The 50,543-nt window shown below is 37.0% G+C and carries 45 protein-coding genes; 30 read left to right on the top strand and 15 right to left on the bottom strand.

The features are described from left to right. Both BUB45_RS17680 and BUB45_RS17670 read right to left on the bottom strand, forming a co-directional pair. A partial coding sequence (locus tag BUB45_RS17680) for a DUF6923 family protein (protein ID WP_170861783.1) occupies positions 1-1,366 on the bottom strand: 1,366 nt, incomplete at its 3' end. Between the two features lie 1,463 nt (positions 1,367-2,829). Next, entirely contained in the window at positions 2,830-3,222 is a 393-nt protein-coding gene (locus BUB45_RS17670; RefSeq protein ID WP_073012967.1) for an S-Ena type endospore appendage, read from the bottom strand. A 374-nt stretch (positions 3,223-3,596) separates the two neighbouring features. On the opposite strand from BUB45_RS17670, the gene BUB45_RS17665 reads away from it, so the two are divergent. Further along, complete coding sequence (locus tag BUB45_RS17665) at positions 3,597-3,824, top strand: hypothetical protein (protein ID WP_073012964.1); 228 nt, start codon at positions 3,597-3,599, stop codon at positions 3,822-3,824. Between the two features lie 22 nt (positions 3,825-3,846). On the opposite strand, the gene BUB45_RS17660 is transcribed toward BUB45_RS17665, so the two are convergent. Next, positions 3,847-4,683: an AraC family transcriptional regulator gene (locus tag BUB45_RS17660; protein WP_073012962.1), complete on the bottom strand. Its 837-nt coding sequence runs from the start codon at positions 4,681-4,683 to the stop codon at positions 3,847-3,849. A 380-nt stretch (positions 4,684-5,063) separates the two neighbouring features. On the opposite strand from BUB45_RS17660, the gene BUB45_RS17655 reads away from it, so the two are divergent. From BUB45_RS17655 to BUB45_RS17620, 9 genes are all read left to right on the top strand, one after another. After that, positions 5,064-6,413 (top strand): carbohydrate ABC transporter substrate-binding protein, encoded by a 1,350-nt coding sequence (locus BUB45_RS17655; RefSeq protein ID WP_073012960.1) that lies wholly within the window; start codon positions 5,064-5,066, stop codon positions 6,411-6,413. A gap of 299 nt (positions 6,414-6,712) precedes the next feature. After that, a complete protein-coding gene (locus BUB45_RS17650) occupies positions 6,713-7,603 on the top strand; it encodes a carbohydrate ABC transporter permease (protein ID WP_073012975.1) in 891 nt (296 codons plus the stop codon). 18 nt (positions 7,604-7,621) lie between these two features. Beyond that, entirely contained in the window at positions 7,622-8,503 is an 882-nt protein-coding gene (locus BUB45_RS17645) for a carbohydrate ABC transporter permease (RefSeq protein ID WP_073012957.1), read from the top strand. 9 nt (positions 8,504-8,512) lie between these two features. Beyond that, complete coding sequence (gene gnpA / locus BUB45_RS17640) at positions 8,513-10,675, top strand: 1,3-beta-galactosyl-N-acetylhexosamine phosphorylase (RefSeq protein ID WP_073012954.1); 2,163 nt, start codon at positions 8,513-8,515, stop codon at positions 10,673-10,675. Next, entirely contained in the window at positions 10,672-10,839 is a 168-nt protein-coding gene (locus BUB45_RS20005) for a DUF6903 family protein (protein WP_162985856.1), read from the top strand. Before gnpA ends, BUB45_RS20005 begins: the two co-directional genes overlap by 4 nt. A gap of 192 nt (positions 10,840-11,031) precedes the next feature. Further along, positions 11,032-11,937 (top strand): ROK family protein, encoded by a 906-nt coding sequence (locus BUB45_RS17635; protein WP_073012951.1) that lies wholly within the window; start codon positions 11,032-11,034, stop codon positions 11,935-11,937. Between the two features lie 51 nt (positions 11,938-11,988). Then, positions 11,989-13,470 carry a UDP-glucose--hexose-1-phosphate uridylyltransferase gene (gene galT, locus BUB45_RS17630; protein ID WP_073012949.1) on the top strand — a complete coding sequence of 494 codons (1,482 nt, stop codon included), beginning with the start codon at positions 11,989-11,991 and terminating at the stop codon, positions 13,468-13,470. 305 nt (positions 13,471-13,775) lie between these two features. Beyond that, on the top strand, positions 13,776-14,060 hold the full coding sequence (locus BUB45_RS17625) for a hypothetical protein (protein ID WP_073012946.1): 285 nt from the start codon (positions 13,776-13,778) through the stop codon (positions 14,058-14,060). Positions 14,061-14,074: 14 nt separating this feature from the next. Beyond that, positions 14,075-14,884, top strand: coding sequence for a hypothetical protein (locus tag BUB45_RS17620; RefSeq protein ID WP_073012943.1), 810 nt, complete (start codon positions 14,075-14,077; stop codon positions 14,882-14,884). Positions 14,885-14,977: 93 nt separating this feature from the next. Here BUB45_RS17620 and BUB45_RS17615 read toward each other — a convergent pair whose 3' ends face one another. Together BUB45_RS17615 and BUB45_RS17610 are read right to left on the bottom strand one after the other, a co-directional pair. Continuing rightward, positions 14,978-15,442: a hypothetical protein gene (locus BUB45_RS17615; RefSeq protein ID WP_073012941.1), complete on the bottom strand. Its 465-nt coding sequence runs from the start codon at positions 15,440-15,442 to the stop codon at positions 14,978-14,980. Between the two features lie 3 nt (positions 15,443-15,445). Further along, positions 15,446-15,652: a helix-turn-helix transcriptional regulator gene (locus BUB45_RS17610; protein WP_303046186.1), complete on the bottom strand. Its 207-nt coding sequence runs from the start codon at positions 15,650-15,652 to the stop codon at positions 15,446-15,448. A gap of 632 nt (positions 15,653-16,284) precedes the next feature. Here BUB45_RS17610 and BUB45_RS17605 point away from each other — a divergent pair. The 13 genes from BUB45_RS17605 (at position 16,285) to dhaM (ending at position 34,666) form a co-directional block, all read left to right on the top strand. Then, positions 16,285-17,853: an esterase/lipase family protein gene (locus BUB45_RS17605; RefSeq protein ID WP_073012935.1), complete on the top strand. Its 1,569-nt coding sequence runs from the start codon at positions 16,285-16,287 to the stop codon at positions 17,851-17,853. Between the two features lie 570 nt (positions 17,854-18,423). Continuing rightward, positions 18,424-19,443 (top strand): ABC transporter ATP-binding protein, encoded by a 1,020-nt coding sequence (locus BUB45_RS17600; protein WP_073012933.1) that lies wholly within the window; start codon positions 18,424-18,426, stop codon positions 19,441-19,443. Continuing rightward, positions 19,430-20,362 (top strand): ABC transporter ATP-binding protein, encoded by a 933-nt coding sequence (locus BUB45_RS17595; protein ID WP_073012930.1) that lies wholly within the window; start codon positions 19,430-19,432, stop codon positions 20,360-20,362. Before BUB45_RS17600 ends, BUB45_RS17595 begins: the two co-directional genes overlap by 14 nt. Before the next feature lie 4 nt (positions 20,363-20,366). Continuing rightward, a complete protein-coding gene (gene opp4B, locus BUB45_RS17590) occupies positions 20,367-21,329 on the top strand; it encodes an oligopeptide ABC transporter permease (RefSeq protein WP_073012928.1) in 963 nt (320 codons plus the stop codon). Positions 21,330-21,359: 30 nt separating this feature from the next. Next, positions 21,360-22,262, top strand: a complete 903-nt coding sequence (locus BUB45_RS17585; RefSeq protein ID WP_073012925.1) for an ABC transporter permease — start codon at positions 21,360-21,362, stop codon at positions 22,260-22,262. Positions 22,263-22,341: 79 nt separating this feature from the next. Then, on the top strand, positions 22,342-24,159 hold the full coding sequence (gene opp4A / locus BUB45_RS17580; protein ID WP_073012923.1) for an oligopeptide ABC transporter substrate-binding protein: 1,818 nt from the start codon (positions 22,342-22,344) through the stop codon (positions 24,157-24,159). 421 nt (positions 24,160-24,580) lie between these two features. Further along, positions 24,581-26,428, top strand: coding sequence for an asparagine synthase (glutamine-hydrolyzing) (gene asnB, locus BUB45_RS17575; RefSeq protein ID WP_073012920.1), 1,848 nt, complete (start codon positions 24,581-24,583; stop codon positions 26,426-26,428). A gap of 463 nt (positions 26,429-26,891) precedes the next feature. Then, complete coding sequence (locus tag BUB45_RS17570; RefSeq protein WP_073012972.1) at positions 26,892-29,258, top strand: penicillin acylase family protein; 2,367 nt, start codon at positions 26,892-26,894, stop codon at positions 29,256-29,258. Positions 29,259-29,773: 515 nt separating this feature from the next. Beyond that, positions 29,774-30,604: an MIP/aquaporin family protein gene (locus tag BUB45_RS17565; protein WP_425303974.1), complete on the top strand. Its 831-nt coding sequence runs from the start codon at positions 29,774-29,776 to the stop codon at positions 30,602-30,604. 10 nt (positions 30,605-30,614) lie between these two features. Next, positions 30,615-32,111 (top strand): glycerol kinase GlpK, encoded by a 1,497-nt coding sequence (gene glpK / locus BUB45_RS17560; protein ID WP_073012914.1) that lies wholly within the window; start codon positions 30,615-30,617, stop codon positions 32,109-32,111. Between the two features lie 543 nt (positions 32,112-32,654). Further along, positions 32,655-33,650: a dihydroxyacetone kinase subunit DhaK gene (gene dhaK, locus BUB45_RS17555; protein WP_073012912.1), complete on the top strand. Its 996-nt coding sequence runs from the start codon at positions 32,655-32,657 to the stop codon at positions 33,648-33,650. Between the two features lie 12 nt (positions 33,651-33,662). Continuing rightward, positions 33,663-34,289 carry a dihydroxyacetone kinase subunit DhaL gene (dhaL, locus tag BUB45_RS17550; protein WP_073012909.1) on the top strand — a complete coding sequence of 209 codons (627 nt, stop codon included), beginning with the start codon at positions 33,663-33,665 and terminating at the stop codon, positions 34,287-34,289. After that, positions 34,286-34,666 (top strand): dihydroxyacetone kinase phosphoryl donor subunit DhaM, encoded by a 381-nt coding sequence (gene dhaM, locus BUB45_RS17545; RefSeq protein WP_073012906.1) that lies wholly within the window; start codon positions 34,286-34,288, stop codon positions 34,664-34,666. The genes dhaL and dhaM overlap by 4 nt, the downstream gene beginning before the upstream one ends. Positions 34,667-34,817: 151 nt before the next feature. Here the strand turns inward: dhaM and BUB45_RS17540 are convergent, their stop codons facing one another. The 4 genes from BUB45_RS17540 to BUB45_RS17525 all read right to left on the bottom strand — a co-directional run bounded on the left by BUB45_RS17540 (position 34,818) and on the right by BUB45_RS17525 (position 40,160). Continuing rightward, complete coding sequence (locus tag BUB45_RS17540) at positions 34,818-36,272, bottom strand: carbon starvation CstA family protein (RefSeq protein ID WP_073012903.1); 1,455 nt, start codon at positions 36,270-36,272, stop codon at positions 34,818-34,820. Between the two features lie 527 nt (positions 36,273-36,799). Then, a complete protein-coding gene (locus BUB45_RS17535) occupies positions 36,800-37,528 on the bottom strand; it encodes a LytR/AlgR family response regulator transcription factor (RefSeq protein WP_073012900.1) in 729 nt (242 codons plus the stop codon). Between the two features lie 266 nt (positions 37,529-37,794). Further along, positions 37,795-39,540, bottom strand: a complete 1,746-nt coding sequence (locus BUB45_RS17530) for a LytS/YhcK type 5TM receptor domain-containing protein (RefSeq protein WP_073012897.1) — start codon at positions 39,538-39,540, stop codon at positions 37,795-37,797. Between the two features lie 170 nt (positions 39,541-39,710). Beyond that, complete coding sequence (locus tag BUB45_RS17525) at positions 39,711-40,160, bottom strand: Lrp/AsnC family transcriptional regulator (protein WP_073012894.1); 450 nt, start codon at positions 40,158-40,160, stop codon at positions 39,711-39,713. 472 nt (positions 40,161-40,632) lie between these two features. Between BUB45_RS17525 and BUB45_RS17520 the strand changes: the two genes are divergently transcribed. The 3 genes from BUB45_RS17520 to BUB45_RS17510 all read left to right on the top strand — a co-directional run bounded on the left by BUB45_RS17520 (position 40,633) and on the right by BUB45_RS17510 (position 43,576). Further along, positions 40,633-42,246 carry a gamma-glutamyltransferase family protein gene (locus tag BUB45_RS17520; protein WP_073012891.1) on the top strand — a complete coding sequence of 538 codons (1,614 nt, stop codon included), beginning with the start codon at positions 40,633-40,635 and terminating at the stop codon, positions 42,244-42,246. 224 nt (positions 42,247-42,470) lie between these two features. Beyond that, positions 42,471-43,052, top strand: a complete 582-nt coding sequence (locus BUB45_RS17515) for a chromate transporter (protein WP_073012888.1) — start codon at positions 42,471-42,473, stop codon at positions 43,050-43,052. Beyond that, the gene (locus BUB45_RS17510; protein WP_073012885.1) at positions 43,049-43,576 is read left to right on the top strand and encodes a chromate transporter; all 528 of its coding nucleotides are present in this window, start codon (positions 43,049-43,051) and stop codon (positions 43,574-43,576) included. The genes BUB45_RS17515 and BUB45_RS17510 overlap by 4 nt, the downstream gene beginning before the upstream one ends. A gap of 217 nt (positions 43,577-43,793) precedes the next feature. Here BUB45_RS17510 and BUB45_RS17505 read toward each other — a convergent pair whose 3' ends face one another. After that, positions 43,794-44,582, bottom strand: coding sequence for a Cof-type HAD-IIB family hydrolase (locus tag BUB45_RS17505; protein ID WP_073012883.1), 789 nt, complete (start codon positions 44,580-44,582; stop codon positions 43,794-43,796). A gap of 385 nt (positions 44,583-44,967) precedes the next feature. On the opposite strand from BUB45_RS17505, the gene BUB45_RS17500 reads away from it, so the two are divergent. Next, on the top strand, positions 44,968-45,252 hold the full coding sequence (locus BUB45_RS17500) for a hypothetical protein (protein WP_073012880.1): 285 nt from the start codon (positions 44,968-44,970) through the stop codon (positions 45,250-45,252). A gap of 97 nt (positions 45,253-45,349) precedes the next feature. Here BUB45_RS17500 and BUB45_RS17495 read toward each other — a convergent pair whose 3' ends face one another. The 4 genes from BUB45_RS17495 to BUB45_RS17480 all read right to left on the bottom strand — a co-directional run bounded on the left by BUB45_RS17495 (position 45,350) and on the right by BUB45_RS17480 (position 48,791). Then, complete coding sequence (locus BUB45_RS17495; protein WP_121640206.1) at positions 45,350-46,213, bottom strand: CvfB family protein; 864 nt, start codon at positions 46,211-46,213, stop codon at positions 45,350-45,352. A gap of 456 nt (positions 46,214-46,669) precedes the next feature. After that, positions 46,670-47,851, bottom strand: coding sequence for a tyrosine-type recombinase/integrase (locus BUB45_RS17490; protein WP_073012875.1), 1,182 nt, complete (start codon positions 47,849-47,851; stop codon positions 46,670-46,672). An 84-nt stretch (positions 47,852-47,935) separates the two neighbouring features. Continuing rightward, the gene (locus BUB45_RS17485; protein ID WP_073012872.1) at positions 47,936-48,352 is read right to left on the bottom strand and encodes an ImmA/IrrE family metallo-endopeptidase; all 417 of its coding nucleotides are present in this window, start codon (positions 48,350-48,352) and stop codon (positions 47,936-47,938) included. A gap of 13 nt (positions 48,353-48,365) precedes the next feature. Further along, positions 48,366-48,791, bottom strand: a complete 426-nt coding sequence (locus BUB45_RS17480) for a helix-turn-helix domain-containing protein (RefSeq protein WP_073012870.1) — start codon at positions 48,789-48,791, stop codon at positions 48,366-48,368. 306 nt (positions 48,792-49,097) lie between these two features. Between BUB45_RS17480 and BUB45_RS17475 the strand changes: the two genes are divergently transcribed. From BUB45_RS17475 to BUB45_RS17465, 3 genes are all read left to right on the top strand, one after another. After that, the gene (locus BUB45_RS17475) at positions 49,098-49,280 is read left to right on the top strand and encodes a helix-turn-helix transcriptional regulator (protein WP_073012867.1); all 183 of its coding nucleotides are present in this window, start codon (positions 49,098-49,100) and stop codon (positions 49,278-49,280) included. A 16-nt stretch (positions 49,281-49,296) separates the two neighbouring features. Then, positions 49,297-49,566 carry a hypothetical protein gene (locus tag BUB45_RS17470; protein WP_073012864.1) on the top strand — a complete coding sequence of 90 codons (270 nt, stop codon included), beginning with the start codon at positions 49,297-49,299 and terminating at the stop codon, positions 49,564-49,566. Positions 49,567-49,782: 216 nt separating this feature from the next. Continuing rightward, positions 49,783-50,001: a hypothetical protein gene (locus tag BUB45_RS17465; RefSeq protein WP_073012861.1), complete on the top strand. Its 219-nt coding sequence runs from the start codon at positions 49,783-49,785 to the stop codon at positions 49,999-50,001. Positions 50,002-50,119: 118 nt separating this feature from the next. On the opposite strand, the gene BUB45_RS17460 is transcribed toward BUB45_RS17465, so the two are convergent. After that, positions 50,120-50,329, bottom strand: coding sequence for a YozE family protein (locus BUB45_RS17460; protein WP_073012858.1), 210 nt, complete (start codon positions 50,327-50,329; stop codon positions 50,120-50,122). Positions 50,330-50,543 lie beyond the last annotated feature (214 nt).

The following is a 50,543-nucleotide window of genomic DNA, read 5'->3' as shown; positions in this document are numbered from 1 at the left end:
CGTCTACTTCTACTTCATACGTTATCGTTACCATTCCGCCTGGTGGTATATCCCCAAGCGAAATCCCCACACTCGGATCATCTCCTGTCGGCATTCCATTAACTGTGACACTTCCTGGTATAAATGTCGTTCCCGCTGGAATATCGTCTATAACGATGACATTTTCCGCATCTAAGATTGTACCTATATTCTCAACCTCAATTGTATACATCAATATATCACCAGGACAGGCAAGTGTAGGGTCAACACTTTTTGCGATTTCTAATAAATTTAATAAAGCGAAAGCACAACGGGCGCCATCATTTTGAGATGCTGGAACAGTTGAAGAAAAAAAGGTTGCTACAGCATTTGGCCCAATTATTTCAATTCTAAATATTTGTCCAGTATTATTATTTAGTACATAGAAAAATCCTTGCGCGTCAAAGAAAACCGCACCATAACCTCCTGGTGTTAATCCTATTGTTGGAATTACTGTTTGCCCACCTGTTAAGGGATTTACCCTTACAACATTTAATGTTGCATTATTGGCACTGTATAACTGATTATCAATTGGGTTAAATGCCCAATCGGTAATTGGTAAAGGAGTTATTGCAGTACCAAATGGAGCTGTATCCAATATAAACCCTGCTGTCGGGTCGACTAATTGTAAAAAGGTGGGCGAATCAGGGTCAACATCTACTACATAGAATCTCGTATTATTTGAGTTATAAAGGTATAAATGACCATTAAAATCAACATCACCTACATTAAAACCTTGTACAGGTAAATTTGGAACTGGCCCAAAATTAGTTACTGTTAAATCTGGGTTAATTCTAGCTACATTACGTGAGTCTTGATTATATCCATAAATGGCATTATCTACGACACTAAATCCTATAGCATTATAAACAGCAGCAGGACTTAAAAAGCCTTGCAATGTTGATGCACCCGTTACTAAATTTATCTCAAATAAACGAGATGGATTCAACGCCACTTGCAACCCATTAGCTGAACATTCAAATGACTCGACATCTTCATGACCAAAGTTCTCCGTAAAGGATTGATTAGTATCTATGTCAGCCTGTGTTACGTCTATTGTCCTAACTCTAGAAGTTGTTGATGTAGTGTAGCCAGGTGGTTGAGTAAACAAAGTCGGCGGACAAGCCATACCTGGGTCGGCAACTGTTTCATACACAGTATATGTTCCTACAATCGTTAAGCCTGAAAAACTATAATCCCCTAAACCATCCGTCATAGTTGTTGTACAAATTCCATTTGGGTCCTCCAACACTACCGTTACGTTCGGAATGCCAGGATCGCCTGGTGGGTTATACGTTCCATTTTGATTCACATCTTCAAACACTGTCCCTTGTATTGTTGCTGGCATGTTCATACCTCCTCCCTATTTTCACAAGAAACTATTTATAAGGGAAATACAAAAAATTTTTCAATCTGAATTATTATTTTATTCATAGAAAATCTTCAAATAACATATTTATCAAGTCATTCAGCCTAAATCTAATAATGAAAAAAATGTCATTAAAGGGAGTTGGAGAGTTAGGGCAAAGTCTACTACACAAAGTCGGGAGATCTCTTTTTGGAGTATAATGTAAGGAAGCAGTTTTAACTAAATATTTGCGCCTTCTGCTAGATTAACACAGCTTAGTAATAACTAACTTACCCACAATATTTTCTGTGTTCTTTATTGTATATATTAGTAAAATCATTGGTATCTAAACCCTCCAGTAATGCGTGTACAATCACTTACTTAGTTTATTGGGTGGGCATATTTTTAACTCGTATTCACCTTGTACATGATTGCGGCCTTCTTGTTCTATGCAAATCTTAGTAACATTGCTTAAAATATTCGTTACTGTATTCCCTGGAGGTATAATATATTCTACTGGGCAACATTTATCTCTACATACAATTACCTTCATATCAGCAACACTTGAGGACGAATTAAAGATAATGATTGTTGTACTATTTCTCAAGAGTACGTCTCCACCTAAAATCATTACACAATCACTGTCTTGTTTTAATAAAATTTCTCCACATATTATTTCGCAATTACATTTCTGGGGATAGGGAGCAGGTTTATAATTTTTTTTACACATATGATAATCCTTACACTTAAAAATATCTTTCTTATAAACATGTTTCTTATAAATAATCTGGGGCATTTTCCCACCTCATTTTCTTATAAACAATCTTAGACACTTTCCCACCTCATTTTCATATAATTAATTATACCTGAACTATTCACACCATTAAATTAAGCGCATAAAAAATAAAAGAATTGATATTCAACAAAAATAAGCCAAATAAAATGGAAGCTCAATAGATGCTTTCAATATTAAAAAACTCTTGTTTTTGGGTATAGGAATCCCTTGGTCTTTTTATCATTTTTTAAAAATGATAAATGGAAAATATGATTAAAATTAAATGCAACCCCTGCGGCAAAGCACTACGCTATCTCCATGATTTATGATTTATTCTAACTGTAAAGTTTCGATTTGTTGTAATACCTTCCAGAAAAAGGATTAGTACACAAAGTTAGACAATAGCTTAAAGATCAAATATCACCCTGATTAACCAACATACTAGCGACTTTAATCATCTTCATATTAAGGTTTGAATTTACATACTTTATTGTTTTTCTGGAAAACAGAGGCTGCGGAGCCAATTCGTTAAGCAGACTCAACATCATCTTACTCCGTTTACCTGGAAAGAATGACTATTGCTATTGTTAAGGTATACTTTTAAAACACTTTTTCCACAAAGTTAAAAGTTTGTTAAGCACTTTCGTTATTCCTTAAGGGTATTTTAAGATTCATTCTTACTAGTTACTTAGCAACTCACACAATAGTTTAAGTTCGCTTCAAAAGCACCTGAACAAAATATAGAAGGATCTGGTCCAGTTTCTCCAGTACAGCTAAGTTGAATTAAAGTAAGGCTTTCTACTGAAATTGCAATAGAAGATTGCGAAAGAATAGTATAACCTACTGCCGCTCCATTAGCATCTGTGACTTCAACTGTCATGACACAATCAAGACTTGTGTTACTTATAGTGAAAATACCATTTATAATAGGAAGTGCTCCTGAGATAAAGATTATACGAAGTATATCATCACAAGGCTGACGAAGTGGTAAACAGAGATTTGTTTTAAGAAGTTCAGCCGTACTTCTATCTTCTCTAGATCCGATACAGGCTGCATCTTTTGCTGAAAAATTACAAGTCATTATTATATCACTACTCCTATTTCATAGATTTTTAATATTAAAATGTTTATTCAAAGTCATAGTATGCTTTCCTAATCGAATTGTGCTAGACAAACGTTTGCTTTGATAATTATGTGACCCATTTTATTTTGTAAGTCTCTTTTAATATTAATTATTTATAATTAATTCGTTAAGCTCTTGTGGCACAAGAATTATAGCTTTGCTTAAAATCAAATTTTTAACTTTGTTGAAAAAGTGTTTTAAAGGTATATGTGTATAAATTAACTGATTAAGGCAGATCCAAAAAACAAAAGATAAACGTTAAAAATAATCAGATCACCTGAAACGCTCAACCAACTACACCATACGTTATTGAAGCGAAGCAAACGAAAGGCGTGCAAGTAAAAGAATGGAGTGAAAACTCCAACGTTAGTGATACAGGCTTCAATGCTGGAACTTTGAAAACGAAGCATACGAAGGTTTCTGGCGATAAAAAATCAGTTCATGTGAAACGAACAGATCAAATAGGTAGTGAACGGAATTTAAGCAGTGGCGATTACTATTTGCAATTTACAAATCCAACCAAAGACTCTAAAGTAAGCATCTCTAGACTGATTGTATGAACTTTATCATTACAAATCTTAGTTATGAATTCGCTCTCATTTCCTTCCGGTATTTAGAAGGCGTTTGCTTTGTTAAGCGCTTGAATGCTTGTGTGAAAAAAGATTGGGATGAAAAACCAGTAAAAGCAGCGATGTGTGCAATAGAGTAATCGGTTGTTTCGAGCATAAGCTTTGCTTCTTTAATTCGGACTCTGTTTAAATACTCAATTGGTGATATACCCATATCTTTTTTAAATGTATGTGCTAAATAATATTTATTAATATGGCCGATCTCAGCCAATTTATTTAAGTTTAAGTCATCACGGTAGTTTTGATTTATATAGTACATGACAAACGCAGAAGCTTTATTAATATTTGGTGACTCCGTTTGATTGATGGTAAGTTTTTTGTCTCTTTGCAACTTGATAATCATTATCTCGATAATGTTTTGACAAATTAATTCATGTCCTTCTTTATGCTCCTGTATTTCCTCTAATATTCGGTTCAAGTAGAACAGAATGTTAGTTCGATCTACTTGAAAACGGTATAAGCTAGAGTGTGGGCTTTTATGATCCGCTTGGCTGAAAAACAATCCCTCTATCCCTAAAGCAATATATTCAAGGGAATCATCCCAATTAGACTTTTCTGTATGTTCGACATTCGGATTAATAATAACTAAATCACTTTCCTTAATGGGAACTTCTCGGTCAGCAAGTATAAATGAGCCTTTACCTTTGACAATATAAAATAATTCGGAAAAATGATGGGTGTGTTGCGTGCTATGCCAGCCTTTATCATATTCGGAATGAGTAATATATAGCAGTTTGAACGGTGGCTTTTCATGCTTTGCACCTTTCATTTGGTACACCTTATAGGACATTTACTATAACCCCTTTTCTATCATCTATAAGCTCGTGAAATGGTAAACAAGTATATGTTACTATTGAACTACACTTTATTTGTTTTTTATATAGAAAATCTACTACATTTTTATATCTAACTAGGAGTGGGTGCATGCAAAGGAGGTAGTTTCATTGTATACACGATAGCCTTTATAGTTTAAGCATAACGACCGCTTTCGCCAAAAGAATTCTAATTACGAATATTTTCATATTATGCATCTATACGTACTATTTTATAGGGGGCTTTTGCAAAAAGCAATAAACCTAAAAAAGTAGACAAGATGTTTATTGTGAAAGCGTTTTAACCATTGTAGTATAAGGGTAAGCAAGAAAACAATTAAAACAGGGGGCTTCAATAATGAAAAAAATGAAGTTTTTATTAACTGTTTCTATCATTCTCGTTATTTTTACTTTAGCAGCATGTTCCAATGGAGAAGAGAAGGAAGAAAAATCAGCAGATAAAGAAGGTAGCGGCGAGAAAACAACATTAAAAGTAGCTGCATTAGAATCTGCATATGGTACGGAAATGTGGGAAAATGTTGTGAAGTCTTACGAAGAAGTAAATCCAAATGTAGAGGTTGATCTGCAAATGGAAAAGAACTTAGAAGAAGTTGTACGACCAAATATGCAAGCCGGGGATTACCCAGATGTGTTATTACTAGCTACAAACAGAGAAGAAGCTTTAACGGAAACCTTAATTAAAGAAGATGGTGTAGAAAACATTACAGATGTTTTTGATATGCAAGTACCTGGAGAAGAAACAAAAGTAAATGAAAAACTTTTAGAAGGTTTTACCGATACACTAGCTACTAACCCATACGCTGATGGAGAAACTTATTTAGCGCCAATGTTCTACAGTCCAACTGGCTTATTCTACAATGCGGGTTTATTTGAAGAAAAAGGTTGGGAAGTACCGAAAACTTGGGATGAGATGTGGGAATTAGGAGATAAAGCAAAAGAAGAAGGTATTTCATTATTTACGTATCCAACGAGCAACTACTTTGATACGTTACTTGGATCCATGCTATATGCTGCAGGTGGAGCAGATTTCTACAGCTCTGCTATGACCTATGAAGATGGCATTTGGGAATCCGAGGAAGCAACTAAAGCATTAGAAACCGTCGAAAAACTAGCAGGCTATGTACATCCGAATACAGTAGCAAATGCTAATCCAAATGATTTTACAAAAAACCAGCAATTAGTTTTAGATAATAAAGCTTTATTTATGCCAAATGGTAACTGGGTTGTCGATGAAATGAAGGAAGCACCACGTGCTGAAAACTTTGCTTGGGGTATGACTTCTATCCCTGCCTTTGAAGATGATGGTGACCGTTATGCATTTACTTTCTTCGAGCAAATTTGGATTCCAAAAGATGCAAAGAATAAAGATGTAGCGAAAGATTTTATTGCGTATATGTATTCAGACGAAGCAGCAGATACATTCTTAGAAGCAGGAGCAGTACAGCCAATTGAAGGTATTACCGAACAATTAGATGGCCAAAAACAAACTTTCTATAGTATTTATGACGAGGAAGGTGTGCTGCCAGCTATGGGAACTTTTGCTTCTACAAAACCAGTTCCTGGGGCGAATATGGGTGATACTTTATACGGAAGTATTGATAGTGTCATTAGTGGCGATATGACGTTTAAAGAATGGCAAGAGAAAATAGAAGAAGTAAGTGATAAGCTTAGACCAGCTCTAAATTAATCATATCAAATGGACGTTAGAAAGATTATTGTTCGTTCCAAATCTATTCGCTCAGTCTTTAACAAATAATTGGATGAATCAATAAATGGATTTACAGGGCAGTCTCCTCTGCATGCATGTTGTTTTAGGAAGAACAGCATTTCAGGAATTGGCTGCCTTCCATGGATATACAAGTCAGGGCAAGATGATTACAATGAAATGTTAATAAACATACCTATAAATAGCTTTTGGCATTTCTAAGAAGCGTTTGAATGAAATTCATGTTACATGATGGTTTTGTATTGGAGAGAGGTGAGAAAATGAGCAAAACGAGGTCACGTAATCTATTTATTGGATTATGCGTTGCGCCAGCTTTGATTTTATTAATCGTCTTTATGTTTATGCCAACATTCGAGGTGTTTCGGATGTCGCTTTACCGTTGGGGTGGTTTTTCTAACACGCAACAGTTCGTTGGCTTAGATAATTTTAAGCTACTTTGGAATGATATGACGTTTATTCGTTCTTTTCAAAATTCCATCTTCTTAATCGTTGTCGTCGCGATTGTTACATTTTCGTTTGCCGTCTTTTTTGCGGCAATTTTAACGAAAGAAAACGTAAAGGGCGGAAATTTCTTTCGAATTATTTTCTACATCCCAAATATTTTATCCATTGTTGTTATTGCGGGGATATTTTCAGCCGTTTATGACCCTTCAAGTGGTCTATTAAACAGCATTCTAGGTATATTCAGCTTAGAGAATCTACAACAAATGTGGTTAGGAGATCAAAAGATCGTTATTTATAGTTTGGCTGCAGCTCTTATATGGCAAGCGATTGGTTATTATATGGTGATGTATATGTCAAGTATGGCAGGTATTCCGCCAAGTTTTTATGAAGCAGCTTCTTTAGAAGGGGCGAGTAAAATAAAACAGTTTACGAGTATTACATTACCTCTAGTATGGAATAACATTCGCACAACACTAACCTTCTTTATTATAAGTACAATTAATTTGAGCTTTTTATTAGTAAAAGCGATGACAGGTGGAGGACCTGATGGATCGACAGAAGTATTTCTTTCTTATATGTATGATCAAGCGTATGGAAACTCTACCTTCGGCTACGGAATGGCTATTGGGGTTATTGTGTTTCTGTTCTCCTTCTTATTAGCAGCGATTGTTAGCAGGATAACGAAGCGCGATGTATTAGAGTATTAAAGGAGGTTTGAGTCTCTAATGAAAAATTCTAAGAAATTGAGTTTAGATGGTTTAATGCGATTATTTATTTATGTGGCGTTAATCACGTTAGCGGTTTCCATTATTGTACCTGTCGCATGGGTTTTTTTAGCATCGATCAAGCAAAATAAAGAGTTTTATGAAAGTCCTTGGGCGCTTCCGGAAGGTATTCATTTGGCTAACTTTGCAGAGGCATTCCAAGAAGCGCAGATGGGTGAATATCTATTAAACTCTGTACTTGTTACAGCGACGGCCTTAATCATTTTATTAGTTGTAGCACTACCAGCGGCATATGTATTGTCTAGATTTGAATTTAGAGGAAATCGTTTCATTAATGGCATGGTAAAAGCGGGCTTGTTCATTAACGTTAGTTATATTGCAGTACCAATTTTCCTAATGCTTTTAGATTGGGATACAGGTTTAAGAACGATTGTAGGCAGTGAGTTTTTACTGAATAATCGATTTATGTTGGCGCTCATTTATGCTTCAACAGCTTTACCATTTACGATTTATTTATTATCAAGTTATTTTAAAACATTACCTTCTGATTTTGAAGAAGCAGCGGGTATAGATGGTGCTGGTTATTATCGGACGATGTTTTCTGTCATGTTTCCTATGGCTGCACCGAGTATTGTGATCGTTATCTTATTTAATTTCTTATTATTTTGGAATGAGTATATATTAGCGCTAACGCTAATGCCGGCAGAAAATCAAACGTTGCCAGTTGGATTGTTGAATTTAATGGCTGCGGAACGTTCAGCAGTAAATTACGGACCGATGTATGCAGGTATGGTCATTGTCATGCTTCCTACATTAATTCTATATATATTGGTTCAAAAACGTTTAACACAAGGAATGACAGTTGGTGGAGTGAAAGGTTAGGTGTGAGAGATGAAAAAAACAACAGGAAGAGTTACATTACCAAGTCAACAACATTTTTTACAAGAGACGAAGGAATTGATGGAGCGCTGGGGTGCAGACGCACTGCGAGATAGCGATGGAACGAAGTTGGATGATGAGATCAAGCAATTAAATGCGAAAATTTATACGACGTATTTTGTGGCGCGAAATCATAATGATTTTGCTAAACAGCATCTAGAGGAAATGCAGCAACTATATTTAATGTCTCCTTATTATACAGCAACAGAAACCACGTTGGAAATTCCGTTTTTAAAGGGTTATTTTGAAGAACAAATAACGCCGGATTATATTCATGATCCAAAGCGTTGGTGGGAAGTAATCGACAGAACAACGGGTGAGGTTGTTTCACCAGACTATTGGCAAGTAGATAAGGCAACGAATTGTGTAACGATGAAACAAGTTGAACAGTGGCATGAATATACGGTCTCTTTTTTAGCATATATGAAATGGGATCCGACGCAAATGTATAATCATATAACAAATGATTGGGGAGATACACCGCATGATATCCCGTTTGATGTCCGTCAACCTTATTCTAATCAGTATGTAAAAGCATATTTACAACAATGGTTAAAGGAAAATCCAGATACAGACGTTGTTCGCTTTACGACCTTTTTCTATCATTTCACACTCATTTTTAATGATTTAGGTAAGGAGAAGTTTGTGGATTGGTTTGGCTACGGTGCGAGTGTTTCCGTTGCAGCGCTTGAAGCGTTTGAAAAAGAGAAAGGCTACCGTTTAAGGCCAGAAGATATTGTGGATAAAGGCTATTACAACACGACTTTTCGTATTCCTTCACAAGCGTATTTAGATTATATTGATTTTATTCAGCAGTTCGTTGCAAAGGAAGTGAAGGAATTAGTTGATATCGTTCATGAGCATGATAAAGAAGCGATGATGTTTTTAGGCGATAACTGGATTGGAACAGAACCTTATGGTAGTTATTTTCCATCTGTCGGCATGGACGCTGTAGTTGGTAGCGTTGGTGATGGGACGACATTACGAATTATTGCTGACATTCCAGGTGTGCAATATACGGAAGGAAGATTTTTACCTTATTTTTTTCCTGACACATTTTATGAAGGCAATGATCCGGTTATTGAAGCAAACGAAAATTGGTTAACAGCAAGAAGAGCATTAATGCGCAAACCTTTAGATCGAATTGGTTATGGCGGTTATTTAAGTTTAGCATATAAGTTTCCTAAATTTGTTGATTATGTGGAGAAGGTTACAGATGAATTCCGAGAAATTTATGACAATATTCACGGTATTCAACCGTATACAGGTCTTAAAGTGGCCGTTTTAAATGCGTGGGGGAAATTACGAACATGGCAAACGCATATTGTTGCGCACGGAAAATGGTATAAAAAAGCGTATTCTTATCATGGTGTATTAGAAGCATTAAGTGGATCAGCAGTGGATGTATCTTTTATTAGTTTTGACGATGTAATCGCAAAAGGAGTACCTGAAGATATAGATGTGATTATTAATGCAGGTGATGCAGGAACTGCATTTTCTGGCGGTGAAAAATGGAAGAACCCTCAATTAATTTCCATACTTCGTAAATGGATATATGAGGGGGGCGGCTTCGTTGGTATAGGAGAACCAACTGCTTATCATCATGAAGGGCGCTATTTTCAGCTTGCTAATGTTTTCGGAGTAGATAAAGAATTAGGTTTTAGCTTATCAACAAATAAATATTTTACAGAAGTAACCGATAATCATTTTATTACTGAAGATATGGTTGCATTTGATTTTGGTGAAAGCATGGAATACATCTATGCATTAAATGAAGCAACAGAGATTATCGAATATTCTAATGATGGCGTTCATCTTGCTAGCTCCGGTTTCGGAAAGGGAAGAGGCGTATATATCGCAGGTTTACCGTATAGTCATGAGAATACGAGATTATTATTACGTGCCATGTATTATGCAGCCCATAAAGAAGGAGAAATGAGAAAATGGTTTGCTTCAAATGTGCATTGTGAAGTACATGCATACCCTGAAAGAAAAAAATATGCCATTATTAATAACTCTACCGAAAAGCAAGTTACCGATGTCTATGATGGCAATGGAAACAAACGTCGAATGGAGTTAGAAGCAAGCGAAATCATATGGGAGGACTTCACATGAAGGATAAAATTTTCGTAGTTGTAAAGGTTGTTTTCTTTCTATTTTGTCTGTTTCTCATATTTTATGGACAACAAACCGTTGGTAAATTCGAATTATTCCTTCAACTTATTGGCTTAACAGGTCTTTTATTTTTACTATGGAACTATAATCGGAAATTTGTATAAAGGAGTAGCGCAGTCTTTACTCTGTGTGCGGAAGATTAAAAAAGCAGGCTTCGTTCTTGGACTATAGAAAACATAAAAATTTTAAGGTTTATAGTATAAGCAAAACGACGGCTTTTGCCATAAGAATTGGCGATATCTAAGTTTATCTATAAAGAGTAACTTAAGCCATGTGTTGTAAAGGTGAGGATAAGGATGAAATACAGCATTGGGATTGACATTGGTGGAACAAAAGTGGCGGCAGGAATTGTAAATGAATATGGCAATTTAATTCAACAGGTAAAAGTGAGCAGTGATCCTACAAATAAGGAAACGATGTTTGCTAAAGTTGTGCAATGTGTAGAACAACTGCTGGATCATTCTAGTATTCCAAAGCATGAAATATATGGTATTGGTGCAGGTGTTCCTGGGAAGGTAGATCGTGAGCGAGGGATTGCTGTTTATCAAAATAATTTACCTTGGGATAACTTTCCATTTATGGAACGACTTCAAAAAGCAATTGGTATTGACAAAATTGCCATTGATAATGATGTGTATATGGCTGCGTTTGCAGAGTGGAAAAAAGCAGAAATGGCTAATCAAGAATTGCTTGTTTATATCACAATTAGTACTGGTATTTCTTGTTCTATTATTCAAGATGGTGAATTTATACGTGGTGCTGGTTTTGCTGGGGAATTAGGTTTAATTCCAGTTTATTCTAAATTAAACAGCGAAGCCTTACAAAGACTGGAAAATGCTGCTTCAGGACCAGCAATGCAACTACAGGCAAGAAAGATATATGCAGATGATCAGGTCATAACGAAAGATATTTTTGCTAACTATTTGACAGGTGATGAAGAAGCGCAGCAGTTGATAGAAGAAATGGTATTTGTTCTAACACAGGGTGTCTATATTGTCAGTAGTTTATTAGATCCACATAAAATTGTTTTTGGAGGGAGTGTAGTTACCCATAATCCTTGGTTATTAGAGCTAATCAAAGTAAAACTCCAAACGTATTTGCTTGCTGAACAAATCCATATCCTGGAAAATATGGAGATTAGTAAGCTGAACAATCACCAAGGCATTATTGGTGCGGGGCTAAGAGCGTGTGTGCTTACCTAGGTGGATGTTATGTGAAATTGTAGAAGATGGATCTTAAAGGAGTGATGAAGGATGGTGTATCCCTATTTAGCAGGGCTTATTGAAAAAGCAGTCACCACAGAAATGATTGCACAAGCTGACAAAGTATATGCTAGGAACCAAATTATGAATGTCTTGCAATTAGAAGCATATCCAGATGGAGTGGTACCAGCAAGAGATACTTCCATCCCAAATTTAATAGAGCATTTGATTGAATATGCATTGGAGCATGAAATTATTCGCAACGTTTTAAGTGAAAAAGAAATACTGACGGCTCATATCATGAATTGTCTTATCGCGCGCCCTTCAGAAATTAACCAGACATTTTATGAAAAATATAAGCAATCACCAATAGAAGCTACGGATTACTTTTATGCTTTATCAAAAAATAGTAATTATATTCAAATGAATCGAATTGCGAAAAATATAAGCTATAAGGTGGACACGGCTTATGGGACAATGGATATTACGATTAATTTATCCAAACCGGAAAAAGACCCAGAGCAAATAAAGCTAGAGCGGGAAAACGTTAAAAATGTGACGTATCCGAAATGTCTATTATGTATCGAGAATGAAGGCTATGCTGGGCGAATAGATCATCCAGCTCGGGCAAATCACCGCATGATAAGGGTGCCTTTACAAGACGAGATGTGGTTTTTTCAATATTCTCCGTACGTATATTATAATGAGCATAGTATATTATTAGCTGGTGAACATCGGAATATGAAAATCGATCAGCAAACATTCAAGCGGCTCTTAGCATTTATAGATATATTCCCGCATTATTTTATTGGCTCCAATGCAGATTTACCAATCGTTGGTGGTTCTATCTTAAGTCATGATCATTATCAGGCAGGGAAGTATGAATTTGCTATGACGAATGCGAAAGAAGCGTTTTCCTTTTCGTGGAAAAAGTATCCAAGATTGCATTGTGCTGTCCTACAATGGCCATTATCCGTTATTCGTTTAGTAGGAAGCAATCGTGCTGATGTAGTAGAAGCAGCAGATGACATTTTAGCCTCTTGGAAAGATTATTCGGATGAATTAGCGGATATTCAAGCTTTTACGGAGCAAACGCCGCATAATACCATTACGCCAATTGCTAGAAAACGTAAGGACAAATATGAATTAGATCTTGTCTTGCGGAATAACCGAACGACAGAGCAATACCCTCAAGGTATTTTTCATCCGCATGCAGACGTACATCATATTAAAAAAGAAAATATAGGATTAATTGAAGTGATGGGCTTAGCTGTATTACCAGCTCGTTTGAAGCAAGAATTAGCTGAAATAGAGAGCTATTTATTACATGGACAGCAGCAAGTAGCGGAGTATCATAGCGTTTGGGCGGACAACTTAAAAAAGCAGTATCCAGATGTACAAACTACAGAAGAAGCAAGAAAAATTGTGCGTAAAGAAGTCGGTAATACGTTCGTACGTATTTTACAAGATGCAGGAGTGTTTAAAGACAATCATTCTTTTCAACGATTTCTGCAAGGGTTTATTAATGAATAAAAGAAATAAATAATAGTATAAGTTTAAAGGCACTCCATGGGGTGCTTTTTTGTTATAAGAAAGCATAGAAGTTTAAAGGTTTATAGTATTAGAAAAGCTTGACTTATCGCATAACACTTGTCGCAATACATGTTTTCTACATAACAGAAAATATAGCATTTATAGAAGAAAAAGATATTTGCATTTGTCCGATCCAGGCTTGGCGATTAGTGAGGTTTTATAAGGGGGAATGCTTAAAATTTTGATAAAATATGAAACTGTGCCTAGTACCTCTTCGTACTTCATTTAAGAAGGAGGAATTATTATTGCAATGGGTTGTAGAAATAGCAAGTTTCATTGTCATCATATGCCTTTTATATAAACGAATAAACGATATAGAAGATATATCCCTTATGCATGTGGTATATATTGTTTTGGCATTTATCATTATTTCAGTTCTATCTGCTATTATTTTTTATTATCCTGGTAGTTGGCTTGTGAATAAGATTAGTAATAGCTTCTTACGTATCGTTACGACGTATGCGATCGTTATTATTGTCATTTCAATTGGACGTTGGTTATGGACGAAAACATTTGTGAAACATCGTTGATAGGGGGTGGAAATTTGTTACAAGAAATGTATAAACGAAGAGAAAAAATGGGGTATATATTTTTAGCTATATTTATCGTTGTAGTTCTTGGGTATATATTGATTTGGACGCCAACAGGAGCCAAACAGTGGGGAGAAGTATCCATTATAGGTTTACCCGTTTTATTTTTAATAATAATTATTATTCGAAGCAGAATAAGCTATCAGAAATTAAAAGACGTAGAGATAGGCATTTCACAAGCATCTATTTTGCAACTTGATCATGTCGTACTTAAAAAGGATGCTAGTTTGTTACCCCGTTTATTATGTTTTGAAAAAACGGGCAAGTATGTTGGCGCTTTTCAACTTATGCACGTTTCGTTCTGGTGCTATCCTTTGCTCATTTATAATAGTTCGTTCATAAATTGGCTACCAGTAAAGTTTGCATTTATCTCTAACACTGGAGAACTGATATTTAAGTTGAAGCGAAAAGGCATGAAGAAAACGGCAGTTACGTATTACGATGCAAGTGACAATTATATCGGGTCTTATATTCAGGAAGATTTTAAAAGTGTCTTGCGACTAAAAGGGAAGCTCTTTGATGAGAAAGGAAAGCAAATGCTTTTTATTGATGGGTCTACTATGACTGGTGATTTCACATGGATCGATGAACATCATCATCGCTGGGCCTATTTTTATAATGGAAGGTTTCCACATGAATACACTACTTTGTTTCACGACTTAAATAATGATATTGTCGAGGTCTCTGATAAGTTATCTCAACAGTATAAGCAATTGCTGTTCGGGGTAATTGGATTCTTGTTTATTCAGAGAACGAACAAATAACGCACCCATTAACCGCTTTGCCTGGAAGTGCATTTTAAGCAGGCAGAGCGGCTTCTTGTTGTACAATGTAAATGTGTTTCTTATAACTAGGAGTTAAAATTTGTTACGTACGGATAAATAGTAGATTGTAATTTGTGCAATCGGAAAGATGAATAAAAGTAACATCGGATAAGAAGGAAACGTGTCAGCTAAGAATGGATACAAGCCCATTAAAAAAAGGATTATCCCAAAAATCAATGGCATGAAAAGATAAACTTTACGACAGGCGTGAGCGTTAATCATTTTTTCACGTTCATCTTGTTCAGAAAACTCTGCAGGCATGAATAATTTCAGCAGCATACGCTTATGTTTCTTTGCATTATGTCTGTACATCAAGTTGCCAACCCCGATACAGATGAATAAAAAAATGATCGTCGGTGTAATATTAATCCATTCTCCTGTGCTCTCACCTTTAATCACATTGGCTACATGCATGGCAAATGAATAAATAGGGATAAATCCCCAAGCAGCTAGCAACAATAACAATACGTTAATAAAGAACACCCATTTTAATCTCATCTTTTAATCGTCCTCCAATAACCAAAAAGTTTCTTCCATAGGAAGATGGAACACTTTGCATATGTTTAATGCCAAAAGTAAGGATGGTACATAATCGCCTTTTTCAATGGCAGCAATGGTCTGTCTGGTTACGCCTACTTTTTTGGCGAGTTGCTCTTGCGTTAAATCAAATCGCGCTCGTAGTTCTTTTACACGATTGTTTAATTTCACGAAAGCCATCTCCTTCCTAGAGAACTTCCAATGCGCGAGTTGTTTCTTCATACATATATTACAAATAGTGTATGAGATAGTGGATAGAATGTCAAGTTTATTTACCATTATGTTAATTCAAGTTAACATAATGGTATAGTATAAAGCGCTTGTAGGCGATCTTACTCAAGTAAAAAGCACGTTTCAACGCTCCATCCCATTACTATAAATTTTCTAGGATTATTTTCACGGGACGAATAACCGATGTTCAAATTATAGAAAATCATGTACATTGATCTTATAAAGCCAAATTCAAGAATACATTTCATTGCGAATTGTTCCTACAACTTGCGTAAGACGGGAAAGACCTCTTTGAAAAAAGGCAAATAAGTACTTATTTCCTGCTGTCCAGCATATAACCCCCATTTATAAACTGGAAATCAGTACTTATAGGAAAGAGGATCACACTTCTTATTGCTTCTTCTATAATAGCGTTTCAAGATAGTTATGACGATACATGTTGAAAACCCACCATCCCGACTTCATCCATTATGTTATTTTCTTAGAATGAAAAGCTTTTCAGACATTTTGCAAATCCCATCATTGTCTAATGATGTTTCTATAGATGACAAATTTAAAATGGAGGAGAAAAAATGACGAAACGTTTATTTCTGTCGTTGTTGTTCGGTTTATTGCTATTGTCCACTCCATCTTATGCTATTGCACAATCGCAAAGTTTGTCGGAGGCCAAACAGCTTCATGAAGGAACAAAATGGTCTGTAATGGGAAAGGGAGATAACGGAAACGATGAAACGCCAGGGGAGTGGTTTGTAGGAGAGACGCCGACTAATCCAATACCTGACGCCCCTTTGCTTTTATTTGTGCCTGGTTTAAACAATGTGGCACAAGTATTTTGGGAGGATGGTGGATTGTATGAAGCTGCTTTTGAAGCGGGATATGAAACGGCTTTTATCCAGCTTCATGATGCAGGTGGCGCTTCTGCCGATATGTGGGATAATGGGAAATTGCTCGCTGAAAAAATTACGGAAATTTCAGATCAATTTCAAGGGAAGCCAATTACGATTATTGCGTATAGTAAAGGTGGCGTTGATGCGCAAGCTGCGGCAACTTATTACGGAGCTTGGCAATATATAGATCGTATTATTACTTTATCTAGTCCGCATCATGGATCGGAACTAGCGGACTTGGCTAATAGTAGTTGGGCTGGTTGGCTAGCTGAATTACTCGGGATGCGAGGTGAAGGAACATCTGCGGTTGAGACCGGATATATGGAACATTTTCGTTCTTTGACGGATGAAGAAACCTATGCCTATGTCAATGATTATTACACTTTAGGTGGGACGGATTGGGGGTCGACATTTTCATCAACATGGTTTGGAGGCATGTATTTATCCAGTTATGGTGATAATGATGGCGTGGTAACAACTGTGAGCAGTCGTTTGCCTAAAGGAGAAGAAGTAGCAATTGGGGATTGGAACCATACTTCTATCCGAAGTAATCGCATCTTTCCTATTATACAAGACAATGTGTTGCAGCAAAATAACCCGAGTCGCGATCATTTGATTTATAAGGAACAAATTTCAAAGCTTGCAAAACCAGAGCAATATGTACACGGCGATGCATTAAGGAATAACAAAGCTGAAAAGCATTTATTTCCTATTGAAGACGCTATTGACAAGGTAAATATACAGTTGTACACAGCTACTCCACTCCAACGTGTAGAACTTATTGATCCGAATGGAAACGTTTATGACGATGTGCAAGTGACGCAGCAGGAGGGTGGTTTTTTCGCTGGAGCGACGGGGTATCACATACAAATTCATCAACCTTCAGCTGGAGAATGGTCATTAAAAATGCGTAGTGCTAAGAAAAACGCCTATTTATTGCATGGTCAATATGATAAAGCAACGCAAAAGCAAATTCTATCAGAGACACAAGATGGTAGAAGCGATAGCAAATGGAGAACGAATAAACAGCAAGTAAAAGAAAAGAGTATAGAAGCACACTATACCATCGTGGAGTCAGGGAAGCAAATTCCTGTAGTGACTGCAACGTCAAAAGGTTTACCTTTATTATCAAAAGAATTTTCACATCTAAAAAAGAATCGAAGTTACAATATTACGATGGATATAAAAGGCGAGACAGTTTCTGGATCGCCTTTCAAACGGACAGTGGTTGATTCTGTCTATCTATCTGAATGACGAATAAAAATAATTCCTCTTGCGTAATAGGAGCTGTTATACCCTCTAGATTAGGGGCTAACCGCTCTTTTTTCTTTTGATTTCGTTTCATAAGTATAGCACTACTTGAAAGGCATAAAAGAAAATCTCCACAGATGCCATTTTATCGTGTAAGTAAAACAACAGTGCTTTTTGTCGTGAATATATGCTAATAAACCGAGTTTTTATGTCAATAGTAGCACGGACACAAAAGAGGCAATAAGTTAAAATAGTATGATGTGTTCTATGTTTAAGAAAAAAGACCGAATATTTTGTTTAATAAGAATAAGTTCGCGAAATTTTATAAAATAAAAAATTTTCCCTTTAATTAAAAACTTGATTAGGCAGGTCTTTTACCGTATAATACAAATAATTATTTTATTTTAGTTTACAATAATTTAGAGTTCATCCGTGACGTTAAATGTGAATTACTAAGCACCATAATTCTAGATTAAATGTCAGAAAAATTAAAACAACGAAACCATCAAATTTTGAAAGTTAAAAAGAAAGAATTTTCTTTCTTTTTTGATTGGAATTTAGAAGGAGGTCAACATGAGTAATAACATACTGGAGATTAAAAATCTTAAAACATCGTTTCGTATTAATGATGACTATTATGCCGCCGTGGATGATGTTTCTTTATCTGTGAATAAGAATGAGACGTTAGCCATTGTTGGTGAATCAGGCTCTGGAAAAAGCGCCTTAGCATTTTCTATTATGGGATTACATACAAAAGCCAAAATAGATGGAAGCATTCAATTTAAAGGTGAAGATATTGTTCATATAGCAGCTGGAAAATTAAACAAGTTGCGAGGCAATGATATGGCGATGATTTTTCAAGATCCATTAACAGCGTTAAATCCGTTGATGACAGTGGAAGATCAAATTGGGGAAGCTTTATTATTACATAATCGACAGTTATCGAAAACGAAACGAAAAGAACGAGTGATTCACTTGTTAAATCAAGTTGGTATTCCTCGCCCGGAGTACACTTGTGAACAGTACCCACATCAATTATCTGGTGGTATGAGGCAGCGAGTGATGATTGCCATCGCGATTGCCAATAAACCAGAACTACTCATTGCTGATGAGCCTACTACAGCGCTTGATGTAACGATTCAAGCCCAAATACTAGGGTTAATGAACGATTTAAAAGAACAAATGAATACAGGTGTTATTTTAATTACCCATGATTTAGGTGTTGTCGCTGAAATGGCGGATCGCGTAGCCGTTATGTATGCAGGACAAATTGTAGAGATTGCGGATGTTTATACGTTATTTCAAAAGCCGCTTCATCCATACACGAGATCCCTATTAAATTCCATTCCGGCTGAAGATAGTGTGCATGACAAACTCCATGTCATACAAGGAATTGTTCCATCTTTGCAAAATCTTCCTCGAGAAGGGTGTCGATTTAAAGCACGAATTCCGTGGATTAGTGAGGATGCACATGAAGAAAATCCTGAGCTGCATGAGGTAACGCCAGGACATTTCGTCCGTTGTACCTGTTATCAGCAATTTTATTTTCCGGAAGAAAAGGTAGAGGAGGAATCAAGTCATGGCACTTCTTGAAGTAAACGATTTAAAGGTCCATTTTCCCATTCGAGGGGGAATCTTAAATCGTAAAATAGGTGCAATAAAAGCTGTTGATGGCGTATCTTTTTCCATTGAAAGAGGAAAAACGTATGGTCTTGTAGGAGAGTCTGGCTCGGGAAAAACAACAACCGGAAAAGCGATTATCGGTTTAAATCATATTACTTCAGGAACGGTGAAGTTTGATGGTGTAGATTTAGCAGGCTTTACATCCAAAAAGTCTGATATTCGAAAAGATATTCAAATGATTTTCCAAGATCCTTATTCTTCATTAAATGGCAGAAAACGAGTACTTGATATTGTTGCAGAGCCGTTGCGAAACTTTGAAAACTTAACGAAAACAGAAGAAAAGAAACGTGTACAAGAATTGCTTGAACAAGTAGGATTAAGCCCTGAAAGTATTATAAAATATCCGCATCAATTTTCTGGTGGGCAACGGCAACGGATTGGCATTGCAAGAGCGATTGCTTTAAAGCCAAAACTCATTATTGCTGATGAACCTGTTTCTGCATTAGATGTTTCGGTTCAGGCACAAGTCCTTAACTTTATGCAAGATATTCAAAAGGATTTAAATTTGACGTATTTATTTATAAGCCACGATTTAGGCATCGTAAAGCATATGTGTGATGAGATTGGCATTATGTATAAAGGACGTTACGTGGAATCGGGTACGAAAGCGGATATTTTTAATCACCCACAACATATTTATACGAAACGCTTAGTAGCAGCTATTCCAGATATTAATCCAGTTAACCGTCAACAGCAGAAAGTATACCGCGAAGAAGTAGAGAAAGAGTATCAGCAAAATTATAATGATTATTTTGATCAAGAAGGTCTAGCGTATACATTACGCCATATATCCGACTCCCATTTAGTAGCTTTACCGCAGAAAGGTTGATAGCATGTGGAAATTTATTGTTAGACGACTGTTAATTACGATGCCACAAGTTGTTTTGCTAAGTATATTAGTATTCATTATGGCACAACTAATGCCAGGGGATGCGTTGTCTGGTTTAATCGATCCAAATATTGATCCGTCAGCGATTGAAGAGCAACGAGAGAAACTCGGGCTAAATGATCCATGGTACGTGCAATATAAAGATTGGGTGACATCAGCCATTCAAGGCGACTTAGGACAATCTTTTCGCTTTAAGATGCCTGTCTCTGAGTTAATTGGCCAGCGCCTTGTAAATACATTCTGGTTATCTTTAGCGACGTTAATCATTACATATCTCATCGCCATCCCATTAGGTATTACGAGTGGACGTTATAATGATACATTGCGAGATCAATTAATTAATGGTTACACGTATATTGGTTTTGCCACGCCATTATTTATCTTTGCCTTAGTAATGTTATGGGCGTTTGGTTATGGTTTAGGTTGGTTCCCAACTGGCGGAAGTGTAGATCCAGGATTAGAACCAGGCTCATTTGCGTATATTATGAGTAAAGTTAATCACATATTACTACCAGCCATATCGATGGCATTAATTACTACTGTAAATACGGTGCAGTATTTGCGTAGTGAAATCATTGATACAAAACAGAAAGACTTTGTCATTACGGCAAGAGCAAAAGGTGCTTCTGAATCACGCGTTTATCGCCGCCATATTTTCCGCAATTCTTTATTACCAATTGCTGCTTATTTCGGTTTTGAAATTACGGGACTTATTGGTGGGACCGTTTTTATTGAAACAATTTTCAGCTATCCAGGTATGGGATTGTTATTTATGGAATCTGTGCTACAACGGGATTATAGTGTCGTAACATCTGTTGTCTTGTTATTCGGAATCGCATCTATTTTAGGCGCATTATTATCGGATATTATTTTAAGTCTCGTAGATCCGCGTATTCGAATAAAATAAACAATAGGTTATCATGGAGGTGACACATAAATGGAGTATTCAAATGTAGAAGTAGTAGAGGTAGAACAAGAAAAAGCTCCTTCTATGGCGAAAGTAATTTGGCGAGAAATTGTGCGAGATAAAGTAGCGCTTATATCTTTTATTTTTCTTATTGTTATTACAAGCCTTGTTTACGGAGTATCTTTATTTTTAAATCAAGATGAAATTGTTAAAGTAGATTTATTTGCGATTAATCAGCCGCCGTCTAATGAGTTTTTGCTAGGAACGGATTATGGGGGCAGAGATATTTTTGGTCAGCTTATTATTGGCACGCGTAATTCCTTATCGATAGGTATCTTAGTGACGCTTATGACAGGGATTATCGGTATTACTTACGGGCTTGTATCTGGTTATTATGGCGGTACAGTTGATAACATTATGATGCGTATTGTTGATTTCTTTTTAATTTTACCATTTTTAATGATCGTTATTGTGTTTGTTGCGATTGTGCCTAAATATAGCATATGGTCTTTTTCTTTAATTATGACAGCATTCCTGTGGATGGGAATTGCTCGGTTAATTCGTTCAAAGGCATTACAAGAGCGAGAACTTGATTATGCACAGGCTTCCAAAACGCTAGGGACTCCGAACTGGAAGATTATGTTTTTTCAAGTTTTGCCGAATTTAAGTTCATTAATTATTGTCACGATGACGTTAAACTTGGCTGCGAATATCGGTTTAGAGTCTGGGTTGTCCTTTTTAGGATTTGGTTTTCCAGAAGATACGCCAAGTCTTGGAACATTACTTGGTTATGCAAGAAATCCACAAACTTTAGAATTAAGATGGTGGATTTGGGTGCCGGCAGCGATTATGGTTTTCTTATTAATGTTAGCAGTCCGAAATGTTGGTGAAGCATTGAAGCGTGCTACAGATGCAAGACAGCGCAGAGGTTAAATGGTTATGTTGCTTACATCACATGATGTTAAGTATAGATCGCGTCTATGACGTATAAACAAACTAAGGAGGTTTTTACATGAAAGGAAGTCGTTGGCGTATTTTATTATATGCACTTTTGCTAGGTTTAGTACTTACACTGGCTGCCTGTGGCGGAGATGACGAGAGTAAGTCAGATAAATCGGGCGATAAGAAGTCTGGAAAAGATGGAGATCAAATATACTCAATTGAAGATTTTAATGTAGAAACGAAAAATGAAGGCGAAGCGATGGATGGGGGGCACTTGAAATTTGGTGTCGTCACAGATACAGCTTTCGAAGGGCTGTTAAATTTTAACTTCTACTCAGGAGCTTATGATGTTGAGTTTATTAAATGGTTTGATGAATCTTTATTATCTGCTGATGAAACGCATAATTTCACCCAAGATGGTGCTGCTACATTTGAAGTAGATGATAGTGGGAAGGTGTTTACGTTTACGATCCGCGATAATGTAAATTGGCATGATGGGGAGCCGGTAACTGCTGAAGACTGGGCATATGCTTATGAAGTGATTGGTCACCCTGATTATCCTGGCGTTCGTTATGGCGATGATTTTACAGTTATTGAAGGGATGGAGGAATACCATAACGGAGAAGCCGATTCTATTTCCGGTATTGAAGTGGTAGATGAGAAAACGATGAAAATTACGTACAAAGAAGCATCCCCTTCTTTATTAAGTGGCGGAATTTGGCCTTACGCTTTACCAAAGCATGTCTTTCAAGATATCCCTGTAGATGAAATGGACAAATCTGACGCTGTCAGAAAAGAACCAATCGGCATGGGACCATATAAAGTAAAAAGTATTACACCAGGAGAAGCTGTCGTATACACAAAAAATGAAGATTATTGGCAAGGTGAACCAAAGTTAGATAAAGTTACAGTTAAAGTCGTGAATCCAAAAACAGTTGTACAAGCTTTAGAATCGGGAGAAGTAGATACGGTTCATAAATTTCCTACAGATCAATATCCAGATAATGCGGATATGTCCAATGTGGAATTTATAGGGAATGTGGACATGGCCTATTCCTACATCGGTTTTAAATTAGGAACGTGGGATAAAGAGAAGAAAGAAGTAAAACCGGATCCAAATAAAAAAATGGCGGACGTGAATTTACGTAAAGCAATGGGACACGCCATTGATAATGAAGCTGTAGGGAAGCAATTTTACAATGGCTTACACTGGAATGCGACAACATTAATTCCGCCATCACATCCAGATTTCCATGATGAAGACAATCCTGGCATCAAATATGACCCAGAACAAGCCAAGAAACTGTTAGATGAAGCGGGTTATAAGGATACGGATGGAGACGGTATGCGTGAAAATCCTGATGGTGAAGAATTGGTGATTAATTTTGCTTCTATGTCTGGTGGGGAAACGGCTGAGCCAGTTGCAAACTACTACATTCAATCTTGGAAAAATGTTGGATTAAATGTACAACTATTAGATGGTCGTTTACAAGAGTTTAATTCATTCTATGATCGAATTGGACAAAGTGGTGACGATGATCCGAAAGTCGACGTATATGCAGCAGCATGGGGCGTGGCAACAGACGTCAACCCAGCAGGATTATATGGACGTGACGCTCTTTTTAACTTCTCTCGCTATGCAAGTGAAGAAAATGATAAGCTTCTAGAGCAAGGAGTCTCTAAAGATGCGATGGAATTAGAGTACCGTCAGAAAGTATATAAAGAATGGCAAGAATTAATGGTCGAAGAAGTTCCGGTCATTCCTACCAATTATCGTGCAAAATTAGTTCCTGTGAATAAGCGCGTATTGAATTACTCTGTAGCACATAACTGGGGTAATTACTATGAAATTGCGGTAACGCAAGAAGAACCAGTAAAAGCTGAATAAAGCATTTAGATAGACAGTCTGTGAACCTATTTCACAGGCTGTCTTTTTTGTACTCCTTGAAAAGGAAGAAAAATTGGTGGCGAAAGGCCGCTAACGTGTTTGCGGTAGGAACTGTTTGCGAAAAGCAAGGTGGTGATCGTGGTAGCGAATGGAGTGTATTAATGATACATAACCGATTATCTTAGATAGTATATGCTGTAACATTTCAACTTCAAGAATTGTGGAAAAAAGTGCGTGCTGAACGAGTGTAGATGAGAAATAACGGTCGTCTACATCCCTGTTCACTTTGAGCTACTTCCATTGAGCTAGGAATAAAAAACTTTACGGAATCACTTCACTATGTAAGATGTAAGTTATATTTTGCTACATCTTTTCATAAACTGTTCTGTAGGCTCTATGCATCTAGGGAGGGTGACTTAATTTGTGTGGAATAGTAGGTTATGTGGATTTTAATAGAGATGTGCGGGCAAAGGAAAAAATGCTTGAACAGATGACAGACACATTGCTACATCGTGGACCGGACGAAACGAATACATGGATGAATCAACATGTTGCTTTTGGGCATCAGCGGCTTTCAGTTATTGATATTGAAGGTGGAAAGCAACCAATGCACAAAGCGAAAAACCGTCATACTTATACGCTTATATATAATGGTGAACTATATAATACGGATGAACTACGTAGCGATTTAAGGCAGAAAAACTATCATTTTGAAACGACATCTGATACCGAAGTGTTGCTTACTGCTTACTTGGAATGGCAAGAACAATGCGTCGATTATTTAAATGGAATATTTGCATTTGCAATTTGGGATGAAGAAAAAGAACAACTGTTTATAGCTCGAGATCGCTTGGGGGTTAAACCGTTATTTTTTCAAGAAAAAAATGGGCAGTTTATCTTTGGCTCCGAACTAAAAGCTATCCTAGCTCACGAAGAAGTAAAAGCGGAAATTGATCGTTCTGGTTTAGCAGAAATATTTGGTCTTGGTCCGTCTAGGACACCAGGACATGGCCTATTTAAAAATATGCATGAGCTTCGGTCAGGTCACGCATTAACTTTTTCAAAAAATGGTCTTAAAAAATGGCGCTATTGGAATGTAAACAGTCGTCCGCATACAGATTCTATGACCGAGACAATAAGTAAAGTAAGAGAGCTATGTATCGATGCAGTGCAACGGCAGCTCGTTTCTGATGTTCCTATATCCACTTTTTTATCTGGTGGTTTAGATTCGAGTGCTATCACAGCAATTGCCTCACAATATTTTCAGGAACGAGGAGAAGGGGCGCTCACTACTTTTTCTGTAGATTATGAAGGAAATGCAGATTATTTTAAGGCAAGCAAATTTCAACCGTCCATGGATCAGCCATTTATTGAGGAGATGGCAACCGTTTTTCAAACGAATCATCATAATGAAGTTATCTCTGGTGAAGCATTAGCAAGCCATTTAAAAAAGGCTGTCGAATTACGAGATCAGCCTGGAATGGCGGATATAGATTCGTCATTACTCTGGTTCTGTCAACAGATTAAAAAGCAAACTACGGTGAGCTTATCGGGAGAATGTGCGGATGAAATATTTGGTGGCTATCCATGGTTTCATCACCCACCAACGGATGAAGAAGCAGGTTTTCCATGGATGCGATCTTTGTCATCACGTATTGATTTACTCCATCCTCACTGGCAGGAGAAGTTACAGCTCTCAGAATATGTGTATGCCCGTTATCAGGAAACAATCGATGAAACACCACGCCTGGATGGAGAAAAAGAGGAGGATGCACGTAGAAGAGAGTTGTTTTATTTAAATATGCATTGGTTTATGGCTCAGTTATTGGATCGAAAAGATCGGATGAGTATGGGAGCGAGTTTAGAAGTTCGTGTGCCTTATGCGGATCATCGTTTAGTAGAGTACGTGTGGAATATACCATGGGAAATGAAGATACTGGAAGGGAAAGAAAAAGGTATTTTACGAAAAGCAATGGAAGGCATTCTACCAGAGACCATTCTTTATCGTAAAAAAAGTCCTTTTCCGAAAACATTTCAACCAGCATATACAAATGCAGTGAAAAAATGGATGCGGGAAATAGTAGACGATGACGATGCTCGATTATTTGAGTTCTTAAATAAGGAAAAAGTAGAGGCTATTTTAGTAAGTGAAGGGAAAGAATTTAAAGAACCATGGTATGGACAATTAATGCAAGGACCACAACTCATTGCTCATCTTTGCCAAATAGATTACTGGTTGAGAACGTATGATGTCAAGGTGGTGGAGTAAGGATTGATTCTTCATCTAACGCTTTTCGGCATACCCCTAATTTAGTGGTATGATTCCTAAAACTTTCGTTGATTTGTTCCACTCGCTACGTTGCCAAACGGGTGCCCCCCTTGTCTTTGTTCTTAAATAAACATGTATGAACAAACATGCCGTGGCTGCACGAAGACCACGGCGTTTGATGTACAACAGCTTTTAGAAGGAGTTTGTCGCTTCGTGCATTTAAATATAGGGGGGGATAGTTGCCGTATCAATGGATAGCAAGACGTTATGTTCTTAAAATCAAGTACTTAATGAATGACTTGTTGATGCACGTTAGCGTAAAAGTGCATGTAGTCGTGTAGTAGACGAAGGAAAACATGTTCTTGAAAGGTCTATTGATTTTTTTATGATACTATTTTTATATTTTTTAGTAGATAAAAAATTACATCTTAAATGAAGGCAGGGGAGGAAAGTGGAAGAAAGAATGGAGGAAAAGCCCATAAAGCAAACAAGAAAGAAAACGAAAATAACCATCATTATTTTTGGAATGATAACACTCCTATTTGTAATCGCTCTCTTTGTTGTTACTATGTACTTGGATCGTTTGGTTGAAAAAACAGAGGGAAGTATCGAACTTTCCGTTTTACAGCAGAAGGTGGACGTCATCACGGATGCCAATGGCGTGCCAAAGATACAGGCGCAAAATGAACATGATTTATATGTAGCACAAGGGTATGTTCAAGCACAATATCGGTTATTTCAAATGGATATGTCCCGCAGACAGGCATCCGGTACGATTAGTGAGGTAGCAGGTGAGGCAGCCGTTGATCAAGATAAATATTTTCGTACATTAGGACTAAGAAGAGCAGCTGAGAAATCTTACGACCTTTACTCTGATGAAGCAAAAGAAGTATTGGAGGCGTTTGCCAAAGGAGTCAATGCTTATATGCAACAAGCGAAGGAAGATAATACTTTACCAATTGAATTTAAATTAATGGGCTTTGAACCAGAAAAATGGACACCGCTAGACTCATTAACCATTGGTAAATACATGGCATTTGATTTGGGTGGTCACTGGGAGCAGCAAGCGTTCAATTATTACTTGCTACAACAATTTGGAGAAGAAAAAGCATATGAGTTATTTCCATCTTATCCTCAAGAAAAGCCTGTTATTATGGAAGAAAAATATGTTTCTGTAGAAGATAAAATATCTCAAGCAATTATTCCGCCAGCATTTAATGGGAGCAATAATTGGGTCGTTTCTGGTGAAAAAACAGCTTCTGGGTTCCCTATGTTAGCAGATGATCCACATTTGGGCTTAGCGACTCCATCTATCTGGATTCAAATGCAGTTGCAAACCGAAACGCAACAAGTAAGCGGTGTTATTTTTGCAGGAGTTCCAGGAATTATATTAGGTCATAATGAACAAATTGCGTGGGGAGTAACCAACACAGGACCAGATGTGCAGCAATTATACCTTGAAAAAAGAAAGCCTCATTCTAAAGCGACGTTTTTATTTGAAGGGAAGTGGGAAAAAGCAAGGATTATTCAGGAACCGATTGCCGTGAAAGACGGAGCAACGATTGATTATGCAGTAGTCGAAACAAGGCATGGTCCTGTTATCTCCGAATTTGCTGAAGATAGTGGGGAGGAAAATGTTCTGTCACTCAAATGGACTGCATTAGAAGCAACGACAGAATTGGAGGCTATTTTACAAATAAATAAAGCGAAGAACTGGGAATCTTTTGAAAAGGGCTTGGAAAAGTTCTTAGCCCCCGCGCAAAATTTTGTCTTTGCTTCTAATAGCGGAACAATAGCTTATAAGGCAAATGGGAATATTCCAGTTTATGAAAACGGAAAAGATGCCTTGCTCCCACTTCCAGGTTGGCAAAGGGAAAATGAATGGCGTGGCTATATTCCGTTTGATGAGCTTCCCACAATGGTTAATCCAGAAAAAGGTTATATTGCGACTGCTAACAACAAAATAACGACAGAAGAGTATCCGTACCATATAAGTAATGTATGGGCGCAACCGTATCGCTATGAACGCATTGCAGAAGTATTAGAGAGTGTGGAGAAAATAACAGTTCAAGGCATGCAGGATTTACAAATGGATAGCTTTAACATGCAAGCAAAAGAACTCACACCTGCATTTTTACAATTATTAGAAGGGAGGGAACTGTCCAAACAAGCTACAGAAGCACTCCATCTGTTAGATAAATGGGATTATAAGGATGATGCTTCTGCTACTCAGCCATTACTATTTCATCATTGGTATAAAAATATTGAAAAGATCATTTATCAAGAAATACCAGATTCCATGTTAGATCTATTTAAGGGGAAGGGACAGACGACAGATGCTTTATTAAGAAAAGCAATAAAAGGAGAATCGTCTGTATGGTTAGAAACTTATGGAGGTTTACAACAAATATTATTGGATTCGTTACAACAATCTATTACGGAGTTAGAAAGGAAATATGGGGAGCCTATATCAGAGTGGAAATGGGGCGATTACCATCGCGTCTACTTTGAACACCCTCTCTCCAACGTTCATCCTGTTTTAGAGTATGTTTTTAATCAAGAAGCTCCTATTCCAGTAGATGGAAGCAATGTAACGCCAATGGCAGCAAGTTTTGAAGAAGAGACAGGGATTGTAGATCATGGCGCTTCTTGGCGGTTTGTAATAGATATGGAAATGCCATCGAAAGGCTACCATATCGTTGCACCTGGACAGTCAGGTCACGTGAAAAGTCGGTGGTATCAGGATCAATTACAAGATTGGGTGGAGGGAAATTATCATACAACCTATTTGGATAGTATGACAGGAGAGCAATTGACACTGTACCCATAAATGAATAATATTTCCCGGGGAATAAACTTTAATAACCAAATGCCTGAAACTGGTTATTTTTACATATTTATGTAATGTTGTAAAACATGAGTTTATGTCAAAAAAGAACGATAAGTGGGCTCTTTTATAATCAAGGTAAGTAGTAAAAAATATTGACAACGCTTTCTTTGTGAAGTAATATAAACCTATAAGTTAATTATGTGGCGGAGAATAGGAGATCCACACTTTATGATAGTATAATTCTTGAGGGAATGATATGCATATAAGGGTGTGGATTTTTTTCGTTTGCCGTAAAATTAAAATAATTCTGACTTTTAAGGTTGGAGAGCTAGAAAAGGCTAGTGCTTCTATTAATTGTTTGGAAAAAGGCTTACCAGTATACTTCGTCATGAGAATGGACTGAGTGAATGTAAGGTAGCAACATTAGAAGTATACAACTAGAGAGAAGCTCTCACTAAAAGAAATTTATATTTAAAGCCCATAATTAATGTAGTCTAAATCAAAGGGGTGTTATGGTGGCTGAATCAGAATTTTTAGCTGAATTAATTGGTACGATGATTCTCATTATTCTTGGTGGTGGTGTTGTTGGTGGTGTGACTTTAAAGTCATCCAAAGCAGAAGGATCGGGGTGGGTCGTTATTACGATTGCCTGGGGGTTGGCAGTTGCATTTGGGGTGTATGCAGTTGGGAATTACTCTCCTGCACACATTAACCCTGCTGTTACGATAGGTTTCGCTTCTATTGGAGAATTCCCATGGTCTAAAGTACCGATGTATGTAACGGCACAAATCATAGGGGCAATTATTGGTGCGGCGGTCGTTTTTATTAATTATTTACCCCATTGGAGAAAAACAAAGGATCAAGCTACGAAGCTAGGTGTTTTTGCTACTGGACCAGCAATTCGCAGTCCGCTTGCAAACTTACTGAGTGAAATCGTTGGTACATTTGTGCTCGTTTTAGGGCTTTTGTTTATTGGAGCAAATGAATTTACAGAAGGTTTAAATCCGATTATAGTTGGGGTATTGATTATAGCAATAGGGATGTCATTAGGTGGGGCAACGGGTTACGCTATTAACCCTGCTCGTGACTTAGGACCACGTATTGCTCATGCTTTACTTCCGATTCCGGGAAAAGGTTCTTCCGATTGGGGCTATGCTTGGGTTCCGATCGTAGGTCCAATTGTAGGAGGAATATATGGAGCATTTTTTTACGATGCCCTATTTATCGGTGAATTCACTGCTGTTTTCTGGATATTAAGTGTTGTTATTGCATTACTTATCATAGGGGCAGTTAGCATGGAGACGAAGGGAGAACGTTCTGCTAAAATAAATAATCATAGCGCTTAGGGGGATAATAATGGAAAATAAATATATTTTGTCAATTGATCAAGGTACGACTACTTCTCGTGCAATTATTTTTAATCAAAAGGGAGAGATTGTCGAGACGGCGCAAAGGGAGTTTGAGCAATTTTTTCCTCACCCAGGTTGGGTGGAACATGATGCAAATGAAATTTGGACATCCGTATTAGCTTGTATAGCAGATGTATTACGTAAAGCTGATTTAGCAGCGAATCAAATTGCCGGTATTGGAATAACAAATCAACGTGAAACGGCTGTGGTTTGGGATAAAAAAACGGGCAAACCAATTTATCGAGCCATTGTTTGGCAATCTCGTCAAACAGAAAATATATGTAAGGAACTTAGAGAAGCTGGACACAATGAATTGTTTAGAAAGAAAACAGGATTGCTTCTTGATCCTTATTTTTCTGGTACAAAAGTAAAATGGATTTTGGATAACGTAGAAGGTGCAAGAGAAAAGGCGGAAAATGGAGACTTACTATTTGGTACGATTGATAGCTGGCTCGTTTATAAATTCTCTGCTGGAACCACACATATAACCGATTATACGAATGCGTCTCGTACATTGATGTTTAATATCTATGATCTCCAGTGGGATGATGAATTATTAGAAATTTTAACCATCCCGAAAAGTATGTTACCTGAAGTGAAACAATCATCAGAAATATACGCACATACGGTATCCTATCATTTCTTTGGTGAAGAAGTCCCGATTGCAGGTATCGCTGGAGATCAGCAGGCAGCATTATTCGGGCAAGCGTGCTTTGAAAAAGGAATGGTAAAAAACACGTACGGTACAGGTTGCTTTATGCTTATGCACACAGGTGAAGAGGGTGTAGCTTCTGATCATGGCTTACTAACTACGTTGGCTTGTGCAGCAGACGGTAAAGTAGAGTATGCATTAGAAGGCAGTATCTTTGTGGCTGGCTCTGCTATTCAATGGCTTCGAGATGGGTTAAAACTCATTGAAGATTCTCCGGAAAGTGAGCTATTTGCCAAAAATGTTCCAAACACGGATGGCGTATATATGGTCCCAGCCTTTGTAGGTTTAGGCACACCTTATTGGGATAGTGATGCTAGAGGAGCTGTACTTGGGCTAACTCGTGGAACAACAAAAAGTCATTTCATACGTGCAACATTGGAGTCTTTAGCGTATCAATCCAAAGACGTCATTAATGCCATGGTTGCCGATTCACAATTAGATTTAAAAACGCTACGTGTGGATGGAGGAGCCGTTAAAAATGATTTGTTAATGCAATTTCAAAGTGATATTTTAGGTGAAGTACCTGTTGAACGTCCTATCATTCAAGAAACGACAGCATTAGGTTCTGCATATTTAGCTGGTTTAGCGTTAGGTTATTGGAAAGACAAAGATGAAATAGCCAGTCAATGGGAAGTAGAAAAAACGTTTCATGGAAACATGGGCAAACAAGAACGTGAAAAATTATATGCTGGCTGGCAAAAGGCTGTAGAAGCAACAAGAGTTTTTAAATAATCGTATAAAATGTATAAAAAAGGAGGTCAGGATTATCTTAAGGGTAAGCATGACCTCTTTTTACACTACAGGAAAGCATAAGATTTTTTGAAAGATAAGAAAGTATAAAATGTGATGCTATGGCGTAACCAAATAACCGAATGGGCCCCGTCCGGCTTCAGCGCCCAGCAGCTAGGCGACTTCACTCCATTGTCCTAAGCTAAGTCATCAACGGTTCGTTCTAAATGGAAGGCCGACTAAAGACGGGCTTGTCGGAGGGAGCCGGCATACTCCTGTTGCAGGGGCATGATTCCTAAAACTTTAGTTGATTCGTTCCAGTCGCTACGTTGCTAACCGGGCGCCCCGAGCCTTTGTTCGGGTTTATAGTATAAGAAAAACAAAGGCTTTCGCCATAAGACTTGGCGACAAACCAATTTTTTCTAAGGTAAAAAGTAATACCCTTTCAGGGAAGTACTTATACACAAGATTGTTGAAAACAAAAATTCCAAAGCCTTCCAAGTGTAAAAAAATTTTACTACAATAGAGTTAAGGAGGAATGAAGCAATGAAAAAAATTATTAATAATCCAAATGAAGTTGTACAAGATATGGTGCAAGGTCTAGTTGCTGCTTATCCGTCCAAATTAAAAGTAATTCCTGAGACGCTTGTCATCGCTCGTAAAGATGCTCCTGTAGAAGGTAAAGTTGGTTTAGTGAGTGGTGGGGGGAGCGGTCATGAACCAGCTCATGCGGGATATATTGGGAAAGGTATGTTAGATTGCGCGGTTGCAGGTGAAGTTTTTACATCACCAACGCCTGACCAAGTATTTGAAGGAATTAAAGCAGCAGATGGAGGAAAAGGCGTCTTTCTCGTCATTAAAAACTATACAGGGGATGTACTTAACTTTGAAATGGCTGCAGAGTTAGCTGAAGCAGAAGGTATTCAAGTAGAAAAAGTAATTGTAAATGATGATGTTGCTGTAGAAGATAGCTCGTTTACAACGGGGAGAAGGGGTATAGCTGGTACCGTACTCGTTCATAAAATAGCTGGGGCTATGGCTGAAAGTGGCGCCTCATTGCAAGAGGTAAAGCGTGTTGCTGATAAGGTTGTAGCCAATGTGCGATCCATGGGTATGGCGTTAACTTCTGGCACTGTCCCAGCCGCTGGAAAGCCAAGTTTTCAGTTAGAAGATAATGAAATGGAGATAGGAATAGGTATCCACGGAGAACCAGGAATTGAACGAAAGCACATCGCTTCGGCTGATGAGATTGCTACAGAATTAGTAGAACGAATTTTCACCGATATAGACATACCAAAAGGACAAGAAGTAGTGGTAATGATTAATGGTTTAGGTGCTACTCCGGAAATGGAACTATTTATTCTTAATAAAAAGGTGCAAAACCTGTTAAAAGATAAAGGTATTGAAGTATTTCAAACATTTGTAGGAGAATATATGACATCATTGGAGATGGCGGGTTGCTCAGTTACTTTGCTAAAGGTAGATGACGAATTAAAATCTTTACTACAAGCTCCGTCTGAAGCACCTGCATTTCGCAATTAGGAGGAAATAAAAATGCAACTCAATGTAACCAATACAGTTCAATGGATGCAAAAAGCAAATGAAAAAATGCAAACAAACAAAGATTATTTAACAACGTTGGATCAGCCTATTGGGGACGGTGACCACGGAATAAATATGGCTAGAGGGTTTCAAGAAGTTGCTTCAAAGTTGGAAGAAACTACTTATACGAATGTATCGGAAGTGTTCAAAGATGTCGCAATGACGTTAATGTCAAAAGTAGGCGGCGCTTCAGGTCCTTTGTTTGGAACTGCTTTTCTTAAACTATCAATGAAATTAAAAGGTGAAGAACTTGTAGACCAAACTAGTTTCGGCGCTGCATTAAATGAAGCAGTAAATGGGTTAAAACAACGTGGTAAAGCAGAAGAAGGCGAGAAAACTATGGTTGATATGTGGGCATCAATCGCACATTATTTTACTGATAATGAGCATTCAACACCTGCTGGGCTCATGGAAAGCGCAGATGCTGCACTTGAAAAAATTAAAGCAATGACCGCAACCAAGGGACGAGCAGCCTATTTTAAAGAAAAAACGATCGGACACCAAGATCCAGGTTCAGCTTCTACTTATTTTATTTTTGAAGCTCTAGCAGAAGTGTGGAAAGGAGATAGTAAAGCATGAGTTATGTAGGTATTGTGTTGATTTCTCATAGCCATAAAATTGCTGAAGGAGCTAAAGAATTGATTCGTCAAGTGATGAAAGAAGTTCCTATTGAAGTGGCTGGAGGAACGGAGGACAATGAGATAGGTACGAGTATTGAAAAAATTAACAGTGCCATAGAAAAAGCAAATAGCGGAAGCGGCGTACTATTATTTTATGATCTTGGTAGTGCAAAAATGAATGCTGAAATGGCTATGGAAATAGCTGACCAAGAAGACATTAAATTAGTCGAAGCGCCAATTGTAGAAGGAGCATATGTTGCCGCAGTAGAATCGGGTATGGGCAAAAACGTGGATGATGTCTATGAAGCTGTACGCAGTTCTTTCCCTGAAAAATAAATAAAATATTCTTTTAGCCCTCTTGCTTAGTAAAGTAAAGAGGGCATATTTAGATTTCAAAATTTATATGTTGGATTTTAAAAATGAATTGTGTTTAACAAAGAACCCGTATTATTTAGAAATACGGGTTCTAAAATCATTTATGAAACTATTAAGCTGCTTTTGATGGAGAACTAGCAACGCTTTCTTCAATTTTCATTCCATTTCTTGCATTTTGCCGTGCATATTTATAAAATAAGCCGATTACTCCAATTGTGATTATTGCGCTTAGTATATATGTTATATTCATTGGTATTCTAAGCCCAATTGGAGCATTGAGAATATAAGCTGTCGTTACATACGTCATGAAAATGCCTGGAATCATGGCTACGAAATAATTCTTTTTGGCAATAAATAAATACATGGAGGCTACCCATAATGCAATAACCGCTAAAGATTGATTGGCCCAAGAGAAATACCTCCAAAGCAAGGTGAAATCCATATTGGTTAAAATAACAGAGATTGAAAATAACGGTAGAGCGATGATTAAACGTTTCGTAATTTTCTTTTGTGATACATGAAAGTAGTCAGCAATGATCATGCGTGCACTGCGAAATGCCGTATCACCAGATGAAAGCGGAAGAAAAATAATCGATAATACAAGAACAGATCCCAAAATGGAGCCGAGCATCATCGTGCCAACTTCACTTACAATACCACCCGTTCCGATGGTGTTAATGAGTTCATTTAAAGTAACGGTCCCCCCGAATAAACTCATAGCTGCGGCGGCCCATACCATAGCGATAATTCCTTCTACGATCATCATGCCATAGAAGACACTTCTTGCTTCTTTTTCATTTTTTGTCGTTCTAGCAATAATAGGTGATTGTGTTGCATGAAATCCAGATAAAGCACCACATGAAATAACTAGAAACAATAACGGAAATACGGGTGTATTTTCAGGGTGTAAATTGGTTAAAGATACTTCTGGAATTGGTGCTTGATTGATAACAAGGCTAATACCTAACGCTAATGTTCCAATAAGTAAAAATGCTCCAAATATCGGAAATAGCTTCCCAATTAATTTATCGATTGGTAACATCGTGGATAGGATATAGTATCCAAAGATAATGACAATAAGTGCCACAAGTGCAATCGATCCATTTACTAAATCAAAAATTAGGCCAGCGGAAGAACTAACAAAAACGGTACCGACTAGTAGTAGAAGCAGAACGGAAAATATGTTAACAATATGTTTCATATATTTTCCTAAGAACTTTCCAGCCAGTTGTGGTAGATGTGCTCCGCCATTACGAATGGAAATCATTCCTGTTAAATAATCGTGCACTGCTCCTGCAAAAATACAGCCAATAACGATCCAAAGAAATGCTACTGGTCCATATAAAGCGCCCATGATGGGCCCGAAAATGGGGCCGACGCCTGCAATACTAATTAACTCTATCATGGCATTTTTATTCCGTTTTAGTGGCAAATAATCCACGCCATCTTGTTTCGTAATGGCTGGTGTTGGTCTGTCTGGTTGAACTCCAAAAACTCTTTCGATAAATTTACCATATGTGAAATAACCTACAATTAATAATATAATTCCTCCTAAAAATGTAAACATATCACGTCATCCCTTTCTCGTTGAATTCGTTTACACTCCTAATGTAATATGAAACCGTTTTTAAAGGGAGAATTCTGGATAACATGCAAGTTTTCTTAGCTAACATGTTTTGATTTTAGATTAACGTGAAAAAGATGAACAGTTTAGGAAATACGTAAGAGGAGGATGAGGAAATAGTATAATCAAGTAAACTATGTTAAGAATAATAAAGAAGATATAGACGTTTGGTAATAGTCAGACATGCCTTAGTGTAAGGCAATGTAAGATCCCGCAGGAAAAAAGCGAACTGCTTTTTCTCACTATCGGAAAGTATAAGGTTTTTTGTTTTATAGTATAAGAAAAACAAAGGCTGTCGCCATAAGACTTGCGACAAGCCAAGTTTTCCAACAAGGACGCTGAGCAAGTCCATCGAGAGCGTAGTATTTTTCGCAACGGCTACTATCTACCTTCGCTTGTGCGTTTATAAACAATTCTCCCTGCTGATTGAAGATTCACTTTCTATGAGAAGGTGACAAAAATAAAATTGTTTAAAGTTCTAATTGTTCGCGTAAGGATTTTACGTAATTTCTACTCACTGGTAAAGATTCATTTCTGCCGAAGACCTGTAAATTATAAGCGCCATTAAACCATGGAGTGAGTTTGCTTACATAATGAAGATTAATAACATAACTTTTATGAACGCGAAAAAAACGAAAGGCGCTTAATCTTTTTTCTAAATCCTTTAACGTTTTTTTAGAAAAAAATATTTTAGATTTGGTCACGATTTTGACTTGTTTGTCTACGCTCTGCAAGTAGAGTATTTCAGTAGGTTCTACATATATAACACCATCTTCATTTTCAATCCCCAATTTATTAGCAACCTCTTGTTCCTTTTCTTCTACATGAAATAACGTTTTTTCAATTCTAGAAATCGTTTGTTCTAAATGTTTTTCATCATACGGCTTTAATAAATAGTCAATGGCTTCATATCGAAAAGCTTGGACAGCAAATTGAGGGTACGCTGTAGCAAATACTAATAATGGAGGGTGTTTAAGTTCTTTTAGTGAAGCAGCTGTTTCCATTCCATCCATTTCAGGCATCTCTACATCAAGAAAAACAAGATCAGGTTTCTTTTTCATTGTTTCCATGATGCATGCTTCCCCAGAATTTGCTTGTCCCACAATTTCAATATTTGGGAAGTCATTTAGTAAATAAATAAGCTCTTCTCGATTTAATTTTTCATCATCTACAATTAAAGTTCTAATGATGCGATTCATAATTATTCCTCCGTCTGTCTATTTCTTATTGTCCAGAAATTATAAAATGAGGCGCTTTGTTACCGCAAAACAATCGAGTAGCCACGTCCGGCTCCAGCACCCAGCAACTAGGCGGCTTCACTCCATTGCCCTAAGCTAAGTCATCATTGGTTCGATCTAAATAGGAAGGCCGACTAAAGACGGGCTTGCCGGAGGGCACCGGCATACTCCTGTTGCAGGAGCATGATTCCTAAAACTTTCGTTGATTCGTTCCACTCGCTACGTTGCTAACCGGACGCTTGCGCCTTTGTACTTGGAATTGAAAATTGCACGCATGTTCCTTCATGTATTTTGCTAGTGATGACTAACTTCGCTGATGGGCCAAATTTCATGGTTAGTCTGCGATTAATATTATATAAAGCCATTCCTGTACCGGATTTAGATGGAACCACTTTTTGACCAATACGGTCCATTTCTTTATTCGATATTCCTTTTCCGTTATCTGTAACAGATATATGTGTAGCATTATTCTTATTATAAATCTGTATAATAATATTTGCGTTTTCTTTTTTATCTTTTAAGCCGTGTTTCATTGCATTTTCAACAATTGGTTGCAAAATTAATGGAGGCACTGTTTCCTTTAAGCAATCGTCATCAATGTGATACCCCACGTGTAGGCGATCGTGAAAACGTGTTTGCTCAATATCTAAATAGGCTTGTACATGCTTTAATTCTTGATCGATGGTAACTTCTTGATCTGTCGTTACAGTTAAATTTTGTCGTAAAAAGTGGGAAAGCGATACAAGTAATTTTCTTGCTTTCATCGGGTCAATTCGCACAAGAGACGTTATCGTATTTAATGTGTTAAATAAAAAGTGGGGTCTGATTTGTGCTTGTAACGCATTAATTTCCGATGCCTTTGCTAATTGCAACGCTTCTTCGGCACGGGCAATCTCTAATTGATTACTTAGCAATTTTGCCAATCCGCTTACCATTTCTCTTACTAGACGGTTAATATCTTCTTTGGAATGATAGTAAAATTTTAACGTGCCAATGGTTTTTCCTCGTTGTTTTAATGGAGCGACAACGACGGCTTTTAACGGGCAATTATCATGGCTACAATGGATTTGTTGTCCGGAAGCAACGATTAATTCTCCAGAATGAATGGTATCCCTTGTAATTTGTGTTTGGATTTGATTTCCTTGTTTGTGATGATCATCAGCCAACCCTACATGAGCGAGAATTTCCTTATCATTCGTCATGGAAACAGCAATAGCGTTCATCTCTTGATAAAGGATGTTACAGGCTGCTTGCGCCGTTTGTTCATTTAGTCCTTTTCTTAAATGGGCAAGCGTTTTATCAGCAATACGCAAAGTTAATTGCGCTTGAACTGCGCCAACTTTATCTTCTTCCTGAATGACCATTTGAATAATGAGCATGAATAAAGCGCCGCCCAAACCGTTTGCAATTACCATAGGCAAGCCAATAACTTCTACTAAAGGAATGTTCTGTTCAAATGACCCTGCCAAAAGCAGAATAAGCAACATTTGGATGATTTCTGCCGTTGCGGTAATTGTAAATACTTTTGGTAATGAATGGTGGCTTTGTTTTTTGTGAAAATATCCGGAGAAAAAACCTGCAATAATGGTAGCAATTCCACAGCTTAACGCCGTATAGCCTCCTAGTAGAAAACGATGAACACCAGCAATAATTCCTGCGCCTATGCCAATTCTATAACCACCTAGAAGTCCTGCTACAACGACGCCGATAACTCTAAAGTTCGCAATTGCTTCATCTGGCTCAATCCCAATTCGCCAACGTTCAATTTCAGAAGTACCTGTATTAAAAATTAATCCCGTGTATGTACCAATAATGCCAAATAAGCCAAAGAAAAGCATAGCCTTATATTGTTGGCTTTGACTTAATGTATGTTGTGAAATCATATTGCGAAAAAATTGTAGACGTGTAAGTAAAAAAGCGATCATGACAATAATACCGAGGCGCTCTAACATCATAACTAGTAGGTCAAACATGCAGTCCCTCTTTTCATTTGTAACGATATGTTGGAAATTTCACAAATAACTGTAAGCTTAAGCAATGGTGGTGATGTGATTTTACTGCTTTTTAGGTGGTTTTGATTTTCCCTAAGTTTTGGATGTGAAAGGTGAACTGCTTTTTATGCTATAGGATATAATAAGCAAAACTACAGTTTCAATCCAGTTCGGCTTTTAAAACGCTTTAAAATAATCGAACTTTCTACACGAGTAATACCGCTTACAGAGTATAATTCTTCATTAATAAAAGCTTCTAATTTTTGGAAATCTTCAACTAGTACATGCATATGTAATGTACTAGGACCAGTCATTTGATAGATGCTTGCTACTTGAGAATTATCAGCTAAATTTTGAGCAACTTCTTGTAATTGCATAGGTTCTACATCTACTTCAAAAAAAGCTGAGACTTGCTTGCCAAATTTTTCGGAGTTAATAACAACCGAAAATTTTTCAATAACTCCTTTATCTTTTAGGTTTTGAATGCGGTCTTTTACGGCTACTCGTGATAGACCGACTTTTTCTGCTAATTCAACGTACGATAACCTACCATCTTCGGTTAAAGCTTCTAGTAATTTTTTATCTATATGATCCAATTTCATATCATAGCTCCTACTCATTTTTTGTATTCCTATTTATTTTAACAAAAATAGCAACGTAAGAAAATTACGTTGTGTAATGAGTTCCTATATATAGTGATAGATGTAACGAAATGAAAGTTATTATTATGATTTACACCTTTTATGTTTGTAATTATAGTTAAAAAATTTATTAATGAATGTAATTGGCTTGACAACGGAATTATTGTTTATTATTATTTAAATAATTTTAAAAAAAGTAAAATTGCTCCATTCGTATAAAGTGAATCTTTTCGCTGATCGTTCAGCACCTTGATGATATTACCTCAAGATCTTAGGAATAAGTTTCAAACTGCTATCCTTCTCTTAGATTTGTCCAGCTCACCTCTTTCATTTCTTGATGTGGGGTTTTAGTGTACCTTATACCCTGGATGAAACTTCATTTTTTATCGATTTAGCAAGATTAAAAACATTTATGAAAAAGGAGTCAAATCTTATGGAATTTTTTCAAAGGCAAACTTATCCTTATGCTGTCCCACGTCAAGCTACATATGCAAAAAAAGGAATGGTAGCAACTTCGCAGCCGTTAGCCGCACAAGCAGGGCTTGAAATATTAAAACAAGGAGGCAATGCGATTGATGCTGCTATTGCAACTGCGGCATGTCTAACTGTAGTTGAACCGACATCGAATGGTATTGGAGGAGATGCGTTTGCATTAGTATGGACAAAAGGGAAGTTACATGGTTTAAATGCAAGTGGTAAATCACCTCAACATATCTCCGTGGATGCTGTCAAGGAGTTGGGTTATAAGGATATCCCAGAATATGGATGGGTTCCAGTCACTGTTCCTGGGGCTCCAAGTGCTTGGGCAGAGTTATCTAAAAAGTTTGGTAAGCTTTCGTTGCAAGAAGTTTTAAAACCTGCAATTCATTATGCATATGAAGGGTTTCCGGTTTCGCCAATATTAAGTAGGTTTTGGAACAACGCCTATCAAGTTTATAAACGGAAACTGACAGATGATTTATTTAAAGAATGGTTTACAACTTTTGCACCTAAAGGAAAAGCACCTGCAGCAGGTGAAATATGGTACGCACCAAACCATGGAACGACATTACAGGAAATAGCAGATAGCTACGGGGAGTCTTTTTATCGTGGAGAATTAGCAGAGCGTATTCATCAATTCTCTAAGCAAACTGGTGGTTTTCTAACAAATGATGATTTAGCTAGCTATTATCCGGAATGGGTGGAACCGATCCATGTGAAATACCGAGGTTACTCTATTTGGGAAATACCACCGAACGGTCAAGGGATTATTGCTCTTCAAGCATTGAACATTTTAAAAGGATTTCATTTTGAAGAGAAAGATCATGTTGAAACATATCATAAGCAAATCGAAGCTATAAAACTAGCATTTGCAGATGGACAGAAACATATATCTGAACCATCATATATGAGGTATTCAGTAAGTGAGTTGCTAAGTGAAGAATACGGGGCGATCCGGAGAGGGTTAATAGGAGATCATGCACTACAACCAGAAGCTGGAGAGCCTGCTCTAAGCGGTACTGTTTACTTAGCTACTGCCGATCAGGAAGGGAATATGGTATCATTTATACAAAGCAATTATATGGGATTTGGCTCTGGTATTGTAGTTCCTGGCACAGGGATTGCTTTGCAAAATAGAGGTCACAATTTTTCGATGGATCCTTCCCATGTAAATGCTCTTGCAGGTGGGAAAAGAACCTATCACACTATTATACCTGGTTTTATGACTAAAGATAATCAGCCTGTAGGACCATTTGGGGTGATGGGAGGATTTATGCAACCGCAAGGCCATGTGCAAGTGATTATGAATACGCTTGATTTTCAAATGAACCCACAAGTCGCACTAGATGCACCGCGGTGGCAGTGGATAAAAGATAAGCAAGTTGAAGTCGAAGATCGTTTTCCACATCATATTGCTTTGGAATTAGCAGAAAAAGGACATCGTATTCAAGTGCAGCTAGAACCAAATAACTTTGGAAGAGGGCAAATTATTTGGAGAAATCCAGACACTGGTGTGTTGATTGGTGGTACAGAATCGAGGGCGGATGGAACGATAGCTGCTTGGTAAAATAGAGGTAGAAAAACATGGGTTCATTTTATACTAATTTAAGTCGCTGTAAGACTTCGCTTCAAGAATGGAGAGCAAACTACTAACAGCACTCAAAGTTCTTATTCGTTTAGCTAGCGGTTAGTAAGCGATGATTGATTCCGTAAGATATTTCAATCTTCTCATCATATAGTTTAGCTGGTTGTATGAGTCGGAGGTTAATTTTACAAAAAGGTACGTGACTTATGAAATTACAATGGAATATTTTTGTAGCTTTTTTCAGAGTAGGTATATTAGGTTATGGCGGCGGCCCTAGCTCTATTCCGCTTGTTCATAAAGAAGTGGTCGATAAATATAAGTGGATGAGTGATGAAGAATTTGGTGATTTATTAGCACTTGGCAATACATTACCTGGACCAATCGCAACGAAACTAGCGGGATATATTGGATATCGTGTTTCTGGTGTTTTAGGAACCATAAATGCTGTACTTGCAACGATTTTGCCTACGATTTTTTTCATGATTTTATTACTATCTTCCCTTTCATCTATTAAAGGTTATGATTGGGTACAAGGGATGACAGCAGCTGTAATTCCAGTAGTTGGAGTAATGCTTGCAGTATTAACCTGGCAATTCATTCAGAAAGCAGGAAAAGGTATGGGGTGGGTTCCAACAGGAGCTATGCTCGTTGTCGTTTTTGTCCTATTAGAATTCTTCAACATTCATCCTGGTATTCTTATTGGAGTTTTATTATTCTTAGCGATTGTAAAAAAAGATCGTAAAAAAAAGAAAAAGCACCTATCGGAAAGAGAAGGTGATTCATCATGATATATTGGGAGATATTTCTGGCTTTCTTTATTCCAGGGATTTTAGGCTACGGTGGAGGTCCTGCTTCTATACCACTTGTCGAAAATGAGGTCGTCTCTCGTTACGGTTGGATGGATGTTCAACAGTTTAGTGAAGTTTTAGCACTCGGCAATTCGTTACCTGGCCCTATTGCTACAAAAATGGCAGGTTATATAGGATATGAAGTAGGTGGACCGCTGGGTGCATTTGTTGGAGTGTTTGCAACTGTAGCGCCTTCCTTGATTTTGATTATTATTTTATTAAGCATTCTATATAAATATAAAGACTCTCCGAAAGTAAAACGGATGACCTTATATGTTAGACCAGTTATCGGTATCTTGCTTGGTGGTATGGCCTGGCGATTTTTTAGTGAATCTTACGTTAACATAGGTTTGCTCCAAACAGCACTGTTGAGCGTAATTAGTTATCTATTAATGGAAAAATTTAAATTGCATCCCGCATTTGTTATTGGTGGTGCATTGGTTTATGGAGGCTTTTTGTTATAAAAGCATAGCATGAGTTTGTGTTGCAAGCTATGTATGATGGACAGAGCGTTAGCGTCAGTATAAGGCGCTGTAAGCCTCCCACTTCAAGAACTGGTGGTTGCTGTTTTGCAGGATGAAACGAAAGTGGGAGCTAACAGTACCTAAACTTTCTATGGAAGATTCACTTTATCTTTAAGCACAACGAAGGGTTTTGTTATAAGATAAGAAAACCCTCCTTCTATCGGACAAGTTGCAGCTGTTTAAGCCCATTGTATATACCTGATTCTTCTACAGAAGTAGTTCTGTGCTTAGCATAAGCAAATAGCCCAGGGTTACTGTTTTCCATCGCGAATCCTTCTCCTACAACTTGTAACATTTCCTTATCATTCATTCCATCACCAAAAGCGATTGCTTGACGTGGCTCTACATCTAAATGTTGCAGCACGCTTTTTATTGCTTCTCCCTTATTAACTTGTTGACGAATGATATCATAGCAATTTGATATATTATTTACGGTTACTTCTGATAAGTAGATGTCTGCATCTAATTCTTCATAAGCTTGTACTTGACTTGGTAAGACATTAATTATAGAGGAACCTAGAATTTGATCGTGTACATCTGTAGTTAAAAGTTGGTTGTTTCTAAGTTGAAAAACGTCTACAAAATTCTTGATGGCAGGATGTGACAGCGAAGTGTAATAGTTTTTATCTTTTGTATAACAAACTAATTCATGGTGATTTTGCTGTGCTAAAGCTAAAAACTGTTCTAATACCTGTTTATCTATTGGTGTATTAACAAGTATGTGGTTTTCATAAATTGCATAAGCCCCATTGTAGCCTATGTATCCTTCTACACCCAATTCCTCACCTAATTCTTTTACTTCATGTAACGGTCTTCCGGTACAAATAAAGACGAGTATACCTTGTTGCTGTACTTGTTTAATTGCGTCTTTTGTACAGGCAGTGTAAGTATGATTTGGGGTTAAAATAGTTCCATCAATATCCAAGAATAGCGTTTTGTATGTCATGATCGGTTCATTTCTCCTTTATGAATTTTTAAAGGTATCATCCTATCTATTATTGAAATGATTTTATTATTTGTCAACGATACATAAGCCTGGTACTGAAAATAGTATGTACACAGTACTTTGGGAAATATTTTAAGATGCTGTTAATATAATTGTCCCATAAGCTTTTTATTCTCATTCATGAAACCTACTTATTAGAATGAAAACGAAACTACTCTTGTAATATAAAAGATGTAACTTACATTAATTGTGTTAGAAAAAACTTGACTAATTGAAGACGTCCATTATATGGAAACGCATTCTAAAAAAGAGTTAGACTTATTGACTTTATACCTGTTCAATTGTAGACTATATTCAGTAGCTATTTATGTATGAGGTGAGAGAAATGTTTCAATCGGTGCTTACAATTGGTGCAATATTAGTAGTTGCAGTAGTTGCAGTTAGTCTGATACTACTAAAAGCGACATCAAAGGAAAGCTATACAGGTTACTTCCCAGGTATCTTAATAGGGCTAGCTGGGTTGGTTTTTCTTATGTTAGCTTCCGTAATCGGAAAAGTAGAAATCATGGGCGCTGGTTTAGGGGGATGGGGCATTGCATCATTATTTGCTGCAGCGATTGGCCTCATTATTACAGCGTTAACTGACACGTATGCAAATGTAAAAGCGTAACAAAAAAGAGCGATATTTTTTCGCTCTTTTTTGTTTATACAAAGAAAAGTATGTTCTTAGGGTTTAGTGTGTAGCTTTCACCGTAAAGCAAGGTTATCTATACTTCTTTTTGGGCCAAATAAGTGTAGCCATTACGTTGTTCAACTTTGTGCTCCTTCATTAGCCTGCCGAGTGCCCGTTTAAAAGCTGCCTTACTAATGTGAAAAGTAGCTCGTATATCTTCTGGGTCACTTTTGTCATCAAATGGAATAGAGCCATTATTTGCTTGAAGATGGTCTAAAATTTGTTTTGCATCTTCCTCCATGCTTTCTTTTTTCTTTGGACGAAGGGAGATATTTAACGTTCCATCGGTCTTTACTTCAATTACCCTTCCTGTAACAAGCTGTCCTAATCGAGGTTCTTGCTTGCGTTCGGTGTAATGAATAAAACCTCGGTAATGTTCAGGTGTAATTATTGCTGAACCTTCTTTGCTAGTGAAATACACTGTACCAGAGATAGGAGTATTCCATAATTCTTCTGGAGCAGATTCTATGTCTTGTAAAATTACGGATTCTGTAGCAGGAAAAGCAAGTAACCTTCCTTTTTTATCTCGTCCCAACGTTACATATAAGCAATCATCAATTTGTGGCCATACGTTTTCGTATAGAGGGAGGTCATCTTTAGAAACAAGTATTTCTTTTGTTGTTCCAATATCCACGAATACGCCAAGATTAGGTATTACTTCTTTGACAGTCGTCCATCCATAGCTATCCATTTGTATGTGAGGAAGTTGTGTTGAAGCTACAACCTTCCCTTTTTTATCTGTATATAAAAATACTTCTATTTCTTCCCCAGGCGTTAAATCCTTGTTTGTTTCTTGATGATGTAATAAAACCTCATTCTGTTTGTAGCTTAATACATAACCAGTATCAATCATTCTTTCAACTAGCAAGTTCTGAATAGTTCCAGTTAAATGATGCATCATTTTAACTCCTTTTTTCCACTATAATATAAATTTGTAGGGTTTTATCGTATTAGCTTCGCCGTAAAGATTTGCCATAAGGCAAGTTATTGTGATATGTATTGGAAAAGGGGTACCCATCTTAGAGTACCCCTTATATTACAAAGTAACACATAAGTCTTATAATAACTCGATAGGAATCGAGTGAGAAATTCATCATTAATTTCAGTACGTTTGAATAGTCATCAGATGTTACGTACGAAGGTAACTATCCAACTAAAAGATGCGATAGTTGAAGCAATGTGCTCATGGAAGCCAATTCTAAACAACTATTACGTCACTCATTTAAAATATGATACATGCTAATTTCATCTATAACCGCGGTAATCTTTCCACTGGATGTTCTCTAACTTAAGCAACGTAAGCCCTGTGTTTCTTGCTAAACCTTTGTATATAAGGGTTAATTTGTATTCAATTTTACCTAGCCCCAATTTTAGCCCCACTTGCTAAAAATTTACCGAATACTATAGCTGATTGTATGTCTAGATCTTCAAAGAAATGAGCATATGTTTTATTAACCATTTCTATTGTGTTACCTAAACGTTCAGCTATTGCGTTAGGTGGTACACCTAAACTTATAAGGATGGTTGCGTGAGTATGGCGCAATCCATGGGGAGTTATCTTTTTTAAAGAAATATCATCAGAATCAACTTTTTTATAAAAGTCACTGAGAAATTGACCAAGATAATAGTGACCTATTTCTCTTCCGTGGTGCGTAATAAAAACTAAGTCGTTTTCTTTATGTTTCTTTCCTAAAGATAACTTTACCTCAGCACACCATTTTCGATATTTTTTTAATTGGTCGATCACCTCTTTGTCAACTTTGATAGTCCTGTAACTGTTTTTTGTTTTGGGAGGTCTAATACCCAGCTTATCCCTAGTATGTTCTACTGTAACAGTTTCATTTTTGAAGTCAATATTTAACCATTTTAATGCTGCGGCTTCTCCACTTCTTAATCCCGTATAAGCTAAAAGTTGTACTAGAGTGTAGTTTGTAATATTTCCATGCTTTTTTACGTTGGTTAAAAATAATGTTAATTCCTCTGGTTTTAGAAAGTTGTCCTTTTTCTTTTCTCGGTTAACTACAACTTTTTTAACCCTGTTTTTGTCAATTATTTCATCATCCACAGCAGCATTAATAGCGATCTTAAAAATATTATGGTAAAGGTCAATTGTGTTTGGCGAAAGTTCCATATCGTGTAGCCGATTAATAAATTGCCTTACATAAGTGTTTTTATCAACTTGATGCAATTTGTATTTACCTAATAATGGTTTGTAATAGTTGTCAATGAGCGCTTTTCTATCTTTTTTTGTCTTTACTCCCCAAGATTTTTCATTCATTGCATACCATATATCTAGCCAATGCGATACGGTTATTTGATCGTGTTCTACTTGCTTAGCGTTTCCATTTAAAAATGCAGCCTTTACTCCCAAAAGAGATTTAAGAGCTTCTTTCTCTGTTTTAAAACCACTCTTTTTCTTCTCTCTCCTATTCCCTAAAGTATCGTAGTATTTATGGCGATACATATAACGCTTTTCACCTGACTTCAATACATAGTAATAAATCTCATCATCAGTTTTCGTTTTATTTAATTTCATTTTTATCATCCCTTTTTAACGTGGGTAGACGTTTTTCAGGATAAATGAGTGCACCACCTCCTATAAAGAAACGTGTGTTCTGTTTTAATCGTAAAAATTTTTAATGAGTATTTGCTCAGGAACGCCATAACTTTCTGCAGCTTCTTTTATAGTGATGGAGGTGGACATGTCATTTCTAAACACCAATTTAATTGCAAACGTATTGGCTTCCACCTCTATTTTGCTAGTCGAATAATATGTATTAAATTTCAAAAAAGGGGTATTAACACCTGGATGCAGTATTGCATGACCAAGTTCGTGAGCGCATGTGAAAATTTGTTGTTCTGTAGATGCGTTTTCGTTGATGTGGATAATAGACACACGACTATGTCTAGTGTGAAACCCCAATATCTTCCCCAGAGGTATTGTTCTAACAACTATGTCCATTGCTTCAGCTATTTTAAAAGGATTATTCGTATCGTATTGTTTGATGAGAGAATCAACTTTATCTTTAATATCCACAGTTGTCTCACTCCTAATCTCTATATTTATAAGGGGTGAATTTCTTTTTAGCTATTCTCTTAGCGATGCGTAATGAGGTTTCCAAAGAAGCGATCAACATTTCTCTATCTTCCTCATCCAATTCATCTATAGTGCTTCCGTCAAACGCAGCAAATCCAGATTCGTTGTCCATGTTATTGATCATTCTTTCAAGTTCTTTTTGTATGCTTTGTTCGTCCTTTTCTGTTAAATCATAGTATCTTTTCTTTTCTGTACGACCGAGAAGGTAGTCAACAGATACATCAAAATAGTCGGCTACTTTTTTAACGTTTTCAATCTTAGGAGAAGAATTATCCCAACGGCGTATTTGTCCGTTAGAGATTCCTACACTCCTTTCAACCTCCGCAAAAGTTACTTTTTTCTCATCGCAAAGTAATTTTATTTTATTTACCAAACTCACTCATATCAACCTTTCACAGGCTTATGAAATAAATAATTAATATTCGCGCTAAAATATTATTGACAAATAGCGTAAATGCTAATATACTGTACCCATAAGCTAATTCGTTAGCTAAAAAAGCAATGAAAAACCCGACCTATTAAAATACATTTTTTTCGCTGGGGGGCGCAATAAATGTTTATTTACAGGCTTTTCAAAAGTCTTATTTAGCTATGCATTCATAATAGCATATACGCTAATGTAGGTCAATACAATTAGCTAACATTTTAGCTTATAAATTAACGATCGTGAAAAGAGGTGAGCGATATGCCTGAAGAAATGGCGTTAAAGGTTCGATCCGAATTATTCAAGCGAAAAATGAGCCAAAAACAACTAGCTGAAATGCTAGGGATATCTACTGTGTATTTAAGTGACATTATTAACGGTAGAAAAACAGGACCAAAAGCGCAAGAACACGCTAATCACATTAAGAAAATATTAGGGATTTAGTAAAGGAGTTGTTGATTTGATCCCCGCAAATGTGCAAGTGAATATCAACGAGAAAGCGGTAAAGGAATTCATTGAAAGTAAATTGCAAGAACAAATAAGTCAACGTTTATTACTGGTCGATATTAACAAACTTGCAGAATTAACTTGTATGTCCGTTAGATATTTGGAAGAAGAGATTTTATGTGATCCAAGAATTAAGGTTTACGAAAGAAGAAAAAACCGAAAACGTTGGTGGATTGCCGAACCAACTTTTAAAGCAATAGAAGAAATTGTATCTGAATGGTAATAAAAATTAAACGTGGGTAGACGTTGGAATACAGGGATGATAAGGAGGAATAGAAAATGAAAAAACGTTTATTTCTGAACCTGCAGAAGTAATACCTAAAGTTATAAAAGTGATTAATATGGCTGAGAAGCATGATTGGGATGAGAACGACCTTTATTGTATAGCAAAAGTCATCCTCGCACACTTTGGATCTGATAGTTAAGGAGGTAAACCAAAATGACACAAGAACTGCAGTCATTCCGTGATCGCTTCGACAACATCATGCAAGCACCTAAACGGATACGTAACAAACGGTTAGTTACTTTGATGGAGGATATGGAAAGGGCGTATAGCATTCCGTTGCTGTATTCAGCAGCATATGCGTTCAACAACCCGGAAGTAATGAAGCTTTATAGGCAAGTTAGTTATGCAAGGGATTTTGAAGGAGGGAGATAGGTGTGAAACTTATTGAATGGATTAGAAAGAGACTGTGTCGCAAACAGCCTCAAACAAAACTTTACAATAGCGATGCATTTGCTAATAGAAAAACTGATCGTAGGAAATATGAAAAATACTAAGGTTTAGTGTCTTCCTTATAAAAAGAGTAAACATATTCAAAAGTATCTAGTGCGGCATCCATTGCATTATGACTTTCAAGATGCTCTCTTATCTCATCTTCATCATTAGTATCAGGAAAGCACTTATCATTTTCTACGTCTTTTGCAAGGTCGCCGATAGGTCTATCAACATTTCTAAAATGCATAAGCCATTCTTTAAAGTTCATATCATAAAACCTCCCTTCTAGTAGATATTTTACCAAAAGTGAGGAAGAGAAAGGAGATCATTATGGCAAAGCTATCAATGTTTCTTGAAAGAGACCAAGAAAAAGCGGACAAGCAGTTTGCTGTTTATGATTACAACTTTATGCATGCTGCCCGTTATGTGGCTCAAGGCGAATTCGAAAAAGCTGCAGTGCACCATCGTAACTTAGCAAATGC

The organism is Virgibacillus chiguensis (assembly GCF_900129865.1).
Classification (GTDB): Bacteria; Bacillota; Bacilli; order Bacillales; family Amphibacillaceae; genus Virgibacillus; species Virgibacillus chiguensis.
This window is presented reverse-complemented; position numbering and strand designations above follow the sequence as displayed.

Coding starts and splice junctions, on each gene's coding strand:
- BUB45_RS17670 (WP_073012967.1), bottom strand. CDS start 3,222: ATGACTTGTAATTTTTCAGCAAAAGATGCAGCCTGTATCGGATCTAGA.
- BUB45_RS17660 (WP_073012962.1), bottom strand. CDS start 4,683: ATGTCCTATAAGGTGTACCAAATGAAAGGTGCAAAGCATGAAAAGCCA.
- BUB45_RS17655 (WP_073012960.1), top strand. CDS start 5,064: ATGAAAAAAATGAAGTTTTTATTAACTGTTTCTATCATTCTCGTTATT.
- BUB45_RS17650 (WP_073012975.1), top strand. CDS start 6,713: ATGAGCAAAACGAGGTCACGTAATCTATTTATTGGATTATGCGTTGCG.
- BUB45_RS17645 (WP_073012957.1), top strand. CDS start 7,622: ATGAAAAATTCTAAGAAATTGAGTTTAGATGGTTTAATGCGATTATTT.
- gnpA (WP_073012954.1), top strand. CDS start 8,513: ATGAAAAAAACAACAGGAAGAGTTACATTACCAAGTCAACAACATTTT.
- BUB45_RS20005 (WP_162985856.1), top strand. CDS start 10,672: ATGAAGGATAAAATTTTCGTAGTTGTAAAGGTTGTTTTCTTTCTATTT.
- BUB45_RS17635 (WP_073012951.1), top strand. CDS start 11,032: ATGAAATACAGCATTGGGATTGACATTGGTGGAACAAAAGTGGCGGCA.
- galT (WP_073012949.1), top strand. CDS start 11,989: ATGGTGTATCCCTATTTAGCAGGGCTTATTGAAAAAGCAGTCACCACA.
- BUB45_RS17615 (WP_073012941.1), bottom strand. CDS start 15,442: ATGAGATTAAAATGGGTGTTCTTTATTAACGTATTGTTATTGTTGCTA.
- BUB45_RS17605 (WP_073012935.1), top strand. CDS start 16,285: ATGACGAAACGTTTATTTCTGTCGTTGTTGTTCGGTTTATTGCTATTG.
- BUB45_RS17600 (WP_073012933.1), top strand. CDS start 18,424: ATGAGTAATAACATACTGGAGATTAAAAATCTTAAAACATCGTTTCGT.
- BUB45_RS17595 (WP_073012930.1), top strand. CDS start 19,430: ATGGCACTTCTTGAAGTAAACGATTTAAAGGTCCATTTTCCCATTCGA.
- opp4B (WP_073012928.1), top strand. CDS start 20,367: ATGTGGAAATTTATTGTTAGACGACTGTTAATTACGATGCCACAAGTT.
- BUB45_RS17585 (WP_073012925.1), top strand. CDS start 21,360: ATGGAGTATTCAAATGTAGAAGTAGTAGAGGTAGAACAAGAAAAAGCT.
- opp4A (WP_073012923.1), top strand. CDS start 22,342: ATGAAAGGAAGTCGTTGGCGTATTTTATTATATGCACTTTTGCTAGGT.
- BUB45_RS17570 (WP_073012972.1), top strand. CDS start 26,892: ATGGAGGAAAAGCCCATAAAGCAAACAAGAAAGAAAACGAAAATAACC.
- glpK (WP_073012914.1), top strand. CDS start 30,615: ATGGAAAATAAATATATTTTGTCAATTGATCAAGGTACGACTACTTCT.
- dhaK (WP_073012912.1), top strand. CDS start 32,655: ATGAAAAAAATTATTAATAATCCAAATGAAGTTGTACAAGATATGGTG.
- dhaL (WP_073012909.1), top strand. CDS start 33,663: ATGCAACTCAATGTAACCAATACAGTTCAATGGATGCAAAAAGCAAAT.
- dhaM (WP_073012906.1), top strand. CDS start 34,286: ATGAGTTATGTAGGTATTGTGTTGATTTCTCATAGCCATAAAATTGCT.
- BUB45_RS17540 (WP_073012903.1), bottom strand. CDS start 36,272: ATGTTTACATTTTTAGGAGGAATTATATTATTAATTGTAGGTTATTTC.
- BUB45_RS17535 (WP_073012900.1), bottom strand. CDS start 37,528: ATGAATCGCATCATTAGAACTTTAATTGTAGATGATGAAAAATTAAAT.
- BUB45_RS17530 (WP_073012897.1), bottom strand. CDS start 39,540: ATGTTTGACCTACTAGTTATGATGTTAGAGCGCCTCGGTATTATTGTC.
- BUB45_RS17525 (WP_073012894.1), bottom strand. CDS start 40,160: ATGAAATTGGATCATATAGATAAAAAATTACTAGAAGCTTTAACCGAA.
- BUB45_RS17520 (WP_073012891.1), top strand. CDS start 40,633: ATGGAATTTTTTCAAAGGCAAACTTATCCTTATGCTGTCCCACGTCAA.
- BUB45_RS17515 (WP_073012888.1), top strand. CDS start 42,471: ATGAAATTACAATGGAATATTTTTGTAGCTTTTTTCAGAGTAGGTATA.
- BUB45_RS17510 (WP_073012885.1), top strand. CDS start 43,049: ATGATATATTGGGAGATATTTCTGGCTTTCTTTATTCCAGGGATTTTA.
- BUB45_RS17505 (WP_073012883.1), bottom strand. CDS start 44,582: ATGACATACAAAACGCTATTCTTGGATATTGATGGAACTATTTTAACC.
- BUB45_RS17500 (WP_073012880.1), top strand. CDS start 44,968: ATGTTTCAATCGGTGCTTACAATTGGTGCAATATTAGTAGTTGCAGTA.
- BUB45_RS17495 (WP_121640206.1), bottom strand. CDS start 46,213: ATGCATCATTTAACTGGAACTATTCAGAACTTGCTAGTTGAAAGAATG.
- BUB45_RS17490 (WP_073012875.1), bottom strand. CDS start 47,851: ATGAAATTAAATAAAACGAAAACTGATGATGAGATTTATTACTATGTA.
- BUB45_RS17475 (WP_073012867.1), top strand. CDS start 49,098: ATGCCTGAAGAAATGGCGTTAAAGGTTCGATCCGAATTATTCAAGCGA.
- BUB45_RS17465 (WP_073012861.1), top strand. CDS start 49,783: ATGACACAAGAACTGCAGTCATTCCGTGATCGCTTCGACAACATCATG.
- BUB45_RS17460 (WP_073012858.1), bottom strand. CDS start 50,329: ATGAACTTTAAAGAATGGCTTATGCATTTTAGAAATGTTGATAGACCT.